Source organism: Jatrophihabitans sp. (assembly GCA_036389035.1).
In the GTDB taxonomy this organism is placed as follows: domain Bacteria; phylum Actinomycetota; class Actinomycetes; order Mycobacteriales; family Jatrophihabitantaceae; genus Jatrophihabitans_A.
In genome coordinates, this window is the sequence record DASVQQ010000010.1 from 114,810 (window position 1) to 170,492 (window position 55,683).

Consider the following 55,683-nt stretch of genomic DNA (forward strand, 5'->3'; position numbering starts at 1 on the left):
CGAGAACGCTGGACGAGGGTCAGCGTGCCGCGCTGCGAACGCTGTCCGTCGGCGTGATCGACGTGCTCGAACTGCGTCGCCGCTCCGATCAGCTGCGCCAGACGGTGGCCGAGCTCGCGCGCTCGCACCGGCAGCTCGCCTCCTTCGCCAGCCAGCTCAGCCACAACCTCAAGACCCCGCTGACCGCGTCGCTGGGCTTCGGTGAGTTGCTGCAGGACCACCCGACGGTGCGCCAGGACCCGACGGCGCTGGACTATGTCAACCGGTCGGTGTCGGCGAGTCAGCGGATGATGTCAGCCATCGACCAGCTGCTCAGCTATGCCAGCATGGGAGGCGCGCCACAGCGTGAGCCGACGCCGGTGCACGAGCTCGTCGAGCAGGTGCTGGCCGACCTCGGGCCGGCGGCGGCCGACGCGGAGGTGCGCTGCGATCGGGCCACCGTGACCGCCGACCCGGTGCAGCTGCGGGTGCTGCTGCACAACCTGATCGAGAACGCGGTGACCTACCGCAACCCGGACGCCCGCTGCGAGGTGGCGGTGACCGTCGCGCCGACGCGCTGGGGAAGTGAGCTGAGGGTGGCCGACAACGGCCCGGGAATCCCCGCCGAGCAGCGTCCGGCGGTGCTGCGGCCGCTGGTGCGGCTGGAATCAGAGACCGCCGCCGGGTCAGGACTGGGCCTGGCCACCTGCGAGCGGATCGTGGCTGCCCACGGGGGCACGCTGTCGATCACCGACACCGCCGGCGGCGGCGCGACTGTCTGCGTCCGGCTGCCGGGTACCGGCGCGACTCAGAGCTGAGCGCCCGAGTTCACGGCGGGCGCGGCCCGCTCTGTCTTCTCGGTTGGGTCGGCCTGCTCGGTTGGGTCAGCCTGCTCGGTTGGGTCGGCCTGATCGGCCTGGTCGGCCTGGTCGGCCTGGTCGGCCTGCTCGGTCGGTTTGGCCGGCCGCCAGATGCCCAGCAACAGCCAGCACACCACCAGCAGTGGCACCGCCGCGGTGAGCAGGGTCTGCATCATCGGGGTACGCAGCGCGCGGATCGCGGTGCCCGCCTTGGGCACCACGGCGCGGACCTGCCAGACGGTCTCACCGGTCAAGGTGGCCACCCACGGGTCGGCGGCGGTGTTGGCGTCGCCCTTGGTACGGACGTTGACGATTCCCGGCCCCGGGCGCTGAACCTCGATCACCCGGTGGCTGAGGACCCGGTGGTCATCGACGGGAATGTGATAGGTCAGCACCTGACCGACCCGCACGTCGTCCAGCGCCAGCGGGGTGTCGATGATGACGTCACCGGAGCGGATGGCAGGCGACATGCTGGAGGTGAGCATGGTCGCGGTGCGGTAGTTCAGCAGGCGTGGGCCGAGGGTGACCGACAGCAGCAGGAGCACGGTCAAGCCGAGCAGCAGGGTGCTCAGCAGCCGAGCGGTCCGCCGCAGCAATTTCATGCCAGCGCCCCGAGCAGGGACCGGACCCGTTCGAGCAGTACGGCCGGCCGGATCGGTTTGGTGAGGTAGTCATCGGCGCCGGCCTGCAAGCCGGCTTCACGGTCCTGCTCGGTGGACAGCGCGCTGATCAGCAGCACGACCGTCGCGGCCGTCCGGGGTTGGGACTTGAGCGCCCGGCAGACGTCCAGCCCGGACAGGCCCGGCATCGAGACGTCAGAGATCACCAGATCCGGCACCAGCTCATCGGCCTGATCCAGCGCCTGCTGGCCGGAGCTGGCGACCCGCGGTTGGTAGCCGGCCCGGTGCAGCGTGGCCGAGAACAACGCCCTGATGTCGTCGTCATCCTCAACCACCAGAAGGCGGGCCGGACGCTCGGTGAGGGTCATGGCGGGCTTCCTTCCGGGTGCTGCAGGGCGATTGGGCTGTGGAGCCTGTCGAGCTGGGAACCGCGTGCTGTGGAGCTGCAGTGCTGTGAAACAGGGCTGATCCCGGGGCGGACGACACCGGGACCAGCCCGCTTCGGGCGGCTACTGGCTGGCGGCCGCGCGCTGGGTGCCGGTGAAGGTGAAGTTGAGCACCGACGCCTGGTTCTGGAAGGTGTTGTCGGCGGCGGCCGGGAAGGTCATGGTCACCACCAGGTTGTCGGTGTTGTTCGCCGCCAGCGCCGTCATGTTGGTCAGCGCCATGCTGGCGCCGATCACCGCGCGGGTGGTCAGCACCGACCGGGTGGTGCCCGAGCAGGTGTAGACGTAGGCCGGCGCGGTGCCGGTCTCGGTCCAGGGGGTGGAGCAGGCGTCGATCTTGAGCTGCAGGCCCAGGGTCGGGTCGGTGTCGAGCTTGGAGCTGGTGGTGGCGTTGGTGGTCAGCGTGATGCTGGACAGCGCCTGGTTGCCGGCGGCGTTGGTCAGGGTCGCGGCGCGCTGCACCGTGTCACCGGGCACCAGGCCGGTGGCGGCGACGCTGAACCGGTTGGCCGCGGTGTTGGCGGTTCCGAGCGCGATCGAGACCGTGCCGGAGCTGACGCTGGCGGAGGCGGAGGTGGAGGAGGTGAACGAGCCGAAGGTGCCCAAGCCCGCTGCTGCCGCCGCGGTGCCGAGCAGTGCGGCCGAAACGAGAACCTTGCTGCGGACCGTCGTGAGGTGAAGCGACATCGGGGGTCTCCCTGGTTGGTCCGGTCGGGGGTGGACCGGGTTGTGGACTGGTAACGAGAACTGTGCCGATGTTTGTTCTGCGTTAGGTTATGGCGAAGATCAATGTTCGCCACCAGAAGTCTCAAGACCCGGTCAAGGCTCTGCCTTCGCTAGGGTGACAAGCATGAGTGAACAGCCCGAACCCACCAGCGACTCCGGCGATCAGAGCAACGGTGACACCATCGGGGCCAGCAGCCCCGGAGCTGCCGGCACCACAGCCAAGGACCCGAGTGACTGGGTCACCGGTGACGAGCCGATGACCGGCGCCCAGCGCAGCTACCTCGACACGCTGGCGCGCGAGGCCGGCGAGCAGTTGCCGGCCGACCTCACCAAGGCGCAGGCATCCGAGCACATCGACCGGCTGCAGGCCCAGACCGGACGGGGCAGCGCGGGCTCGTCCTGAGTGTCCTGCGCGTCATGCGCGTCCTGCGCTAAGCCTCCGGGCGCAGCGACTTCGACGGCCGCTGCACCGCTGCCCGGGTGATCAGCTCGGCTTCTGAGACTGCCAGCAGGTCGGCCGAGGTCTGACCGTCTCTGGGCTTGGCCGCGACCGCCACCAGCGCCGAGATGTTCTGCTGGTGCAGGGCGGCCCGCATTCGGGTGGCCAGGGCCTCGGCGTTGGCGCCAGGGCAGTCCGCCAGGAGAATCGCCAGGCCGGACTTGCCCATCGCGCCGATCGCGTCGCAGCCGACCTGCATCCGGGCCACCAGGCTGACCGCGGCCGGGTCGGTGGTGTCGATCCGCATGATCGCCGTGACCGGGCAGGCGGCGACCACTTCTCTGGCCACCGTCAGCCAGGCGGCTTCGGTCATCGGGCGGATCGTCGGGTCATCGGTGACCCGCAGGTCCGACTGCACAGCCCAGCGCTGGATCACGATCGCCGCCGGCAGTGAGAGCCAGGCCAGCGGGATTCCCAAGGTGATCATCTGCACCTGGGCCGTCGCCAGGGCGATCGTCAGGACCTCGAGCTTGTGGCTCTCGGCTTGGAGCAGCAGGCTCAGCGCTTGATACTGCCCCGCCGACACCATCGCCAATGCCACGGCGGCCACTCCGACCAGCATGTATCCGAGGGCGGCAAGGGCGAGGGCAAGCGGCTCCGGCAGGTCGAGCGCCATGCAGCTGTGCGCCGCGGTGGCGGCCAGGATCGCGCCGGCGGTGCTGTAGACGTACCGGTAGGGCGTCGCCTGGCCGGCGATGTTTCGAGCCGGCCACTCAGCGATCGCGGCGACTGTGATGACCGCGGCCGCGAGTGTCAGGGGAAGCAGGACTGCTGCCGCGAACGCCCAGGTGGCAAGCAGGTTCGGGCACAGGGTCGGCAACTTCTCTTGCCTTAAGGCCCGCCTGGCTCGCTCCCACCCGACGGTGAAGCGTGAGTACACGATGCTGAGCGACGCGAGCAGGGCCGCGGTGCCGAGATCGGACTGCTGAATGGAGCCGGGCGAGGCGAGCGCGAGGCACACGGCCGAGAGATCGACGGCGAGAATCACGATTATCGCGAACCGCGATGTCCGCCATAGCGACCATGCAGATACCGCTCTCAACATGACCCTTCTTTCGCCTAAACCCGACCGCGAACGTGCGAACCACCGGGATGACGACCATGCAAGAAGGTCTAACCGTGACACGCCGTGGTGACAGACAGTACATAACGAACTTCTTGCTGTCACGCCGAAAGTGCCGTGAGCTGACGCTAGATGCTAGCGGCCATTCCATGGAACTTCCATCGGCAAACCAATAGCCATAAACCTTTCGTTGTAGACAGTTCGGTCGATGGTGGTGTTACCGCTGCCTTTCGGTAGCTGGAGTCGCTCCATCCGCTCTACGCCTAGCGCAGCGTACCAAACTGTCTAGAAAACTCCGCGATATATAGCGGCAATCTAGACGTTAGCTAGGGGGTGCTAACGCGCGGGAAGTCGCTAATGCAGCTAACCTCAAGATCGGCATCTGGCAATGGAACAGACTCGACTTAGTGAATGCGAAATGTTCGCGCCAAGGGGGTGACAATGATGCGTAACTACGAATGGGTCTGATGAGTGTCTAATTTGCCTTGATGACAGACTTCGATTCGAATGTCTACTAGAGGCAGGGGGAGCCGGGGTTGCTGAATGGCAATTCCGGCACCCCGAAACACGTTGGATGAGGGGCCCCACGTCATCCAACCGTGCGGTGGCGGCTGGAAGCGCGAAGCGGTGATCCGCCGCCTTCGACTGGTGGATGCTGGTCTTCTTCGACTCCGAAGGCTTGCCCGGCACCTTGACCAGGAACTGAGTCAGCGACGAGGCCGAGAGCCCGGTGTCTGACCAGGAATGCTCCTGCCTTCTCGCGGAACAAGATATGTAGTCAGGATGCAGCCCGTTCTGCCGGCCGTTTACCGGGCCTCTTGCAAGGTATTTGTGACGGCAACGGAAATCGCACGGTGGCTCACCCGCGGTAACTATTGTGTGTCGTTTTCAAGTATTGCGCGCGACTGCTGGTCCGAACTCGTCGGCATTGCACTGAGTGAGTGGAAAGAATCCTTTCGATTAACAAGCCCGGAGCAGTATTAGCACGACTCGCTCACCCGAAAATCCCTGCCGCCGCAGCTGCGGACCAAGGCCAGCTCCTACCCCGGACCGGGCCAGCTCCTACCCCGGACCGGGCCAGTTCATACCCCGACCAGGCGGCTCACACCCGGCCCTGGCGGCGTGCCAGGCAGCTCGGCGCTCGACGGCGTGACATCATGCACCCTGATCGAGGAGGTCCCGCCGTGGCCGAGAGCATCTGGCCGACGATCCATGCCGAGCGTCGGGCGCTGGCCGACGACCTGGCTGAGCTGAGCCCGCAGCAGTGGCAGACGCCCTCGCTCTCGGCCGCCTGGAGCGTCCATGACGTGCTGGCCCATCTGGTGGCGGCGGCCAAGATGACTCCGCTGAAGTTCATCCCCGGATTGACAGGCGCCGGGTTCGACTTTCACAAGTACATGGCAAGACTGGTGGCGCTGGAAGGCTCCGGAGGTCCGCAGGCAACGCTGGAAACCTTCCGGGCGGTCCAGCTGCGCGAGACCTCCCCGCCGGCGCCGGCCACCACCTGGCTCGGCGAGGCGTTCGTGCACGGCGAGGACATCCGCCGCCCGCTCGGCATCACCCACTCCTATCCGCTGCCGCAAGTGACCCGGGTGATCACCTATTACTCCAAGCTCAACGCGCTGCTCGGCGCGAAGCGGCGGATCGCCGGCCTCACCCTGCAAGCCAGTGACACCGACTTCTCGCTCGGGTCCGGGCCGGTGGTGCAGGGCCGGGCGATCTCGCTGCTGATGGCCACCGCCGGCCGACGGTCAGTCCTGGACGAGCTTTCCGGCCCCGGCGTGCAGGTGCTGGCCGAACGCCCGTGACATCGGCGGCCTGACCGCGCCCACATCCGACACCTGCCGTGCCGGCTAGACCGGTGTCGCGAAAGCTTGGCGCCGTTCAGGGCTCCACTATCACCAGCGGGATCTCACGGTTGGTGCGCTTCTGATAATCGCCGTAGCTCTTGAACTGCTTGACGGCGATCGGCCAGAGTCTGACGCGTTCTTCCGGGGTGGCGATCCGGGCGCGCATCTGCTGTTTGGGCCGGCCCACCACCTGGACTTCCACCGCCGGATTGTCGCGCAGGTTGAGAAACCACGCGGGATGGTTGTCATCGCCCCCGCGGGAGGCGACAAGCACATAGGCGTCGCCCTCTTGCACCGGCGCGGTGAGCATGACCGAGCGCGGCTTGCCGCTCTTGCGCCCGATGGTGGTCAGTTCCAGAGCTTGCATTCCACTGAGGCGCGCCCCCACCCGGTTACCGGTCAGCTTCAGCGCGACCCGGTGCACGGCATTCATGGTCTTAAATAAACGATCGCTGGGCATAGCCGAACTCTAGATGCCTGCGGTACGAGCGAACAGCTGAATGCCGAGCAGGGGTCACGCTAGATTGGCGCGATGAGTTTCGAGGTCGACGCGGCGGCCTATGGCGAATTCATGGGGCGCTACTCCGAACAGCTGGCCGCCGAGTTCGCCGCTTACGTCGGCGCCAACTCCGGTCAGCGAGCCCTGGATGTCGGATCCGGTCCCGGAGCCCTGACCGCGGTGCTGGTGGAACGACTCGGCGCGCAGGCAGTCACGGCGGTCGATCCTTCCGCTTCCTTCGTGTCGGCGATCCGCCACCGCCTGCCCGACGTCGACGTCCGGCAGGCCGGGGTCGAACGGTTACCGTTCCCGGACAAGTCGTTCGATCTGGTGCTCGCTCAGCTCGTCGTGCACTTTTTGGAGGACCCCTCAGCCGGAATCGCCGAGATGGCCCGAGTCACCCGGCCGGGCGGCGTGGTGGCCGCCTGCGTCTGGGACCACGCCGGCAGCCTGGGGCCGCTGGGCACCTTCTGGCGCGCCGCGCGCGAACTCGATCCGAACGCCCGCGACGAGTCAGCCATGCCGGGCACCCGCGAGGGCCACCTCGTCGAGCTGTTCCAGAGCGCCGGCCTGCATCCGGTCGAGCAGACCGCGCTCACCGTGAGCGCCTCGTTCGCCGGCGCGGACGCATGGTGGCGACCGTTCACCCTCGGCGTCGGACCGGTCGGAACCTACGTCGCGAGCCTGGCCCCTGAGCATCGCGAGAGGCTGCGAGCCCGGTGCGCGGAACTCCTCCCGCCGGGCCCCTTCACCGTCGAGGCGACGGCCTGGACGGCGAAGGCGCGCGTCTAGGACACGGGCTGGATGCGAAGCACCCACTGGCGGAGGGTGTGGGATTTGAACCCACGGACAGTCTCCTGTCGAGCGCTTTCAAGGCGCTTGCACTCGGCCGCTATGCGAACCCTCCAGATGAGCGACAGCCCACCGGGGCCGGCGCTCGGAGTCCAATTCTGGCAGAGCCGGCGCAGGCGCCGGGCGGCGGATGGCCCGGGTCAGCGGCCGCCGGCGATCCTGCGGTCGCGCTGCTGGACGCCGGGCTCCCCGTACGGGTAGTCGGCGGGCTCCGGATCGCTGGCCGCGTCCAGCCGCTCGGTCTGCTCGGCGCTCAGGCGCAGGTCCGCTGCCTGCAGGTTGTCCTCGAGCTGGGCGGTCGTCCGGGCGCCCAGGATCACCGAGGTCACAGCGGGACGGTCCGACAGCCAGGCCAGCGCGACCTGGGCCATGGACGCCCCCAGCTCGTCGGCGACCGCGCGCACCGCGTCGACGACGTCCCAGGTGCGCTGCCGGCCCGAGCGGCGGTCATAGGCCTCCACGCCCCGGTCCGGATTCTCGCCCAGCCGGGTCGAGCCCGAGGGCCGCTCCTGCTTGCTGTACTTGCCGGTCAGCCATCCCCCGCCCAGCGGTGACCAGGGCAGCAGCCCCAGGCCGTTGGCCTGGCAGGCCGGCACGATCTCCCACTCGATCTCGCGCGCCAGCAGGTTGTACTGCGGCTGCAGGGTCACCGGCACGCTCAGTCCTAGGCGCTCGGCGGCGCCGACTGCCCGCTGCAGCTGCCAGCCGGTGAAGTTCGACAGCCCCAGGTAATTGATCTTGCCGGCCCGGACCGCGTCGTCGAGGAAGCGCAGGGTCTCCTCGATCGGGGTCAACGGGTCGTGGGAGTGCACCTGGTACAGATCGATCCAGTCGGTCTGCAGCCGCCGCAGCGACGCCTCCAGCGCCAACCGCAGGTGCTGTCGGGACAGGCCGTGGTCGTTGACGCCGTCGGCCATCGGAAACCGGCCCTTCGTCGCCAGCACGATCCGGCCGCGATGACCGGGGTTGGCCGCCAGCCACCGGCCGATGATCTCCTCGCTCGCCCCGCCGCTGTAGACATCGGCGGTGTCGACCAGGTTGCCGCCGGCGTCCAGAAAGCGGCCCAGCTGGGCGTGCGCGCCGTCAGGGTCTGTCTCGGTGCCGAAGGTCATGGTGCCCAGGGCCAGGTTCGACACCGCCGTTCCGCTGCGCCCGAGCAACCGGTACTGCATGTCAACCCCCGAAGTAGTAGCTGTCCTTCCTTCCTACACCCACCTCGTCCAACATCACCGGGGGGTACGTAAGGTCAATGACCGCAAGCCGAATCCGATTCACGCGAGATCCGACCGATCACGCATACCCGCTCGCAGGAGTCAGCTCAGTGGCAATCAGCATCATCACCGACCCCAAGACCCGCCAGCCCAAGCTTCGCCTGGTGCTGCCGGACGACATTCACGACGGGCCGGTCTCGGTCGTCGGCAGCTTCAACGACTGGACTCCCGGCCGGCATCGGCTGGTACGCCGAGCCAACGGCACCCGCAGCGTCACGGTGCCGGTGACGGCCGGCCAGCAACTGCGGTTCCGCTACCTCGGCTCCGGTGGCAGGTGGTTCGATGACCCGGACGCCCACCAGATCGAGGTGGACGGCGCGACGGTCGGCGTGGTCGAGGTCTGATCCGGCGTGGCCGAGCCCGAGGTGACGCTGTGAGCTCAGTCCTGCCGGTAGAACTCGATCCCGTCCGGTGAGGTGCTGCTGCTCAGCCTCCGCTGCAACACCAGCACGTCGAGGTGGGCCGCGGTCTCGGTGACCGCCAGCAGCTGGTTCTCCGGATCCAGCTCGCTGAACGCCTTGTTGTGCCGGGTCCACGGCAAGGCCAGCGCGGCGTCGAAGGCGGTGTCGGCGCCGGCCGCCACCGCGGCCGCCGAGGCGGCCAGCCGGTTCTCGTGATGGGCCAGCAACTCGGTCACACGCTGGTGCACGCTGGTGGTCACCGGCCCGTGCGCGGGCAGCAGCATCGCGTCGGGCAGCGTGAACATCAGCCGCAGCGAGCCGAGGTAGTCGCGCAGCGGGAAGGGCGCCGGCGCGGCCTCCAAGCCGACCGACGGCGTGATCTGGGGCAGCACGTGGTCACCGGCGAACAGCAGGCCGGCCTCGGCGTCGTGGAACACCACATGGCCCTGGGTGTGTCCGGGCGTGGCGATGACCTGCAGGCGCCGGTCGCCGGCCGGCACCTCGACGCCGTCGCGCAGCCAGCTGTCGGGTGGCTCCCAGTCCTGCGCCGGGCCGGGCCGGCCGATGTCGCCGGCCGCCTCCAGCTTGACCAGCAGGGCGGTGGCGCCGGTTCGCAGCAGGTGCGGGAACCGGCCCGGCCGGTACTCCCGCTGCAGCGACAGCTCCCGGGTGGCCAGCAGGTTGGCCTGCTCGCCGATGCCCAAGCTCACCCGGGACCCGACCTTGCGGCGCACCGCCACCGCCTGGGTGTAGTGGTCGCGGTGCATGTGGGTCACCAGAAAGGTCGCGATGTCGCTCAACCCGAACCCGATCCGGTCCAGCGAGCTGACCAACCGCTGCTCGCTCTCGGCCAGCGCCCAGCCGCCGTCGATCAGGACCAGGCCGGCGCCGGCCTCCAGCGCGTAGACGTTCACCGCGCGCAGCCCGTCATTGGGCAGCGGCAGCGCGATCCGGTGCACCCCACCGCCCAGATCCTGCGGGCCGGCCTCGGTCCACGCGGATCTGGATTGGCTCACCGGCAGAGTTCTACCACGCGGGCCGGACCGCCACGGGCGGCTGTGGGCTCAACCACGCGGTCAGCTTCGGGTCGACAGCAGCGAGAACTCCGCCTCGAACAGCTCGAGGAGGAACGCGGCCAGCTGCTGCTCGTCCGGGTGCAGGCCCGAGATCGGCCGGGGCTTGGCCTGGGCCAGGTAGTCGCCGAAGGTGTGCTCGGTATAGGTCTCCAGGACGTGGGGGTGCACGTAGTGCGCCCGGGCCACGGTGCGGGTGTTCCCCAGCGCCTCGGCGGCCTCGTCGATGGCCTCGATCACCACCTTCTCTGCCGAGCGCTCGCTGTCCAGCCGGTTCTTCAGGTAGGTGAAGGCGGCCAGGGTGCCGCCCCAGGTGCGAAAGTTCTTGGCGGTGATGTGCTCGCCGGTCAGGCTGAACAGCAACTGGTTGAGCTCGTCGGAGCTCACCGGCTTGCCGTCCAGGCTGAACAGCCGCCGCCCGCGCTGGGTGAGCAGCTGCTGCACCACCCGGGCCACTCCCGGGTCGTTGATCGTGTCGTCCCAGGGCTTGCCCGACTTGGCGGGGAAGGTGAAGCTCACCTGGTCACCGGACACCCGGACGTGCTTGCGGGTGAGCGTGGTGAGCCCGTAGCTGTCGTTCTCCTCGGCGTAGACCTCGTTGCCGATCCGGATGTTGGTCAGGTCGATGACGCGGATCATCGCGGCCAGCATCCGATCCCGGTCGAAGGTGCGCCGGCGCAGCTGGCGGGCGGTGTGCTCGCGGATCTCGGCCAGGTGGTTGGCGAACAGGATCAGCCGGTAGAAGTTCAACATGTCGCGGATCGCGCGCCACTTCGGGTGGTAGATGTACTGCTTGCGGCCCTTGTCGTCCTGGCCGGTGGCCAGGATGTGGCCGTCGGCGTTGGGGCAGATCCACACCTTCTGCCAGGCCGGCGGGATCGCCAGCTGGGTGATCCGGGCTTTGACCTCGGCGTCGGTCAGCGGTTGCTGAAGGTGGTCGAGGTAGCTGAAGCCCTTTCCGCGCCGGATCCTGCGCATGCCCGGCTCCTCGCCGGCCACGTAGATCAGGCCGGCCACCTCGGCGCACTTCTGCGCGTCGGCGTGCAACTCGTCGACCTCGGCGACGGACATCGGCTTGGCCGCGGCGGCGTCGGCGGGTTTGGCGGCCCGCTTCTTCCCACCGCCAGGCCCGGCTGGCTTGGCCTTGGGGTCAGCAGCCGTGGCGGGGCTGGCGGGCATCGGCGGGGATTTCTCCTTCAGGCGGTGGGAAGTACCGGCGGGTCACGACGACGAGCGGGCCAGGGCGCGCTCAGCGACTTTCCATTATGAGCTTGATGGCGGCAACCGTGTGCTCCAAACCCTCCTGGATCTCATCGCCGCCGACCCGCTCGGTCCGCAGGGTGACCTCGACCACCGACGTTTCGTCACCGGTGACCTGCAGCTGCCCCGAGTAGTCGTTCGGGCCTTCCGAACCCCAGGACAGCGTCCGGGCCGCGTGATCGACCTCGAACCAGGCCTCGCCCTCGACCACCCGGTCGCCGAGGTCGGCCGAGACCGAGATGGTGCCGTCCCCGTTGTCGGTGGCCGAGGTCATCCGCTCGAAGTAGTTGGGCAGGTTCTCGACCTGGGACAGGTAGTCAAAGAGCTCGTCGGCGGGAGCCGCGACGTCAGCGCTGGTCAGAAAGTCGGCCATGCTCGTCCTCCGGAAGAAGGATCGGCTGGCTTTTCAACCTGTTGTCAAGCTACGTCAGTCGTGATCGGCCTTCAACGCCGCGACCCGAGCCAGGGCCGCCGCCGACCCGGAGTGCCGCGATGAGCCGCCGGCGCCCGGCGCCGGCGTGTAATCTCGGCGCTCAAGCGGGGGCTTGTCAGGTAGGCGACTCGTTGGACGGTGAACCCGCAGTGCCCAAGTCAGCTCCGGCCGCCGCTCGCCGTGCCCGCCCGAGCGCAGCTCTGATCGCGGCGACGGTTGCGGTGCTGGTCAGCGGATGTGGTTTGTTCGGCGACTCGAAGTCGGAGAAGGCCGCGGTGTCGGTCTTCGACATAAAGCCGGGCCAGTGCTTCAACCCGCCGAGCACGGTGAAATCCGAACTGAGCAGGCTCCACGCGGTGCCCTGCGACCAGCCGCACACCCAGGAGTCCTACGCCAGCGTGCCGTTCGCGAGCAAGGACGGCAGCGAGGTCTCGGCCTATCCGGGTGACGCCGCCCTGAAGTCGTTCGCCGACGGCGCCTGCGCGCAGGAGTACAGCGGCTATGTCGGCAAGGACTACCTCGACTCCTCCTACTTCTTCACCTACCTGCTGCCCTCGGCGCGTGGCTGGGAGCAGCAGAAGGACCGCAACGTGCTGTGTTTCGTCACCACCACCGGTCAGCAGCTCACCGCCTCGGTGAAGAACTCCAAGCGCTAGCACGGAAAGGCCAGCTGATGGGCAGTCAATCGGTGACCACGGGCGCGTTGTTGCAGTGCTCCTTCGGCCTGGCGCCGACCACCCTCAACGTCCTGCCGATGAGCAGGGTGACCATCGAGGGGCGGCCGGCCGCGGCGATCGCCGACATGATTCCGATGGTCAACATCGCGCCGTTCGGGATGTGCTCCAGCATCGCCAACCCGACCGTCGCGGCGGCGACCGCCGCCGCGCTGGGGGTGCTGACCCCGATGCCGTGCGTGCCCGCGATCGCCGGCACCTGGATCCCTACCGCGCCCCGCACCACCATCGGCGGTAAGCCCGCGCTGGTCGCCGGCTCCACCTGCGTGTGCTCCTTCGGTGGCGTAATCACCATCACCATGCCGGGAGCGCTCCGCACTACCGCTGGATGAACTAGGACTTTCCGGGCAAGAGTCAACTCCCTTAACCAACTTGTAACCCAGAGTAAGTAATTCATTACTTTAAATGCTTACACGGGCTGTACACGGTGGGCTAACCTTCCAACGATCTTTGGCACGGGGGCCAAAACCGCATCACTTCTTTGGAGCTGCCTCCGTGCCTACGTACACCGCGCCCGGCGTCTATGTCGAAGAGGTCCCCTCTTCGCAGAAGGTCCTTTCCGCCGCGCCGACCGCCATCGCCGCCTTCGTGGGATTCACCCAACGGGCCCCCGATGACGACCCCGTCAACGACCCGGCCGGCGTCGCGCCGCGCCTGGTCACCAGCTGGTCCCAGTTCGAGAAGCTCTATGGCGGTTTCAGCCAGGGCTGCATGTTGCCGCTGTCGGTCTACGGCTACTTCGCCAACGGCGGAAGCATCGCCTACATCTGCCGGATCCCGAACGCCGAGCCCGCCGGTGAGCCGGCCCGAGCCGAGCTGGTCGCGGCCGACCGCTCACTGGGCAAGCCGCTGTCGATCGAGAGCGTCATCCCGGACGCGCTGCTGAGCGTCCAGATCGACAGCGAGGAGCCGCCGAAGGGCGCGCCCGACTCGGACCCGTCGCCGTTCACGCTGTCGGTGATCGAGGGCGGCAAGGTGGTCGAGAGCTTCCCGCACCTCACCTTCGGCTCCGGCGACGCCAACGTCGCCACCGTGGTCAACAAGACCTCCACCAAGATCAAGGTCACCGTTGCCCTGGACGCCAAAGCCGATCTGAGCGGGCAGCTCGACATTCTCAAGCCGGGCCACTACCCGCTCAAGACCGCGGCGCCCAAGCCGGTTCCGGTCAGCGGCCGCCAGTTCGCCGGCTCCGAGTCGGCCCGCAACGGCATCAACGGCCTGGCCGTCGCCGACGACGTCACCATGGTGGTGGTGCCCGACCTGATCACCGCGGCCACCGGCGTCGACGGCAAGCTGGACCTGAACCTCTGGCGCTCGGTGCAGACCGCGCTGATCTCGCACTGCGAGCAGAACGGCAACCGGATGGCGATCCTGGACGCGCCGCCCGGGTTCAACCCGCAGGAGATCAAGGACTGGCGCTCGGAGGTGGCGATGTATGACTCCGCCTACGCCGCGCTGTACTACCCCTGGATCAAGGTCGACAACCCGACCGGCTCCAACGGCAACACCGAGATCTTCATGCCGCCCTCGGGTCACATCGCCGGCGTCTGGGCTCGCACCGATGACACCCGCGGTGTCTGGAAGGCCCCGGCCAACGACACCATCCGTGGCGTGCTGGACCTCGAGCGCACCGTCACCCAGAACGAGCAGTCACTGCTCAACCCGATCGGCATCAACTGCATCAGGCCTTTCGGAACAAGGGGAATCCGGATCTGGGGCGCTCGCACGCTGGCCTCGGACAGTGACTGGCGCTACATCAACGTCCGGCGGCTGTTCAACATGGTCGAGTCGACGATCCTCGAAGGCACCCAGTGGGCGGTGTTCGAGCCCAACGACATGACCCTGTGGGAGGGCGTCAAGCGGACCCTCAACGGCTTCCTGCGTGGCCTGTGGTCAGCCGGCGCGCTGTTCGGCGCGACCGCCGACCAGGCGTTCTACGTCAAGTGCGACGCCGAGACCAACCCGCCGGAGTCGATCGACGAGGGCAAGCTCGTGGTCGAGGTGGGTATCGCTCCGGTCAAGCCGGCCGAGTTCGTGGTCTTCCGGATCAGCCAGCAGAAGCAAGGCGCCAGCTGATCGCTCGGCCACCCCTCAACAATCCCCAGTTTTCTTTGGTTAGCTAGGAGCATTAATGCCCAACGACTTGATCAACACCGATCCGATCGTCGCCCAGAACTTCTATCTCGAGATCGACGGCGAGAAGCTGGTGCTGTCCGGCGTCTCGGGGCTCGACATGGAACTCGACGTCGTGACGATCCAGCAGAACGGCAAGGACGGCAAGAAGCAGTCGGTCAAGACGCTGGGAACCTCGCTGAAGGTTCCCGACATCTCCATGACCCGGATGGCGCCGATGAGCGCGATGGACGACCCGATCTGGAAGTGGTTCAAGGCAGTTCGTGAGTCGGGCTTCAAGGGCACCGACCGGGCCGGCAGCCGCAAGAATGGCTCGATCGTCTTCTTCGACACCGCCCTGACCGAGGTCGGCCGGTTCAACTTCTTCAACGGCTGGCCGAGCAAGATCGGCACCGACGCGGTCAGCACCGAGTCAAACGACCCGGTGAAGGAGACGATCACCCTGGTAATCGAGCGTCTCGAGCGTATTAAGTGAGTTTGCAAACCAGCTATCCGTTCGTCCTGCCGCGTGGTTACGTCGACGCGGCAGGAACGCTGCACAAAGAAGGCCGGATGCGGCTGGCGACCGCGCGGGACGAACTCGAACCGCTGCGCGACCCGACGGTGTCCGGTCCGGACGACCCACGGTTGACCGTGCTGGTGCTGGCCCGGGTGGTGGAGAAGCTGGGCACCGTCGAGCTGATCAGCAGCCACGAGATCGAGGGCCTGTTCGCGATCGACCTTGCCTTCCTGCAGGATTTCTACGGAGTCATCAACTTCGGCAACCAGGAGGAGTACGAGCAACTGCTGCGTGCTCAGTCCGAAGGGCCGCCGTTGCTGGGTCAGAGCCGTTCGGCGCCGGCGGCCCCGCCGGTCATCGTGCAACCGCAGGAACCGGCGCAGTCGCAGGAATTCGCGCCGGAGCCGGAACCGGCGCAACCGCAGGGGTACCCGCAGGCCGGGCAGTCCAACGGTGCTGTCGCCTACGGCTCGTACGGCGATCCCAGCTCGTTCGGTGAGCCGGCGGAGCGGACCTCGCCCCGGCGCGGCGCCATCGAGGAGATTCCGCGCGGCAAGTGAGCGGCATGATGCGGTACCCGTCCGACGCGCTCTGGCAAGAGATCGCGTACCTGGCCTATCACCTGCACTGGTCACTGGACGACCTGCTGGATCTGGAACATCTCGACCGGGTGCGGATGGTGCGCGCGGTGGCCTCTTTCAACGACCGGGCATGGCAGGCGGTGCGCGAATATGCCTAACGGCTTCTCCGAACCTGCCATCAACTCCTACTTCGTCTTCGAGGTGGACGGCGTCGAGATCGGGTACTTCACCGAGGTCAGCGGCCTGTCGGTGAACATGACGATCGAAGAGATCCATGAAGGCGGCCAGAACGGCTACGTGCACCAGATGCCGGGCCGGATGACCTGGCCGCACCTGATCTTCAAGCGCGGCATCACGCAGAGCGATGCCTTGTTCAACTGGATGAGCAAGTCCAGCGGCGAGGGCTTCGCCGGAAACGGGAACAAGCTCACCCGGTGCACCGGCGCGGTCACCGTGCTCGATGCCGAGGGCACCCGGCTGCGGGCCTGGGAGTTCGACGGGGTCTACCCGGTGCGCTGGAGCGGGCCGGAATTCAGCTCGGGTAGCAACGAGGCGCTGCAGGAACAACTCGAGGTCGTCCATCACGGCTTCCGATCGAAGAACCTATGAGCACCGAGGCGTTTCCGGCCGGCGAGGTGGACCCGACGGCGCTGGGCCGGGCCGCCGCTCAGCGGCTGCGCCGTCCCGGCCGGCCGGCGACGATGCCACGGCCGGCCAGTATGGGACTCGTCGCCGAGTCCTCGGCCCGGTTCGCCGCCGCCACTGCCCGTCCGGTCGCGGTCCGCCGGGCGCTGGCCGCCGCAGCCACGGTGCCGGCCCGCTCGCTCGGCCAGGCCGAAGTCCGCCCGCCACGCTGGTGGACCCCGGGTCAGGCTGAGCCACAACAGGATTCCGGCGCCTCGCCGAGTTCGGTCCTGCCGCCTCGCGGCCTGGCCCGAGCGGCCAGGCAGGTTCCCACCGACGACCAGCCGCGTTCACCCGGCACCATCGCCGGCGCCCTGGTGTCGACGGCAATCCCGGTGCGCCGGATGGAAGAAGTCACCGCCGCCGGGCCGATGACCAGCTCGCACGAGCAGCGCCGGCTGCGCGCCCCTCGGCAGGCGCCACCGTCTTCGACCGGCTCGGGGTCGGCCCCGCCGGGAAATTCCACCGGGAGCGGTGACTCGACACCTGCGCGAGCCGCGAGCGCAGGCGCCGTCTCCCAGCAAAGCGGCGCGGGGGTTGCCGCCACGCTTCGGCGGTCAGTGGCCAGGGCAACCGCGGCCTTGCGCCCATCGGCTGCTGAGCATGCCGGGGTGGCGCGGCAGGACTCACCGGCTGGATCAGCGGGCCGGAACCCGTCAGCCGGCCGGAACCCGTCAGCGGCTTCTCATTCGACGGCAGCCAGCGCGCTTGCACCCTCTTCCAATGCGAGCGGCCAGCCCCTGCCCGGGTCGCGGCCGGCGCCGGGCACCGGCAGGGCGACGCCCGCGGCGTCGCTGTCCGCGCCGGGTCCGGTGACGGCGCTGCGCCGCGCGCTGGCCATCCGCCGCGCGCAGCCGGAGCAACCACCGGCGCCTCGTCGCGGCATGGCAGGTTCGACAGCCGCAGGTTCGCCGGTGAGCTCAGCCCTGCGCCGGACCGCGTCGATCAAGGCTGCGCCGGTGCCCGCCCCGGCGCCTGCAGCGGGCAATTCCGTTGGAGCGTCGGCGTCTGCTGCGGCTGTGCCTGATCGATCCGCGTCTGGACCGTCAGCGCTTGCTGCGTCCGCGTCTGGATCGTCTGCGCTTGCTACGTCCGCGTCTGGATCGTCTGCGTCTACTGGGTCTGCGCCTGCTGCGGCTGTGCCTGCTCGATCCGCGCCTGCTCCGTCTGAAGGCGCGGTTCGCCGCCAGGTAGGCCGGGTGGCCAGCCTGACTGCGGCAGTGGCTCGGCGGATCGCTACTTCGCCGGCTTCGGAATCAGCTGCGGCTTCAACAGCGGGGCCGACTTCGTCGAGCTCGGCTGCGGGGTCGGCTTCGTCTTCGTCGGCTTCGGTTTCATCCAGTGCCGGTGGGTTCACCGACTCGATAGCTGCCAGTACCTCGACTGGTTCGCAGGCATCCGGCGACGGAATTTCGGTTGCGCCCGTGCCGGTCAGTGGTAGGGCTTCCGCGGCTACCTCGGGTGCCGGTGGGTCAGCCGGCGCCATCGCCGCGTCTCCGCTACGCCGGCGGCTGATAGCCGATCGGTCATCGGCCGCCGGCCCCGCCGAACCGTTGCCGTCGGCTCGCGCCGGCACCCTGCGGCGCGCTGTCGGCATTCCGACGGCCGTCTCTACCGCGCCGCGGCCGGCGTCGGTCCGGCCCGGGCGGATCCAGCCGACTGCCCAGTCCAGCCAGCAGGGCCTGCCGGTCCCAGCCGGCACCGCGAGCGATCCACGTAACGGCAGCCGGTCGACTCAGCCACGTCAGGCACATCAGTACGTTCAGCAGGCCCAGCCCGCTGGATCGGCTCAGCCCAGTCAACCCGGCCGACCGAGCAGTTCCGATTCCAGCCGGTCGAATCAGTCGAGCCAGCCAAGCCAACTGAATCAGTCGAGCCAGCTGAGTCCGTCGAGTCAATCGAACCGATCCAGCCAGCCCAGCCACGGCGGGGCCGCATCCCAGCCGCAGATGGGTAGTGGTGCGCACTCTTCGGCGGCGGCTGACTCGGCCTCGATCCGGCGCACGCTGGCCGGCGACGCGGCCAGCCCCACGAATCCCGGCTCGGCTGCCGCCTTCACGCCGAAGGCCGACCCCACCCCGGCTGTCCTAGGGAATGCAGCACGATCAACAGCGGATTCGGCTGCACCCAGCCCAGCGCCTCGGGATAGCTCAGCGCAGCCGAGGCACGCCGCACCCGAACTGGCGCCAACACTCGGCGCCTCGACTGCTCCCACCCGCATCGCGGCCGGCGCCCGAGTTCCGCGCGCCGGCGAACCCGCCCTCGGCTCGCCGGCGTCCGGCCGGCCGTTAGGACTGGCCAGCCTGCGGCAACCGATCAGGCGCTCGGTCGCACTACCCGCCCGGGAACACATCACCGCCAGCACTGGCCAGCCGATCGCGGCCGGCGCCTCCGGGCACCTCGGCTCGGTCAGCCGTCCAGCGCCCGGCCCGGTCACAGCCGTGACAGCTGGTCAACCGGCAGGCCAGCGGCTGGCAGGGCTGTCTGCGCTGGCGTCGATCCCGTCGGCTCTGCACTCCGGCCCGATGCCAGCGGCCGGCCGTAGCCAGCTGCCCTCGGTCATCCGCCGTTCGGTGCAACTGCGGCCCGCGATTGGTCCGGGCAGCGCGGTACGCCCTGGTGGCATTGCTCGTCCAGGCGGCTTGGCTGGATCATTCGGCTCTGGACCGGCAGCGGCCGGCGCCGGCACGGCGTCCGTTCGGTCGGTCACCGCGGCCGGACCGGCAACCGCAGCGCCCGGGCAGCCGGCTCACGCCGGCGCCGGAGCAACCGCTGCCGGACCGGCCGCTGCAGGACCTGCAGCCAGCGGACCCGGCACTACCGGCCTCGGCGCCCGCGGTCAGGCGCTGGGACTGGCCACCGCGCGATCCTCGGCTGAACTGGCGCCGACGACCGGCGTGGCACGGCGCACTATGGCTCCACCTACCGGGTCCGGCCGATCGGTCGCCCCGACTGCCTCCGACACCACCACGTCGAGCCGGCAGAGTATCGAAAGCGGCAGCCCCGGCGGGTTCCGACCCAGCAGTAGCGGTGGAAACGCCAGCGGGTTGGTTCCGGGCGTTGCCAGCCGGACCCAGGCTGCCGGCACGACGGCCGGTTCTATCCAGCGGATGCCGGCCACCAGTGGGGCTATCGATAGCCCGCCGCCCGACCCGACCCGCGCTGCCACCAGGCTGCCCGCCAGCTCGCGGGTGTTGCGAGCCATCATTCCGGGTACCGCGAACGGCGAATCGGCTGCGCTGCCAGTCGCGTTGCGCGGTGTGCACAGGCAGTTGGCCGCCGGTGATCCGGCTGGCCAGCCGGCCACGTCCCGGACCAGTCAGTTCGCGCTGCGACACCAATCCCCTCTGGACGCCACGGTCCGCCGGCAGTCCACGGGCAGCGTCCGGCCGCATTACGCGCCAGCAGGAGCAGCGGCCACGGCGCAGCAGCCGGCGCGATCAGGCGCCAATGACTACTCGGCCGTCCCCGGCCGGCCGGCCAGCACCGGGGCGGCATCAGCCCGCCGGCTCGCCCATTTCCCTGGCAGTGGCAGCGCAATCGCCGCCAGCCAATTGAGCGGTCCGGCAGTTGCCGCCAGCCGGTCAGCACCGCTGCCGGCGATCCGCCGATCCACCGGGCTGCCCTCGACGATCCGGGCAGCGGCACTGCACGCGCAGCGCCCGGTCGCTGCGGCCAGCGGCTCAGCACTGGCAACACCTGGCTCAGCACCAGCACCGGCCGCCAGGGGCTCAACACCGGCTGCCAGGGGCTCAACACCGGCTGCCGGCGGCACAGCACCGGCCGCCAGCGGCTCAACCGGGGCGGCAGCCACCCCAGCCGGACCGGCCTCGTCGAGCCGGCTACCGGGCGGCCTGGCAGCCTCGGCAGCCGGCCGAGGCGACACCGGCGCCGCCGGCCAGCTGGGAGCTTTCGTCCAGCGCAGCATGGTGGTGGCGCCACCCCGGGTCAGCATCCGGCCCGCTGAGCTGACGCCGGCCTCCGGAGGCCCGGCAGTGCCGCAAGTCGGGCGGCGCGATCGTCCGGCGATGCCGACCAGCCAGAGCAGGCCGGCCCCTAACGGCGGCGATGGCGGCGTCGAGATCGACGGGCCGGTGATCCGGCGCTCGCTGTCGGGGGCGGCCCATTCGCTGTTTCGAAGCCTGCTGCGCAGTCCGGGCGCGGCCGGTCCGGCATCCCATCCGGATTCCGTCCAGTCAGGAAGTGTCGGCATGTTCGAGAACCGCCCACAACGCATGCACGCTCATGGCCCGGACGAGCCGGCCGCCGTCCGGCGGCTGCACGAGTCTGGAGGCGAACCGCGGTTCACCGGCTTCGAACCGGACGAGGACTCGATAAGTCCGGCGATGCGATCCCGCGATTTCGACGAGCTGATCGACCGCATCGTTGCGAAACTGGAGCAGCGCATCACCGATGACCTCGAGCGGCGAGGGCGTCGCCACCTGCCGGAGGTGTTCTGATGGCCGAGTTGGAAAAGGCATTCCTGGAGATCGAGGGCGGTCAGCGGATTCCCTGCCTGTTCAACCCGAGCCAGATCTCGGTGGGCCGCCGCAACAACTGGGCCTCAGAACCGATGCCCGGCAAGGGCGTCTCACGGTTGCGCTATGCCGGCGCGCAGTCGGGCTGGATGCAGGTCGAACTCGTCTTCGACACCACGGCCGACGGGACGGCGGTCACCAAGCACACCGGCGCCATCCTCAAGCTGATGGACGTCGACACCTCGCTGCCCGGCTCGGACGAGACCACCCACAACGCCCGGCCGCCGTTCGTCATCTTCCACTGGGGTGATCTGCACTCGTTCAAGGCGGTGGTCACCGACCTGCAGCTGGTCTTCACCTACTTCTCCGCGTCCGGCGTCCCGTTGCGGGCCCGGATGGGCCTGACCATGCAGCAGTACGAGGAGTCCCAGGCCTTCGGACCGCAGAACCCGACGTCGGGTACGCCGCGACCGCACCGGGTGCACCGGGTGCAGCCGGGTGAGACGCTGGACCGGATCGCCGCTCGCTACTACGGGGACTCGACCCGCTGGCGATCACTGGCCTCGGCCAACAACATCGAGGACCCGCTGGCGATGCGTCCCGGCGCGTTGCTGTCGGTGCCCCGGATCGAGCACGGATGACAGGGTTCGAAGGGCTCAGCCCGACCGTGAAGGTGGCCGGCTCGCCGCTGTCGGACACCGTCCTGCAGCACCTGGTGTCGGTTCGGGTGCAGCGCAGCCTGCGGCTGCCCGGACGGGCCACCCTGCGCTTCGCCGATGTCGGGTACTCGGTCTCCTCCAGCGGTTTCTTCAGCATCGGCAAGAAGGTGGACATCGGGGTGTACCAGGCCGGTGCGCTGATGAGCGGCACCGTCACCGGAATGAGCCTGCAGCAGCAGGAAGGCGACCACCCCGATCTGGTGGTGGTCATCGACGACGCCGCGCACAAGCTCACCCGTGGCAGCAAGGTCAAGACCTACCTGAACATGACCTTCTCCGACATCGTCAGCCAGCTGGCCAGCGGCGCGGGGCTGACGGCCGACGTCAGCTCCACCCAGGAGGTGCACCCCTACGTCCTGCAAGCCGATTCCGATCTGGCCTTTCTCGACGAGCTGGCCTCCCGGATGGGCTATGACTGGTGGGTCGAGGGCAGCACGTTGCACTTCGCGGCGCCGAGCAGCGCCGGCCCGGTGCTCGCCCTGGAGCTGGGCAAGGACCTGCAGGAGTTCTCGGTCTCCGCTTCGGGCCTGCTGCCCACCAAGGCGCAGGTGGTCGGCTGGGACAACGCCACCCAGACCTCGATCGTGGGACAGGGCGGCGCGGCCCAGTCCTCGGTGCTGCCGTCCTCGGATTTCGTCCAACCCTTTCTGGGCAGCAGCAGCCCGCTCGGCGAGGCGCCGGTGGTGACCGGCAGCCTGACGCCGATGAGCCAGACCGAGGCGGCCGCGGCCGGCGGCGCGTACCGGTCCCAGTGGGCGGCCGGCACGGTGGAGGCCCGGGGCACCTCGATGGTCAGTGACAAGCTGAAGCCGGGTGTCGCGATCACCATCACGAATGCCGGCCCGACCTCGGGCAAGTACCACCTGACCGAAGTAGATCACCGGTATGACCGAAGGGGGTTCCGCACCCAGTTCATCGCCGGTGATCGCAGCCGGACCGGTCTGACCGACACCCTCAGCGGGAGCCGCAGGACCGGCAGCTTCAACGTTCCGGGGTTGGTGGTCGGGGTGGTCACCAACGTCGATGACCCGGACAAGGCCGGCCGGGTCAAGCTGAAGTACCCCGCGGTCAGCTCCGAGATCGAGGGGCCGTGGGCCCGGATCGTCACCCTGGGCGCCGGCAACAAGCGCGGCATGGTCTTTCAGCCCGAGGTCAATGACGAGGTGCTGGTGGCCTTCGAGGGTGGCGACCCGCGCCAGCCGGTGGTGCTGGGCGGGCTGTTCAGCGGCAAGAACGTGCTGCCGGAGTGGGGGGTGAAGTCCGGGCAGGTGCAGACCCGGCGGATCACCTCGCGGCTCGGCCATGTCATCGAGCTGTCCGACGGCAGCGACCCGGCGACCCAGCACCTGCTGCTGCAGCTGAGCACTGCCACCCACAAGATCCGGCTGGGCGCCGACAAGCTCGACATCGAAGTGGCCGGCGGCAAGCCGATCTCGATCAAGGCCGGTTCGGCCTCGTTCGAGATAGACGCCAGCCAGAACGTCACCATCAAGGGCAACAAGGTGACGATCGAGGCCCAGACCGAGCTGGCGCTGAAAGGCAACTCCAAGGTGGGCGTGACCAGCCAGGGCCAACTGGCCATGCAGGGTTCGATGGTGGCGATCAAGGGACAGGGCACGACAAGCGTCGAGGCGAGCGGCCCGCTCACTCTCAAAGGTGCGATGGTGGCGATCAACTGATGAACGACTACAGCCCGACCAGGCGAGCCGACCTCGCCCAGTCCGACGGGTCCTTCGTCGGCCGGGGCTTCAGCTGGCCGCTGGAGATCGACCACACCGGCTCGATCAAGCTGACCGACGGCGCCGAGGACCTCGACCGCTCGATCCGGATGGTGCTGCTCACCGCCCCCGGCGAGCGCCTGATGCGACCGGAGTTCGGCTGCCGGATCTGGGACCTGCTGTTCGAGCCGGTCACCGCGAACCTGCTGGGCCTGATCGCCGAGGCGGTCCGGGACGCGCTGGCACGCTGGGAGCCCCGGATTCTCGTCGAGGACGTGCAGCCCTCCATCGACCCCGACGACTCGGCCCTGATCCGGATCACCATCATCTACCGGGTGCGGGTGACCAACGACCGGCGCAACCTGGTGTACCCGTTCTACGTCATCCCGCACGAGTCCGAATCATGAGCAACCGCAGCGTGATCTCGTCCTCACTCGTGAACCAGCGTGAGAATAGCGAGCCCGCCTGATGCCTCTGCCCGCACCCAATCTCGATGACCGGTCCTTCCAGGACATCGTCGACGAAGCGAAGCGGCTCATCCCGCGGTTCTGCCCGGAATGGACCAACCACAACCTGTCCGATCCGGGTGTGGCGTTGATCGAGCTGTTCGCGTGGATGAGCGAGATGGTGCTGTTCCGGCTCAACCAGGTGCCCGAACGGCTCTACGTGCACTTTTTGAACCTGGTCGGCATCGAGCCGTTCCCGCCCTCGGTCGCCCATGCCGATCTGACGTTCTGGCTGTCAGCGCCGCTGGATCAGCCGATCGCGGTGCCGCAGGGCACCCAGGTGACCACCGCGCTGAGCACCACGGCCGCCAATGCCGCCCGCGAAGCCGTCATCTTCACCACCAGCACCGAACTGGTGATCGCGCCGCCGGTGTTGCGGGGAGCGCTGACCAGCACCGCGGGCGACGACCGGATCACCGACGTGTGGGACGACCTGCGCTACCCGAACGTCGCCGCCACCTGTTTCGCCTCCACCCCGCTGGCGGTCGGGGACGCGTTCTACCTCGGCTTCACCCAGAGCCTGGCCGGCCTGGCGATCCGCCTGACGGTCGCCGCCGACGCCGAAGGCATCGGGGTCGATCCTCGAAACCCGCCACTGGTATGGGAGATCTGGAGCGGCGAGTCCTGGATCCCGGCACTGGTGCACGGCGACACCACCGGTGGGTTGAACCGGGCCGGCGAGATCGAGCTGCTGATCCCGATGCGGCATCAGATGCTCACGATGGCCGGCAACGGCGCGTACTGGCTGCGGGCACGGCTGATCGCGCCCCGGCCGGGCCAGCCCTCCTACCAGGCCTCGCCCCGGATCGGCTCGCTGACCGTCGCGGCGATCGGTGGCACGGTCGCGGCTGAGCACGCCGAGCACGCGTCCGGTGAGGTGCTCGGCCGCAGCGACGGCACGCCGGCCCAGTCCTTCGTCGTGAGCCGCGCGCCGGTGCTGCCCCGTACCGAGGAGGAGCGCGTCGTGGTGATAGACCGCAACGTGCGGACCGAGTGGCAGGAGGTCGATGACTTCACCCGGTCCGGCCCCGATGACCTGCACTACCTCTGGGAGAGCGGCGGCGGGGTCATCAAGTTCGGCCCGCGGGTGCGTTACGCCAACGGAGTCGTCCGCCAGCACGGGCACATCCCGCGCGACGGCAGCGAGATCACGGTGACCGGCTACCGGCACGGCGGCGGCGCCAGCGGCAACGTCGGCGCCCGGACCCTCAGCGTTCTGCGCTCGACGGTGCCCTACATCGCCGGGGTCAGCAACCGGCATCCGGCTACCGGCGGGGTCGACCCCGAGACGGTGGCCGAGGCGAAGGTGCGCGGGCCGCTGACCCTGCGCACCGGCCAGCGGGCCGTCACCGCCGGCGATTTCGAGCGGCTGACCCAGGAGGCCTCGATCGAGGTGGCCCGGGCGCGCTGCCTGCCGGCGGCGGCCGGCACCGGCCCGGTCCGGATGCTGGTGGTTCCGCAGGTCCGCAGTGACCCGCGCCAGCACGAGCTGGACGACTTCGCGATCTCGGTTCCGCTGCTGCGCCAGATCAGCGAGCACCTCGACGAGCACCGGCTGGTCGGCACCGCCGTCGAAATCGGCACGCCGTACTACCAGGGCGTCAGCGTGGTCGCCCTGGTGCACACCCCGCCGGGGCGGCCGGCCCCGCTGGTGCGGCAACGGGCCATCGACGTGCTGACCCGCTACATCAACCCGCTCACCGGCGGCGCCGAGGGGATCGGCTGGATGTTCGACACCGATCTGAACAGCTCGGTGGTGGCGCAGCTGCTGGAATCGGTGGAAGGCGTCGAGCGGGTCGAGGAGCTGCTGCTGTTCGAGTACGACCTGCGCACCGGACGGCGACTGGGCAGCGGCCGCGACACCATCCGGCTGAAGCCGCATTCCCTTTTCCTGTCGGCAAAGCACCAGGTGGTAGTGCGCTGATGGCTACGCTGACGAATAAGCTGGCAGCGTGTCGGACACGTAGCGGTTTCGCGCGTCAGGGCAAGCAAAACTGCTACTCGTCGGCGCCTCGCAAGCCGGTCAGGCGGCGCTGATGAGCATCGAGCCGTTCAGCGGCGCCGACGCGGTGATGACCGGCGGCGCCGGCAGCGGCGCGGTCGCCCGCGCCAGCCGGTCGCTGCCGGACTCGGGACGCACCCGGCACCGGCCGCCGCGCAATCCGCAGTGGCTGCTCAACCAGATGCCGGTCGGGATGCTCGACAGCAAGTTCTTCGTCAAGTTCCTGTCGCTGTTCCAGGAACTCGGCGACACCCTGCTGGAGGGCGCGGACAATATCGAGAACGTGGTCGACCCGACGGTCGCGCCCGATGCGATGGTGCGCTGGATGGGTTCCTGGATCGGCGTCGACTCGGTCGATCCGTCGCTGCCTCGTGAACTGCAGCGGATGATCGTGCGCAGCTCGGCCCGAACCATGAGCTGGCGTGGCACCCGGGCCGGCCTGGAGCAGTTTCTGGAGATGACCAGCGGCGGTCCCGCCCAGGTCGTCGACGGTGGCGGGGTCTGGCGCGAGGGTGAGGCGCCGGCCGACACCGCCTTCGTCCGGATGACAGTGGCCTCGACCGGCTGGCTTGAAGAGGGCGACTTCGTGGCCCTGGTACGCGACGAGGTGCCGGCGCACGTCCGCGCCGAGCTCTGGATCGGCGACCGGCAGGTATGGTCATCGGCTGTGGAGGTCCGACGATGACCGCGGCCCGGGACGCCGACGCCGCGACCGGTCTGCCTCCCGCTGATCCGTCGCCGGTCAAGGCCTCGCCGGTTGAGCCCTCGCCGGTGGGGTTTTCGCCGGTGGAGTCCTCGCCGGACGGGACGTCACCGGACGAGTCGCCTCCTACCGGCCTGTCGGACGCCGAGCTGGCGGTTGAGCGAGAACTGATCGCCCGCCGGTACCCGAACGGGGTCGGGGAATCCACCAAGGTGCTGCCGGCGATCCCCGCTGCCTCGATCACGCCGGAGCCGTCCAACGCCCCGGCGCCGCTGGCCCGGGTCACCAGCGCCCAGCACCACCCGGTCGCCATCACCTGCCCGGAATGCAGCGCGTCCGCGATGGTGGAGCTGACCAGGCGGGACGCGCTGGACTTCTGCGCCCGATGTGACTTTCCGCTGTTCTGGGCTCGGGATCAGGTGGTGCACACCGATCCGGTGGACAGCAATGACGACGCGCTGCGTAGGCTGCCCGGCACCCTGGGCCGGGTGGTGATCGCCTCCGCGCCGTGCCCGCACTGCAACGAGCCGAACCTGCCGACCGCGAGGCTGTGCGTGCGCTGCGGGCTGACCATGCAGGCCGGCGCGGCGCCGGCGCCGCCACGTCCCCGGCCGGCTCCGCTTCCCGAGCCGCCGATGGAGCCGCTGGAAGACGCTTCCAATCGCTGGTGGATCTGGCTGCTGGTGCTGCTCACCGTCGTGCTGGTCGCCGGGATCGTGCTGCTGGCTGCCCAGCCCTGGCAGTGACGCGCTGTCGATGGGCTATCTGACCCTGGCCGGTGACGCGCACGCCGAACTGGAAGTCAAGCGGTCGCGGTTCCTGGCCACCGTCCGGCGGGTGCCGGACGAGGCCGCGGCGCTGGAGCTGGTGGCCGAGCACCGCCGGCTCTACCACGCCGCCGGCCATCACTGCTCGGCGTTCGTGATCGGGCCGAATCAGGCGCTGGTGCGGGTCAGCGATGACGGTGAGCTGGCCGGCACTGCTGGGCTGCCGATGCTGAATGTGCTTACCGGGCAGGGGCTTTCTGATGTCGCGGCGGTGGTCACCCGGTACTTCGGTGGCACCCTGCTCGGGGCCGGCGGGTTGGTGCGCGCCTATTCCGGCGCGGTGTCGGCAGCCTTGGAGAACGCGGTGACGGTGCGCCGCCGGCAGCTGGAGCTGTTCCGGGTCTCGGTCGAGCCGGGGCAGGCCGGTCAGCTCGAGTGGGCCGTTCGCAACAGGGGAATCGCCGTTCGCCAGGTCGGCTATGGCAGGGTGGCGGTGGTGCTGACGGTGGCGGTCGCATCCGAGGGCGTCGGCGCCCTGCGCAGTCTGATCGCCACCATCACCGGTGGCAGCGCCAGCCTGCAGCCCGACGGTCAGGACTGGGTGGACGAGCCCGGCAACAGCTGAGCCACCGCGACTCAGGAGAGAAGAGCGGCGGCGCGCTGAAGGTCCTCGACCAGCCCGTCGTACATGGCTTGGCGGTTGTCTCCGGCGCGCAGCACCGCCGACGGGTGGATCGTCGCGACCACCAGCGGGTCGAGGACGTCGGTGGTTGGTGACTGGTCCTCGGCAGGAAGGCGCAGCACCTCACCGCGATGCTGGCTCAGCCGGAACGACGGCCCGAACAGCGCCTGGCTGGCGGTTGCTCCGAGAGCGACCAACACCTTGGGCCGAACAGACCCGAGCTCGGCGGCCAGCCAGGGACGGCACGCGACGATATGCCCCCGCTTGGGTGTCTGGTGCAGCCGACGACTGCCGCGCATGGTGAACGCGAAGTGCTTCACAGCATTGGTCAGGTAGGTGCGGTCGGGCTCGACGCCAGCCTCGGCCAGCGCCCGGTGCAGCAGCTTGCCGGCCGGGCCGACGAACGGCTCGCCGCGCTGGTCCTCGACATCGCCGGGCTGCTCGCCGACCAGCATCATCACCGCGCCGGCCGGGCCGCGGCCGAAGACGGTCTGGGTCGCGTCCTGGTACAGCTCGCAGCCACGGCACTCGGCGGCTGCCCGGGCCAGGTCGGGCAGCCGGTCGGTGTCGGGCACATACGGCTCGGCGGTACTGGTGGTGGCCATCGCGTCTCCCGGCGGAAGTCGGTCGCGCGGGCTCGGCGCCTCGTCAGCGATCCTAACCCTCGGAGCCGCTATCACGGTCGCACGAGCATGATCGAGGGGTGGACGAGCCAGCCGCGACCGAGTTCCTTGACCGGCTGCAAGCTGCGACCATTCCCGAACCGTACGGCTGAGCACCCGCGGTTCGGCTCAGAATCCCCTGACGATGAGATCCGCCGCTTGCGCGGGCCGCTCGGCCTGCTCGTAGTAGTCCTCGGCGGCGGCCCACCGCGCGATCCAGCCCTCGTCGTTCTCGCCCCTTGCGTGCAGGCGTTGCTGCCGCAGGTCCCGTGGAGTGTCAACGTAGATGGCGAGGTCGAAGTAGGAGCGCAGTTCGCGACGCAGCAGGTAGACGCCCTCGACCAGCACGATGCCGCGCGGCTCGACGGTGACCCAGCCGTCGAGGGTGTTGGTCTCCCAGTCATAGCGTTGAAAGGTCGCGGGCCCGGCTGCCTTGAGCGGTCTCAGCAGTTCACGCTCCAGGCGGCGGTGGTCGAAGTATCGCTCGTAACCTTCTCGAGGGCTCCATGAAAGCCAGTCGCGCTCTTCGGGGCCGTAGAAGTCATCGCCGTGCACGAGCGTGAGGTCGCGGGACCGCGCTGCCAGCTCCTTGGCCAGCGTCGTCTTGCCGGCTCCGCCCAGGCCCTCGACGCAGACCAGCTTCGGCTCGCCGGTCGAGGGCGTGGGCAGCCGCCGCAGAACGGCCGTGATCGCGTCCTCGCTCGGCTGCCGCATGCTGGGATTGTCCTGCCGATCGGGGAGTGCCGGGTCGTGCGGGGTGGCAGAGCCCGCAGGACCGCTGGGAGACTGAGCCGCTCGTAGCAGAAGGAGACGCAATGGCCAAGCTCATCTACTCGATGATCACCTCGCTCGACGGCTACGCCAAGGCGGCGGAGGGCGACCTCGGCACCGGGGCCGAAGATCCGGAGGTGCACACCTTCATCAACGATCTCTTCCGCCCCGTCGGCACGTACCTCTACGGCCGGCGGATGTACGAGACGATGGTCTACTGGGAGACCGCGCACACCGAGCCCGACCAGCCGCCGCACATCCTGCAGTACGCGCGCGACTGGCAGGCCGCGCAGAAGATCGTCTACTCCACGACGCTGGAGTCGGTGTCGAGCGCGAAGACCAGGATCGAGCGAGCCTTCGACCCGGACGCGGTGCGCCAGCTCAAGGCCGCGGCCGATCATGACCTCACCGTCGACGGCCCGAACCTCGCCGCCCAGGCGATCGCGGCCGGCCTGGTGGACGAGTACCACCTGTTCATCACCACCAGCGTGGTCGGCGGCGGCACGCGGTTCTTCCCCGACGGCGTCCGGCTCGATCTCGAGCTGGTCGAGGAGCGTGCCTTCGACAGCGGGTTGATCTACGCGCGCTACCGGACCCGCTGAACCGCTCGGGACCCGGAAGGTCCGAACACCGCTGACCCGACCTTGGTACCGTCAGGCGGTGGCCGAGAAGGATCCGTACGAACTCCTGGGCGTACCTCGTGACGCCTCTGACGAGCGGATCCGGGCGGCCTACGAACTGGAGATAAACCGCGCCACTCGCGACGGCGCCATTCGCTACGCCGCCGAGCTGTCGGCCGCCTACGACACGATCTCCAGCCCGCAGCGCCGGGCGCTGTACGAACGGCACGGATTCACCGCGATCAGCCAGCGATCACCCGGAACGGCCCCACCTGCCGGCTCGTGGCGGTCCACCCAGGAGCACGGACCGGCCCGGCGCCGTAAGCGCCGTAGCGGAGTGCGGAGGTTCGTGCTGCTGATAGTGGTGATCGGCCTGGTGGTGGCGGTGTTCTACGCGGCGCAGCAAGCCGAAGGCGCGACGGTGACAGCGCCGACAGCGTCGGTGACCAGCGGCCCGGCCGTCGTCCAGCCGGCGCCGGACCGGTAGTCACCTCAGGGTGTGACTGTGGCGATGGTGACGTTGACCGCCTGAGCGGTGGTCGAGGCGGTCACCGTCACGGTGACGGTGCCGGTCTGGGTGGTGGTCACCTCGTCGGCTCCGGTCCCGGTGGTGGTCGTCTTGGTGGCGGTCACCTCGTACTCGCCAGGTGGCAGCAGGGTGAACCCGGCCAGGCCCTTGTTGTTGGTGACGTCATCCAGCGGCGGCGTGACCAGCGGGTCAGCCGGCAGCAGGCTGACCGTGGCCCCATCGACCAGCGCGCCCCCGGTCTTCTGCTTGACGGTGATAGTCAGCGAACCGCCCTTCTGGTTCAGCGCGACCTCCGCCGAGGTCGGCGTGCTCGACGAGGCCGGCGTCACCGACTGGGTCGCAGTGCTCCAACCCACGCCGTGGCTGGTCCCCGGATTGGCGGTCAGCGTGTACGCCAGTGACGGGACCACCCAGATCGAGGTGACGTTGCTGGCGGTCGACGTCGAGGTCGGGAAGGACGCCGCGGTGTAGAGCGTCGTGGTGCCCTGCCTGACCGTCAGCGACACCGTCGCCGGCACCGGGTTGGTGTCCAGCGCCAGCGAGGTGGCCAGCACCTTCAGATCCAGCTGAGCTTCGGCGATCGTGAAGCCGGCCGTGGTGGGCACCCCGGTACCGGTGCCCGACACCGTTATCGCATAAGGCGAAGCGGCGGTCACCTGGGCCGGCGTGCCACCGGTCGACATCACCCTGCCGTTGTGATTGGCGGGCAGCTCGATCCAGATCGTCCAGCTGCCGGATGGCACCGAGTTGAACGTGGTGGTGTAGGACGGCGCCGTTCCGGTCAGCGTCTGCGGCGCCTGCGGCGGGTTGCCGGTGAGCGGGCTGGCGATCAGGTAAGCCTTCGCGCCGTCCACCGGATAGCCGTTGCTGGCGGTGAAGTTGACCACCACGTTGTTCTTGATCCGCTCCAGCGACGGGCTCAGCGTCGGGTTCTGCCCCGCACTCACCGAGGTCGGGCTGTTGAGCGTGACGTAGCCGGTCTTGGCGAAGCGCACCACGTACGAGTCGTCGGTCACCGGGCTGAACCCGAAGAACCCGGTGCCGGCCGCGCCACCGCTGGTCGTGGTCTTGACGACGCTGCTGTCACTGATCTTGATCAGGCTCACGGTGACGCCGTCCAGCGGGCTGGCGACCTGGCTGGTGCCCTGCTCGCCCGACACGATGCCCGAGATGCTGCTGGTCCGGACGTCGGTGCGGACGTAGACCGTCTGGTTGGCCACCCCCACGAACACGGTGAGCTGCACGTTCAGGGTGGCGATGTTCGACCCGCTGATCTGCAAGGTGTACGTGGTCGGCACGATGGTGTTGAACTCGTACAGGTTGCCGGTTCCCACCGTGGTCTGGGTGACCGCCGGTTGGCTGCCGTCGCTGGAGGTCAGGATCAGCGTCGCGTTGGTCACCAGGTCGGCGCTGGCGTTCGAGGCCGAGTTGGCGATGCCGACCTTGAGATTCACCTTGTTCGCGTTGAGTTTGAGCAGCCGGGTGGAGTCGGTGTCACCGGTGCTGACCTGGAAGTACTCCCGCTGCTGGGCGGTGTAACCCGACGCGGACATGTCGACGACCCAGCCGCCGGCCGCCAGGCCGTCCCGGGAGTTGGTGCCGGTGATCCGGAACTGGCCGTCGGCGCCGCTGATCGCGGTGAAGCCGGTGGTGCCGGCGGTGGCCGGGCAGTGCGCCAGCGCGGTCGCGCTCGCGCCGCAATAGGTCGCGGTCAGCAGCACGTTGCCCAGCGCCTGGGTGATGTCGGCGCCGAACACCGCCTGGGTGGTGCCGACGATCGCTCCGCGGGCGTTCAGCGTGGCCACGCAGCTGGCCTGGACGCCGGCCGTTATGGCGATGCTGGTGGAGCCGTCGCTGCACGCCACCGCGATGCCCGCGCCCGTGCTGCCGAAGGCATAACCGGCCGCCTGGATCCGCACGCTGTACGCCGCGCCCGGGGTCAGGTTGCCGAACGTGACACTGCTCGAGCCCGGCGGCGCGGTCTGGGTCACCGGCGTGGAACCGCCGCCGGACAGCACGAAGACCGCGTTGGACACCGCGGCCGCGGCGCCGTCCACCGTGGAGATCTCCAGGCTGCCGAGCTTGCGCAGTTCGATCGGAGGAACCACGCAGTCCACGCCCAAAGCGCAGGTGAAGCTGACCGTGGCGCTGGCGTAGCCGGTCATGCTGGCGGTGAGCTGGTAGTTGCCCGGACGGACCAGGTTGGACTGCGGGTACTCCGAGTCAGACCAGCTCAACGCGCCGTTGTCGTCCACCGTGACGTCCACTATGCCGGTGCCGGTCGCCTTGCGGTTGACGGTGATGCTGACGTTCGAGCGGTGCACGCTCGCGTCGGCCGGGTTGATGGTGACCGAGCCCGAGATCGTCCGGGCGGTCGGCGCCAGGTTGACCGCGATCAGCGAGCCGGTGGTCACCGCCATGGCAGTGGCGTTGTAGGCGTTGAAGTCGGTGGCGGTGATGCTGATGTCGGCCTGGCCGACCACCAGCGCCAACCTGGCCCGCGGAATGTCGGCGAAGTTCGTCGCGCACGCCCCCATGCCCGAGGTCGGCGCGTTGCCGTCGGCCGTCACCGCGAAGCAGCCGCGCGAGTCGGTGATCACGTTGACCTGGGCCCGGATCGGGGTGGTGCCGGAGTAGGCGACCACGCCGCTGACGGTGACGGCGGCGTTGGGCAGCCCCTGCGTCGAGCCGGTGTAGGAGCTGGTCACCCAGCCGATCAGCTGTGGGATGGACTGGGTCATCGCCAGCTGGGTGTTGACCTCCTGATCCTCACCCACCGGCACCGACATGGTGCCGCTGAAGGCGCTCAGGGACGCCGCCACCGTGTGCGAGCCGGAACCGAGCGCGACGATCCGGACCCGCCCGGCCACGCCGGTCTGGATCAGCGGCTGGGCCGCCAGCGGGGCCGGGGTGACGGTGACCGTGACCGGGTCGGTGGCGTTCACCAGCCCGCCCGAGGTGTTGGGCGCCAGCACCGCCAGCACCAGCCGGGCCAGCCGGTGCAGGTTGGCGTCATAGCGCCCGGTCGCGCCCCGGTCCAGGATCAGCTGCGCCCCTGACACCGGGCGGTACTCGGGGTTGAGCGGGTGCACGTAGATCAGGTAGGTGCCGTGCGCCAGGCCGCGCACGGTGTAGGAGCCGGTAGAGGTCGAGGTCAGCGAGCACTTGCCGACCGCCGGGCTGGGCGCGCAGGTCTCCACGCCACCGGCGCTGCTCGGCGGCACCAGGGTGCAGGTCGGCGCGGTGGCCGGCGCCGGGCTGCTCGGCAGCACCAGCACGCAGGTGCGGTAGTTGACCTGGTGCGCGTAGTCCTGGCCGGTGGGCACCGGCTCGTCCGGGTCGTCGACCACGCTCAGGTCCGGGCCGGTGCTCAGGCTGCCCACCGCGGCGTTGATGGTTCCGACCACGGTGGCCGACGGGTACAGCGCCAGCTGCGGCGCCTCCACCGTCGCCCCCAGCGGAACCTGCACGTCGACGGCGCCGCTCTCGTAACCCGGCGCGCTGACCACCACCCGGTGCAGGCCGGGCAGCAACCCGGTGATCGGCAGCAGGTCGATGGACGGGACGGTGTACTCCTGGTTCGGGTCGACGCCGCAGACGATCAGCGGGTTGGCCGCCCCGCCAGGGGCGCAGGCGAGGTCGACGGCGCTCTGGGAGACGTCCACCCCGACGTTGATCTTGCACAGGTCCAGGTTGGCCTGGCTGCCCGGCGGCAGCAGCGGGTCGTACTCATCGGCCTGGTCACAGCTGAGCGGGCCGCCGCTGCGCGCGTCGGTGATCCGGCCGCGGACGTGCGAGCTGGCCGGCAGCACCCCGCCCGGCGTCGGGGCCAGCTTCAGCGTCACCGAGGCCACCCCGCCGACCTTGGCGGTGACGGTCGCGTAGCTGGTCAACCGGCCGTAGAGCTCGGCGCCCAGCACGTAGGTGCCCGGCGCCACCCCGTTGAACCGGAACGAGCCCAGCGGGCTGGACACGCTCATCGTCTTGTAGGTGTTGGCCGGCCCGGTGAGCACCAGGCCGGCGCCGACCAGGCCCAGCCCCGCCGAGTCGGTGACGGTGCCGCCGACGACCGCGGTGGCCGGCGTCAGCATCGCGTCGACCACGGCCCTGGACTGCCCGGCGCCCAGCTCGACCTGGTGGGTCTGCGGCAGGAAGCCGGCCTCGGCGATGGTCACGGTGTACTTGCCGGGCACCGGCAGCGCCGGCAGCGTGAACCGGCCGATCGGCCCGCTGGTGACCGTGGTGGCGGTGCGGGTGATCGTGCCGTCGGTCGCGGTGACGGTGGCCCCGCCGACGCCGTTGCTGACGCCGAGGCTGTCGGTGCCCGCGACGGTGCCGACGAGGGACCCCATGCCCGAGGTCAGGCCCAGGTTCAACGACTTGGACTGGCCGGCCGCCAGGGTGACCAGCGAGGACTCCAGGCTCAGGCCGTCCTTGCTGGCGCTGATCAAGAAGGTGCCCGGGGTGGAGAGCCCGTCCACCTTCCAGTCGCCGATGCTGCCGGAGGAGTTGGAGCTGGTGGCCACCACGTTCTGGCCGTCGCTGATGGTGATGGTCGCGCCGCCGACCGCGCCGGCCGGTCCGCTGATCCGGCCGGTCAGGCGGCCGTTGCCGGCGGTCATGGCCACCGGCAGCGGCTCGGTGGCGTCCGCGTCGGCCGCGTTGAGGATGTACTGCCTGGTCTGGTAGCCGGGCTTGGCGAAGGTGAGCAGGTAGTAGCCGGGCGCGCTGATCCCGGCGAAGGACCAGGACCCGTTCTGCCGGGTCAGGGTGGACTGCTTGGCCGAGACCGCGGACTGGGCCCGCACCGACAGCTGCTCGGCCGAGATCTTGCCGATCGTCCGGCGGCTCTCGGTGATGGCCTTGGCCGACTGGCCGACCGGTTGGGCGCCGGCGGCCTTCTCGTCCACCAGGGACGTCGGCTGCAGTGAGACCTTGACCCCGGCCGGCGCCGTGCCGGTGACGATCCCGTTCAGCCGCACGCCGGCCGGCTTGGCGGTGGCGACGACCGGGGCGGGCTTGGCCGGCTTCGCCGAGCCGCCGGCGGCCGGGCCGGCGGTCCCGGATCCGGCCCCGGGGCTGGATTTCGACCCGCCGGGGCCGGCGGGGGCCGAGTCCGACGGCGTGGCCGACGGCGAGCTCGCGGCCTGCGGATTGGCCTGGTTGCCCTTGACGGACTTGGCCAGCATCGGGATTCCCGCTCCGGCCAGTGCCGCCCACAGCCCCAGCACGGTCACGATGGCCAGCAGTTTCATGCCGAGCGGGCTGAACACCGGCCGCGAGGTGAGAGCGCCGGTCACGCTGGTCGGCGCGCCTAGGCCGCGGGCCGCCACCAGGAACGGGTGCCGGGCCCGGCCGCCGAACATCCGTGGCCGGGTCAGGGTCAGCCGGCCACGCACCCGGGCCGACCCGCCGGGTGGCACCAGCAGCCGGTGCCGGCTCAACCGCAGGTGGGCGCCGTTGGAGACCTCGGACCTCAGCTCGACCCGGGCCGGGCTCTGGCCGGTGTTGCGCAGCAGCACCTCGATCCGGCGTCCGAAGACCGCCGTCGAGTCGATGGGCGACACCTCCATGCTCAGCCGGCTCGGCTCGTCGACCACCAGCGCGCCCTCGGCCATCGTGGTGGCGGTGGCGCCGGGGCCCGGAGCTGCCGGGTCGCTGGCCTGCACCGCGACCACGAACGGGTAGCGGGCCGGCAGCGTGCCCGAGGGCGGGCGCAGCACCAGCTCGACGACCCTGCTGGCGCCGACCGCGACCGGCCCGACGTGCAGCGGCAACGGCAGCCAGGACGAGTCCAGGCCGAGCACCGACACGGTGAACAGCCGGGGGCTGTCTGCCTGGTTGACCAGCCCCAGCTCGACCACCACGGTGTTGCCGGCGCCGGTCCGGCTGACGGCGTGCAGGAACGCCTGCGGCGGTGGCTCCGCGGCCGGCATGCCGCGTCCGGGGAACGGGGGTCGGGTCATCTGGCTCAGCCGCCCGGAGTCGGAACGGTGATGTTGACGACCAGCTGCTCGCTGGCGTCGATCTCGTGGGTGACCGAGCCCTGCGGCGCGGCCGAGGCGGTCGGCCGGGCCTCGATCACGTAGCTCTGCGGGGCGTCGACATCGGCCAGCACGTAGCGTCCGGCGCTGTCGGTGGTGGCTGTGCGGGCGATGACCGTGGGGTACTGGCTGGCGAGGTAGAGGTACACGTGCCAGCCGGGCCGCAGCTGGCCGTCGGCAGTGGCCACCACCCCGCTGATCTGGGCCGGGGCGGCCAGCACCGGGTTGTAGACCCGGACCTCGCCGGCGCCGAGGGTGATGATGGTCGAGGTCGGGCTGGTGCCGCGCCGGTTCACGCTGAGCGTGTAGGTGCCCGGTGGCACGCCACCGATCTCGAACTGGCCCAGCCGGTTGTCGGGTTTGCTGGCGCTGGTGACCGCGAAGCTGGAGGTGCCCGACACCAGGTTGATCTGCACCTCGCCGGTGTGCACCGGGCTGCCGCCCTGTTCGGACACGGCGCCGCGCTGGGAGACGGTGCCCCGGACCACCGCGGTCGAGGACTGCATGCTGACGGCGATGCCGTCGGAGGTGATCCGCGCTCCCTGCGAGCCGGGGGTGATGGAACCGGCCTGGTCCAGTGACACCGACACGGTCTGGCCGGCCAGGTCCGGACGGGAGAAGGTCACCGTGTAGGTGCTGGGGATGCTCAGCCCGCCGACCGTCCAGCCGCCGACGTTGCCGGTGCTCTGGGTGACGGTCTGCACGGTCAGCGCGCCGTTGGTGACCGTGACGGTGACGCCCTGGGCAGGGTTGCCGCTGGGCAGCACGCTGACCTTGCCGGACAGGGTGCCGGCGGACTGGCCCAGGCTGACCGCGACACCGGTCAGCTTCTGCCCCGCCGACAGCGCCATGGTCACGGTCTGGGACGCGTAGCCGGGCTTGCTGACCACCACGGTGAAGCTGGCCGGGGTGGGCAGGCTGAGCAGGGTGAAGCTGCCCACCTTGTCCTGGGTCAGCGAGACGGTCCGGGCCACCGTGCTGCCCGAGGTGGCGGTGATGGTGGCGCCGCCGAGGGCGCCGTCGGGCCCGTTGACCTGGCCGCTGATCAGGCCGTCCCCCTTGCGCAGCCGCAGCTGGACCCCCTTGCGGTCCTCGCCGCCGCCGAGGTCGACCCGCTGCACGTCGTTGGCGTAGCCGGGCTTGACCACCACCAGGTCATAGACGCTGGGCGAGGGCACGTTCGCGATGCTGAACTGGCCGTCCGAGCCGACCGGGACGGTCCGGACGATCGCCTGGGTGGTGCCCGGCGGCGCCGAGGCCGACGGCGCGCTGGCGCCGCCGGCGCCGGGTAGCTCCAAGTACACCGACGCCGCCGAGACGTCGTCGCCGGTGACGGTTCCCGAGATGGTGGCCGGAACGCCGCCGAGCCGGACGTCCAGGCCCTGACGGACGTGACCGGGCTGGATCGCGATGGTGCTGGCGTCGGCGTCGGTGGCCGCGCCCGGATACCAGAGCTGGACGAAGCCAGCGCCCCGGAACCGCAGCTTGTAGCTGCCCTCGGGCAGGTTGGGCAGTGTGAAGGCGCCGGCCGGGTTGGTGGCGGTGGTGGCGATCGCGTTGGCCACGTCGGCGGTGCTGAACGCCTCCACGGCGACGCCGGGCACCGGGGTGCCCGCGGTCAGCAACCGGACGGTGCCCGACATCGCGGCGGTGCCGATGGCGCTGGAGACGGTGCGGGCCTGCGCGACCTGTAGCGCCAGGTCGCGGTCAGCCGCCGACTGGCCCACCAGCCTGGCCAGCGCGACGGTGATCACGATGGCGAACACGGTCACCGCCGCCAGCAGGCCCAGCAGCGAGATCGGCCCGCGGGACAGCCAGGGCCGCTGCAGGAAGGTGCCGGTGGCCAGCGGCGGCAGGTCGGCTTTGGGGGCGGCCGCCGGAGCCGCCGGCGGCTTGCCACGCTGCTTGTCCAGCAACTGCCTGGCCAGGTGCGCCCTGCCGGCCGGGGCCGGCTCGTCCAGCCGCGGGCCATCGTCGAGGTGCACGGTGAACACCCGCACCATCGGCGAGCCGGTGAACGGCCGCCGGGCCCGGGTGGTCAGCTCGACGATCCGGTGCTCGCCGGGGGCCAGCTGGACGGCCTCGGGCGCGAACCCGAACCGCATCTTGTCCTCGGCGTCCGCGCCGGTCAGCCGGCCGCGGAGAGTGGTGTTTCCCCGGTTCTCGATCACCGCGCCGAACGAGGCCCGCCGGCCGCCGTAGACGGTGACCGGGTCCAGCTGCAGGTGCACCGCCGGCGCGGCCGGCACGTGCAGCTCGATCTCCTCGACGGCGTTGGCGTTCGGAGGGGTCAGCTCGCGGACCTGGATCGCGATCCGGCGGTCACCGGCCGCGATGCCTTCGGGGATGGTCAGGTTGACGACCACCGCCTGCGAGGTGCCCGGAAACAGCGATAGCTGGTCGGTCTCCAGCCGCACCCAGCTGGGGTCAGCGCCCAGCACCCGCAGCGCGTAGCCGCCGATCAGGTCGCCGGTGTTGGTGACCAGCACCGTGATTCCCAGCATGCGACCCGGTTCGACGACGCTGCTGCGCGGGGCGATGTCGACGCGCATCAGCTGCCCGCCCCGAGCCGTAGGTTCTGGTTGACGGTGTCGCCGGCGGTGACGCTCAGCAGCGCGGTCTGCTGGCTGAAGCCGGGCATGCTGGCGGTGACGGTGTAGGTCCCCGGCGCCAGGTCGGTCAGCAGGTAGCCGCCGTTGGGCAGGCCGCCGCCGGCGCCGGTGGCCTGGGACTTCCAGCTCTGCTTGCCGTCGGTGGCGACCACGCTGGCGCCCGGTAGCGGGCTGCCGTCCGGGCCGGTGACGACGCCGGCGATCCGGCCCAGCGCGGTTGCCAGCACGGCCCGGACCCGGGGCGGGGCGCCGTCGGCGCTGAGCTCGATGGGCACGGTGGTGCCGGCGTGGCCGGGCAGGCTGAAGGTCAGGGTGTACGAGCCGGGGGTAGGCAGGGCGTTGAAGCTGAAGTAGCCGACCGCTCCGGTGGTCAGCGTGGTGGAGGTCATCGTGGTCGGCGCCCCGCCCACCGTCACGCTCGCCCCGCCCAGGCCGTTGCCGGTCGAGTCCACCAGCATGCCGCTGACGCTGCCGACGCCGGCGGCGAGTGAGACGTCGAGGTCCGAGCGGCTCTGGCCCGGGCCGAGCTGGACCACCGAGGTGTGGGCGCCGTAGCCGGAGGCGCTGAACGTGATCACGTAGGTGCCCGGGGTCGGCAGCGCCGGGATCACGAAGCTGCCGACCGTGCCGGTGGTCGGGGTGCCGATGGTGACGTCCTTGCCGTTGACCGTGGTGGTGATGGCGACCCCGCCCAGCGGCTGCTCGCCATCGGTCACCACCCCGCCGATCTGGCCGTTACCGACGCTGAGGCGGACGGTCGACTGGAACCGTTTCTGACCACCGGCGACCGTGGTCACCACGGTGGTCGCCTGGTAGTTCGGCGCGGTGAAGCTCAACTCGTAGGTCCCGGGCGCGGGCAGGTTGGTCAGCTGGTACCTGCCGCCGGCCAGGGTGATGGTGCTGGCGATCGGCTTGGTGACCTTGCCGATCAGCGAGGTGGCCTGCACGGTCGCGGTCACCGGCGTCAAGGTGTCGCCGGGGTCGATGCTGCCCTGGATGGAGGCCGGCAACCCGGTGATCACCGCGTTAACGCCCCCGGTCGCGGCCTCGGTGTCAGCGGTGACCGGCTTCGCGTCGGCCTGGTTGGCCGCGCTCGGGTACCACACCGTCTTGTACCCGGTCGCGCTGAAGCGCAGCAGGTAGCGGGTCGGGAACAGCCCGGCGAGGGAGTACGTGCCATCGGTCTGGCTGGCCGCCGAGCTCGCGACCACCAGCCCCTTGTCGGTGCTGCGCAGCGCCTCCACCAGGATCCGGCCGGCCGGCAGCCGGTTGCTGGCCGCCGTCACGGTGCCGGTGATGACCGCGCCCACTCCCGGCGGCAGCGGGCCGGTCTTGGGCAGCGCGCCGGCCGGGGCGGCCCCGTCGGTGACCGACGCCGCGTTCGCGATCCCGCTGGTCGGCGTCCCGGAGGCCGCGAAGAACGAGGCCGGGGCCTGCTTGGTCGTCGGCTCGCCCTTGAATGCCTGGCTCAGGCCGAGCAGGAACACCGAGGCCCACAGCCCGATGATGGTGAGCAGCACCAGCGCTGTCAGCAGTCCCCGGCTGAGCAGCGGCCGCTGCCGCAACCGGACGGCGGTGCTTGCGACCACCGGCGCCAGCACTGCCGTCGGATCGGTGACCGCGGCCGCGTCGGCGGCTGCCGTGGCCGGGTCGGCGGGCTCGGCCGGAGCGCGCAGCTCCTCGATCCACAGGTCGTCCTCGTCGCGTCCGGTGTAGCGCGCCGTCGGGCCGTCGTGGCCGGCTTCGGGCAGCGGCACCGGTCCGGCGGCCACCCCGGAGGCCTGCACGGTGAGGGTGCGGTCCAGCTCGGCGCCGGTGATCATGCGCGGCCCACGCACTCTGAGCACGCAGACCGCGACGGCCCCGGCCTCGATCCGCAGCCGGGGCGGGCTGAAGGAGGTGCTGACCGCGCGGTCGGCGTCCACCGCGGTGAGTGAGACGTCCAGCGCCACGTTGCCGGCGTTGGCAAGCTCCAGCACGAACCGGGCCTGCCGGCGGGCTCGGGCGATCTGGGGCCGGCAGTTCAGGGACAGCTCCAGCCGCGGGGCCACCAGCATGTCCAGGTCGAGGTAGGCCGAGGGCAGGCCGGCTCCGACCGAGGCGACCTCGATGGTGACGGCGTGCCGGCCGGCCGGGTAGCTGGTGGGCACCCCGACCGAGAGGGTGACCTGCCCGCTGGCGTCGGGGAACAGCGGCAGCAGCATCGGCTTGCTGGTCACGCCGGCCGCCGGCAGGCCGATGATCCGGGTGGTGACGCCGTCGATGATCGTGCTGGTGTTGCGGACGTCGAGCACCACCTCGGCGCTGCCGCCCGGCGAGATGTCGATGAGTTGGGTGTCTGCGGTGACCAGCATGGCGATTAGGGCGCCTCCGCCGGCGCGGTGGCAGGCAGCGGCGCTCTGGCAGTCAACGGCGTCCTGGCAGGCAGGGGCGCCGTGAGCGCGGCGATCCGTTGCACGCTGGGAGCGGCGTCGGCCCAGGCGCCGACGTCCAGGGCGGTGGTCAGCACGATCTCGAACGCCGCCCGCATCGAGCCCTCGATCGAGGCGAAGACGTCTTTCACACGTCCTGTATCGGCCGGTGCGAGGGCAATCTGCACGCTGGACAGCAGTCCGGGGGCGGCGAATTCGGCAGGCATCGCCTGATGGGTTATGAAACACCCCAAAACATCGCCGAGCAGTTCGTGCTCGTCGCGCACGTTGCCCGCCCAGGCGCTGACCAGGTAGTTCAGCTCGATCATGGGCAGCGGCCCGCGTCGCTGGATGCGCCCGTTGGCGTCGGTGCGCTCAGGCATCGGACGGGGCGGCTGCGGGCTGCGCCCGACGCCGAAGAGGAACATGCTGACGGTGATCCGGCTGAGCTGGGCCGCCCAGCTTCGCGATGGTGGGTCGAAGGACACCTCGCCCACCTGCTCGGGCAGCGGCAGGGCCGCCCGGACCAGCTTTTCCAGGCCTTGTTCGACAAGGGGGATCAGCACAAGGTCCATCCCCTCGAGCGCGCGAAACAGAGACTGGTTAATGCCCCGTTTGTAGTGCCCCCGAGGACGTGGCAACCTGTACCAGCCTTGCAGCAGCGTCCGGCCGAAATCATAACGGTGGTTTCGCACTTGTGGGGTCACTGTTAGCAGTTGTTTACCTGAGAAAAGCGTCACACGCGATTCGAATCCGCGCGGATGCGCCGAAAACGACACCGGTAGCCAGCCGCGGGCGCCGGAGAGGACCCCCATGCGACAGCGAATGGCCGAGCTGGTCGAACGGATCGCGACAGCGGGACGGCGACGGTCCGAGGCGGGCGGCGCCCAGCACCCGGCGGGCGCCCAGCACCAGGCAGGTGACCGGGCCGCCGCGGACCTCGACTCCATCATCGCCGTGCTGCGGGCCGACTACGGCGACGCCTCGGCGGAGCCGTCCGGCCCGGACGCCAAGCAGGACGTGCTGACCGGCCTGAGCGAGGTGTTCGGCCTGGACCCGGTCGACGCCGGGCTGCTGACGATCGCCGCCGCCGCCGACCTGGACGCCAACCTGAGCATGGCCTTCGGCTTGCTGCGCGGGCTGAGCGCCCCGGTCCGGCCCAGTGTCGCGCTGGCCCTGGAGCTGTCCGGGATTCCCACACTGGCCGCGGACGGCTTCGACCGGCTCGGCCCGGACGGCCCGCTGCGCAGGCACCGGCTGATCGAGGTGCTGGGTCCGGAGCCGTGGCTGGGACGGCAGCTGCGCGCGCCCGATCCGGTGGTGACCTTTCTCGCCGGTTCGGACCAGTCCGATCCGCCGGTGGCCGCCATGCTGAGCTTTCCGGTTCCGATCGAGCTGGCCGAGACCGCGGTGGTGTCGGCCGCGATCAGCAACGGCGTGCCGCTGGTGTGGATCAGGTCCACCGCCGCCGCGGCCGGCAACTCGCTCGCGGCCAGCGCGTTCGCCGCCCTCGGGCTGCAATGCCTGGCGGTGGACCTTCGCCGCTGCCCGGCCGACACCGAGCTGCTCACGGCGCTGGCTTCGGCCGCCCGGGAAGCCGGCCTGCGCGGCTGCGGCCTGGTGGTGACCGGCGCCGAGTTGCTCGGCGAGCCGGCCAACGTGGCCGGCCTGGAGCTGCTCGAGCGGGCCGCGGTGCCGGTCGTGGCAGTCGGCGCCCGGCCGTGGAATCCGAGCTGGCTGCGCCGTTTCCCGCTGGCGGTGGACGCCCGGCCGCTGGCAGTCGCCGATCGCGCCGCGGTCTGGCACGCCGGCCTCGGTGACCTGGCCGAGTCCGACGACGAGCTGCGCCACGCCCTGCTCGGGATGCGGCTGACCCCGGAGGAGGTGCTGGAGACCGCCCGGTACGCGCGGATGCTGGCCGATTCGCAGCAGCAGCCGCTGTCGGCGGCGCTGGTGCGTGAGGCGGCCCGCCGGGTCGGGGGCTCGGGCGGCACCGGGGTGAACCGGATCGCGGCCTCGGCCCAGACCGGCGCCGGGCCGAGCTTCGAGGACCTGGTGCTGCCCGAGCACGCCAGGCAGTCGCTGCACCAGCTGGTCAGCTGGGCCCGGGTGCGCGACCAGGTCACCGCCCGCGGCCCGCTGCGCGCCAAGGGCAGCGGGATCGCGGCGCTGTTCACCGGAAGTCCCGGCACCGGAAAGACCCTGGCCGCCAACGTGATCGCGGAGGAGCTGTCCATCGACCTGTTCCAGGTCGACCTGTCCGCGATCGTGGACAAGTACATCGGCGAGACCGAGAAGAACCTGGAGAAGGTGTTCCAGTCGGCTGAGGCGCTGGACGTGGTGCTGTTCTTCGACGAGGCCGACGCGCTGTTCGGCAGCCGGTCAGAGGTGCGCGACTCGCGCGATCGCTACGCCAACCAGGAAGTCGCCTACCTGCTGCAACGAATGGAACAGTTCGACGGCATCACCATTCTCGCGACCAACCTGAGGGGCAACCTGGATCAAGCTTTCTCGCGGCGCATGAGCTTCATCGTGCACTTTCCCGACCCGGACGCCGCTACCCGCCGCCGGCTCTGGCAGAGCCACCTCAAACAGTTGCGGGCGCTGGATCCGCACGATCCGGTCGACCTCGACTTTCTCGCCGAGTCGGTGGAACTGGCCGGCGGCGACATCCGCAATATCGTGCTGTCGGCGGCCTATGACGCGATCAGCGCCGACCAGCCGATCGGCATGCGGCACCTCGCGGTGGCAACGGTCGGGGAATACCGCAAGCTGGGGCGCCGGGTTCCCGAGCACGGTTTCATCCCTGGCTGATGGCTCGAGCCCGAACGGGAGACGTCAGGCGCTGACGCGTGGTGGCGCTCAGGCCTTTCCGATGGGACGGCGGCCGAGGTCGGCCTCCCGGAAGACGTCGACCGGCTTGCGCAGCACGTCCTCGACATCGGTGCCCTGCCAGATCCAGCCGCCGGCCACCTTCATCAGGGCGATCAGTTGATCGTCCTGGCCGTTCTGGTAGAGCTGCTCGCAACTTTCGCACAGCGTCCAGAAGCTGGGCATTGTGTCGTCCTTGCCGAACCTCCGGAACTGCACCCGGTCAGTTGCCAGCGGGTGCACCCAGACCACGTCGGCTCCACCGCAGAACGCGCAGCTCTGGTCGGTTGCCGCATCCGGCGATCCGTCAGGGGAGGAGCGATGCTGATCTTGGCTGCCCTCATCGGCACTGTGCGCGCCGGTGTCAGGAGTTGAGGCCACGGAGCGTAACTCTATCTCCTGCCAGCAGAGAATCGGGCGTTGTTTGCTGCATAAACCCGCCCCAGTTCGACCACTTACCGTAATTGGTCGGTAACTAGTTTGCGGCTTGTGTGGCTCGCGTCGGCCTCGATACGCTGGCCTGGTACGGGGGTACACGAGGGACGCAAGAGCAGTGGAAGCCCTGTCGCGATGGTACGGGGGTACCGGGTGTGACAGGGCTTCTCTGCGTTCGCGCGCGACAGTACCGACGGGTAGCCGAAGCTGGTGGGCGGCCTGCAAATCAGGCAGTTTGAAGGCATCCAAATCAGGCAACCCGGATTACCCTTGCCGGTATGACGGCGATGCGCGCGGACGAGTTCTCCCAAGGTCTCGATGACCAGCTGTGCCTGGCGCTGTACCTGGCGTCCCGGGCCATGACAGCCACTTACCGCCCGGTCCTCGACGAGCTGAAGCTGACCTACCCGCAGTACCTGGTCCTGATGCTGTTGTGGGAGCAGGGGACCTCGTCGGTGGGCGAGATCGGCGCGCGGCTGCACCTGGAGTCCAACACCCTCTCGCCACTGGTCAAGCGGCTGGAGGCGCTGGAGCTGGTCACCAGGAGCCGACGGGCCGGTGACGAGCGGACCGTGGACGTGCAGCTGACCCGGCAGGGCAAGGCGATGCGGCGACGGGCTGCCGGGGTGCCGGCCCAGATCTGCGAGGCCACCGAGCTGGACGCGGCCAATCGGGCCCGACTGATCAAGAAGCTCCGCCGGCTGACCGAGGACCTGGAGAAGAAGCAGGGCTGAGCCTTGCGCCCGGCTGAGCCCCGAACTCCGGCAGCCAGGCCACCCGGCCGGGCGTCGCATTCCGCCTGGCTCACTACATCGTGCACGATGTAATCGGCTACGTTTGATACCCGAACACCCATGGATCAACTCGTCACTCGAAGGAGTAGTCATGCCCACACGCGTCGCCCGAACCGCCTGGACCGGCACTTTGCAGGAAGGCTCCGGCCAGGTCGAGCTGAGCAGTTCGAAAGTGGGCACGTACGAGGTGTCCTTTCCCAGGCGTGCCGCTGACGAGGCTGGCGGCGTCACCAGCCCCGAGGAGCTCATCGCCGCCGCGCACTCGTCCTGCTTCGCGATGCAGCTGTCCGCGCTGATCGCCGAGGCCGGCGGTCAGCCGCGGAGCCTGGAGGTCACCGCCAACGTCTCACTCGGGCCGGACCCGGCCGGTGGCTTCCGGCTGACCGGCATCGCCCTCGAGGTGCACGGTGAGGTCGAAGGCCTGGACAAGGCCGCCTTCGAGGCGGCGGCGCAGGCCGCCAAGCAGACCTGTCCGGTCAGCAAGGCCCTCACCGGGGTGCAGATCACCCTGGACGCGACGCTGGACTGAACGCGGCTCAGCCGGCGTCGACGGCTTGCCGCGCGACGCGGTTGACCGATCGCGGCTTAGCCGGCGTCGACGGCTCGCCGGGCGGCCGCCAGCAAACCGGCGTCCTGGTTGTCCGAACGGCCCTCGACGAAGGCCGCTTCGGCCACCAGCACCCGCAGGCCGTCCTGCCGGGACGCGAACGCGGCCACCGGCAACTTGCTCGGCGAACCCGGATAGCGGGTGCCCTCGCGCAGCAGGTCGTTGATGTTGCCGGTGCCGTCCGCGGTCACCAGACGGAGGTAGTCGGCGGCCTGGGTCGGGCTGTCGAAGAGAACCGTGCTGGCAGCCACCACCACGCCGCGGCCGTCCTGTTCGGTGCTGAACAGGCTTCGGCGCACCGACGAGCACGGCGTCCTGGTGAAGAAGACCTGCACCTGCCCGTAGGAGTGCGCCACGCAGTTGAGCTGGTCATCGCTGGCCCGCAGCACCCAATCGGCGGCAGCCGGACCGGTCGATGAGCTGCTCGGGCTGGCGGACGGTGTCGGGCCGGCGGGCGAGGTCGGGCTGGCGGACGGTGTCGGGCCGGCGGGCGAGCTCGAGCCGGTCGCCGCGGTCGACGGGCCGGTCGTCGGGGCGCTCACCGGCTGGTTCGTCGGGCGGTGGCCGTCGAAGGTGAGCAAGCCGATCAGCACGATCAGGCTGACCACCAGCCAACCGGCCACCACGGCAAGAGCCAGCTTCAGCCGGCTGCGCGGCGGCGGCTCCCGCTCGTCCCAGTCCTCATCGGGTTGGGTCAGCCAGCTCACGGGCACACCGTAACGCCTCGGCGCAGGCCGGGCCCGGCGTGCGACCGTGCCGGGCCGCCCCACAACCCGGGATGCGACATCATGAGCGCCTGAGCGCCGTGGTCGAAACAGTGATAGGGAACTCGCGGTCGAACAGTGATAGGGAAGATGGGAAGCGCAGCGACCTGACGGCGATGAGCGGTCGCGCGAAGAGCGTGGTGGGGAGGGACGTGATGGGCGACTACGACGTGATCGTCGTCGGGTTGGGCGCGATGGGCTCGGCGGCGGCCTATTCGCTGGCCACCCGGGGCCAGCGGGTGCTGGGAATCGAGCAGTTCACCCCCGCGCATACGCTGGGCTCCTCGCACGGCGGCACCCGGATCGTGCGCAAGGCGTACTTCGAGAAACCGGACTACGTGCCGCTGCTGATCCGGGCCTACCAGCTGTGGGACGAGCTGTCGGCGGCTTTCGGCACCCAGCTGTTCACGCGGTGCGGCGCGCTGATGATCGGCCGGCCGGGCAGCGCGGTGGTCTCGGGGACCCTGGCTTCGGCCCGTCACTGGTCGCTGCCGCACGAGGTGCTCGACCCGGCCGGCCTGCGAGCCAAGTACCCGCAGTTCGCGCTCGACGAGGACCAGCTGGCGGTCTTCGAAGCCGACGCCGGTTTCGTCCAGCCCGAGGTCAGCGTGCGGGCCAACCTCGAGCTGGCTGCCGCCGCCGGCGCCGAGCTGCGGTTCGACACCGCGGTCGAGCAGCTCGAGGTGAGGCCGGATGGGGTGCACCTGGCGGCCGGCGGTGAGCAACTGCGCGCGTCGCGGGTGGTGGTCGCCACCGGCGCCTGGGCCGGCCGGCTGGCCGGCCCGGACAGCTACCCGATCAAGGTGCAGCGCCAGACGGTGCACTGGCTGCGGCCGCGCACCTCGGCGGCCGACTTCGACGCCGAGCGCTTTCCGGTGTACATGTGGAGCCTGCCGGTACCCGCCGGGGCGGACCGCCTCGAGCTGTACGGGTTTCCGCATCAGCCCGGTGACGAGGGTGTCAAAGCCGCGCTGTATCACGACTGGTTGGACCCCGACGTCGATCCCGACACGATCCGCCGGACGGTGGCGGAGTCGGAGTGCCGGACAGTTCAGCAGCTGCTGGACCCCGTCCTGCCCGACCTTGCCGGCGAGTGCGTGAGCAGTCAGGTGTGCATGTATGCCGGCGCCCCGGACGACGACTTCGTGCTCGGCGTCCACCCCGGCTCATCGGGGCGGATGGTGGTGGCGCTGGGGTTCTCCGGGCACGGCTTCAAGTTCGTCCCGGTGGTGGGCGAGATCGTGGCCGACCTGGTGATCGACGGTTCCACCAGGCACGACATCGGCTTTCTGTCACCCGAGCGGTTCGCCGGCCGGCGATGAGACTTCGGGTGCTGATCGCACCGGACAAGTTCAAGGGCAGCCTGGAGGCGCCGGCCGCCGCCGCGGCGCTGGCCCAGGGCTGGCACTCGGTCCGACCGGGCGATGAGCTGGCAGTGCTGCCGATGGCCGACGGCGGCGACGGCACGCTGGCCGTGCTGGCGGCCGGCCGGCCCGCCAGCTGGGTGACGGTGCCCACCGTGGACGCCGTCGGCAACCCCCGGCTCGGCCGTTACCTGCGCGCGGGTGACACCGCCGCCGTCGAGCTCGCCGAGATCTGCGGCATCGCCGGGCTCAGCAAGCTGGATCCGATGGGCTCGCACACGCTGGGCCTGGGAATCGTGCTGGCGGCGGCACTGCGCTCCGGCGCCCGCGGCCTGGTGGTCGCGCTCGGGGGCTCGGCCTCGACCGACGGCGGAGCGGGCGCGCTGTCGGCGCTGGGGGCACGGTTGGTGGGCGAGGACGGCCGGTTGCCACCCGGCGGCCGGGGGCTGACCCGGCTGGTGGCGGTGCGCGCCGACCGGCTGGCGCCGGTGCCACCCGACGGGGTCCGGGTGCTGGTCGACGTGCAGGCCCCGCTGTTCGGGCCGTCCGGCGGCGCCTTCGCTTTCGGCCCGCAGAAGGGCGCCGACCGGGAAGAGATGCTCGAACTGGACCGCGGGCTGCGCCGGTTGGCGGCGGTGCTGGGAACCGACCCGGACCAGCCCGGCTGCGGAGCGGCCGGTGGCACCGGGTACGGGCTGGCGTACTGGGGCGGCCGGCTGACCCCCGGCGCCCCCACCATCGGCCAGCTGGTCGGGCTGCCGGAGGCGGTGCGGCGGGCTGACCTGGTGCTCACCGGGGAGGGCCGTTTCGACGCCAGCTCGCTGACCGGCAAGACCTGCGGGCACGTGCTGGAAACAGCTGCTCGCAGTGGCGTGCCGGCGCTGGTGGTGGCCGGCTCGATCGCCGATGAGATGGCGACCGCGGCGGCCGGCACCGGCCTGCTCAGCCTGACCGAGCTGGCGGGCTCGGCGCTGGCCGCCCAGCAGGATCCGGTCCGGTGGCTGGCTGAGGCCGGTCGGCAGGCCGCCGAGGCAACCACCCGCTGAGGCGGGGCCGGCTCAGGCCTGGTCGGTGGCCGGGAACACCAGCTCGCGGACCAGCACCCGCAGGATCAGTGCCAGCGGCACCCCGAACAGCGCGCCCGGGACCCCGAATATCGCCCCGCCGAGGATCACCGACGGCAACGTGATCACGCCGGGCAGCTGGACGGAGAACTTCATCACCCGCGGCTGGATCAGGTAGTCCTCGAACAGCCGGTAGCCGAGGTAGAAGACCAGGGTGGCGATCGCGGTGGGCAGGCTGACCGACAAGGACACCAATGTCACCACCACCCCGCCGACGGTGGAGCCGATCACCGGCACCAGCGACAGCACCGTCACCAGCGCCCCCAGCAGCACCGCGTACGGGATTCCCCAGGCCAGCGACCAGATCGAGGTGGCCAGCCCGCACAGCACCGCGATCATCACCGTGGACAGCATGAACCGCCCGACCTGCACGATGAGCTCGTCGAGGATGCGGGCGGTGCGGACCTGGCGCGAGGCGGGCACGGCCTTGAGGGCGAGCTCTCGCAGGTGAGGCAACCCGATGGCGAAGTACAGCGACAGGAACGCCACCACCACGATGTCGGTGACCGCGGTGAACAGCAACGTCCCGCCGGTCAGGACGTAGTCGAAGAAATCACTGGGGTTGACCGAACCGTTCGAGGGCTCGGTGGCAGCGGCCGCGATCTGGTCACCGAGCGAGCCCAGGTGGCTGGCGGCGTCGCGGATCAGCTCCGGCCCGGACTCGACCAGCTGCGGCAGCTGGGTGCTGGCGGCATTGACGGCCAGCACGATCGGAGCGGTGAGCAACGCCACGACGGCCAGCCAGGTCAGCAGCGCGGCGACCGCTCGCCGCATTCCGCGCCGCTGCAGAAAGGAGATCATCGGATCGAGCGTGACGCCGATCAGCAGCGAGAACGCCAGCAGGTACAGGATCGTGCGGAGCTGCTCGACGATCCGGAAACCCAGGTAGGCGACCCCGACCCCGACGGCGAACCAGCAGGCGAACGCGATGACCGAGCGCGGTCGGCGGACGTTCACCACTTCCTCGACCGGCTGCGCGCCGATCGGGACGGCGCCCTTGGCATCCATGCGGCACAGGCTAGTGGAGGCAGGCCCTGATCCGGGGCTGTCCGCGCCTACTGGAACTGCAGGCTGACCTCGGGGGTCGCCGGGTGCGACTGGCAGGCCAGCACCAACCCGGCGGCCAGCTCTTCGGGCTCCAGGGCGTAGTTGCGGGTCATCTTGACCGAACCGGCGGTCACCAGCGCCCGGCAGGTTCCGCAGACACCGCCCTTGCAGGCGTAGGGCGCGTCCGGGCGGTTGGCCAGCACCGCGTCGAGGATGCTGGGGCCGGTGTAGCCGACCGGGACCGTCGAGGTCCGGCCGGACAGCGTGACCGTCACCTGGCTGCGGTCGGAGTCGGCATGCTCGGATACCGCCACGACCGGTTCCGGCGGCTCGTCGCCGACGTAGAACAGCTCGGAGTGCACGGCGGTGCTGGCCACCCCACCGGCTACCAGCGCGGCGCGGACGGTCGAGACCATGCCGAGCGGACCGCACAGGTACCACTCGTCGGCGTCCTTGCACAGGCCGTCCAGCAGGATGTTGACCTTGTCCTCGTCGATCCGCCCGGTCAGCAGGTCAGACAGTTGCGGTTCGGCCGACAGCACGTGCAGCAGGGTGAACCGGCTCGGGTAGCGGTTCTTCAGGTCAGCCAGCTCTTCCAGGAACATCACGTCGTTGGAGGTCCGGTTGCCATAGACCAGGGTGAGCCGGCTGGCGGGCTCGGTGCGCAGGATCGAGGCGACGATCGAGAGCACCGGTGTGATTCCCGAGCCGGCGGCCAGGCAGCTGACATGGCGCTCGTTGTCCGGCGACACCAGGGTGCCGAACCGGCCGGCCGGGGTCATCACCTCGATCGCGTCACCGGGTCGCAGATCGCCGGTGAGCCAGCCGGAGAACAGCCCGCTGGCGATCCGCTTGACCCCGATCCGTAGCTCGCCGCGCTCGGTCAGATCCGCGGGCGTCGAGCAGATCGAGTAGGTCCGGCGCTCCTCCTGGCCGGCTGTCGCGCCAGCGCCGTCGGTCCTCCGGCGCAGGGTCAGGTGCTGGCCCGGCGTGAAGGCGTACTCCGGGCGCAGCTCGGCCGGCACCGTGAAATGCACCGCGCAGGCCTCGGCGGTCAGCGGTTCGACGCGAGCGACGGTGAGGGGATGAAAGCCGCTCACAGCGATTTGAATTCGTCGAACGGCTCGGCGCAGCCGCGGCAACGGCGCAGGGACTTGCACGGCGTGGAACCGAACTGGCTGACCAGCTCGGTGTCAGCCGATCCGCAGCGCGGGCAGCGGACGGCCTCGGCCGGCTCCATGGCAGCGCGGGTGGCGGGCCTGCTGCCGAGCTGCACCGCGACTGGCCCGGTTCGGGTGGGCCGCGGCGGAGCGATGCCGTAGTCGCGCAGCTTGGCCTTGCCGTCCTCGGTGATCCAGTCGGTGGTCCAGGCCGGCGCCAGCTCGATGACCACCCGGGTCCGCGGATCGACCTTGCGGGTCTGGTCCAGCACGTCCTGGCGGATCGCCTCGGTCGCGGGGCAACCGGAGTAGGTCGGGGTCAGCACCACCTCGGGCAGGCCGTCCGCGGCGAACCGGACGTCGCGCAGGATGCCCAGATCAGCGATGGTCAGCACCGGTATCTCAGGGTCGGGGACCTCCGCGGCGGCCAGTCGCAGCGCCGCCAGCCGTTCCAAGGCGGAGTCGGTCGTGCCTGTCTCAACGGTGGTCACCACTGAGCTCCCGGGTGGGATCGGTGCAGGTGCTGCATCTCGGCCAGCAGGAAACCGAAGCCCTCGGTGTGCAGGCCGGTGCGCCCGCCCGATGGTTTCCAGTTATCGGCCGGCAGGCTCAGCGTCGCCTCGGTCAGGACGGCCTGGACCGCGGCGAACCAGGCCGGGCGCACACCGGAGGGCAGCGGGCCGACCCCGAGGTCGGCGATCCGGCGGGCCAGCTCGTCGTCGGCGAACAGCTCATGGGTGAACGGCCAGACCGTCTCGAGCGCGTCCTGGCTGCGCTGGTGGCTGACCTCGGTGCCGTCGCCCAGCCGGATCACCCAGGCGCTGGCATGGTCGATGTGATAGGCCACCTCTTTGACGGCCTTGGCGGCGATCGCGGCCAGCTGGGCGTCCTGGGAGGACTGCAGATCGCGATAGAGCTCGTACTGGTAGCAGGAGAACAGCAGCTGCCGGATCATGGTGGTGGCGAAGTTGCCGTTCTCGAGCTCGGTCAGCTGCAGGTTGGTGAACTGGCGTTCCTCACGCAGGTAGGCCAGGTCGTCCTCGGAGCGGCCGCTGAACGAGCCGCCGTAGGCAAGCAGCGTGCGGGCCTGGCCGAGCAGGTCGAGCGCGATGTTGGCCAGCGCCAGATCCTCTTCGATCTGGGGAGAATGGGCCGACCACTCCGACAGCCGGTGCGACAGGATCAGCGCGTCGTCGCCGAGCTGGATCGCGTACGCCGCGATGTCAGCGTTGGCCGGGGCGGTTGTCTGCGTCGGGTCAGCCATTCGATGCTCGCTCATAGGTGCTCGACCCCGTCGGGGATCTCATAGAACGTCGGATGCCGGTAGGGCTTGTCGGCCGACGGCTCGAAGAAGGCGTCCTTCTCCTCCGGCGAGCTGGCGGTGATGTCGGCCGAGGGCACTACCCAGATCGAGACGCCCTCGTTGCGGCGGGTGTACAGGTCGCGGGCGTTCTGCAGCGCCAGCGTCGCGTCCGCGGCATGCAGCGAGCCGACGTGGACGTGGTTGGTGCCGCGGGCGGGCCGCACGAACACCTCCCACAGCGGGCTGGGCGGGGTGCTCACGCTGCCGCCGTCACCGCGGCTGCCTGCTTCTTGGCCGCGTACGCGGCGGCGGCCTCGCGCACCCAGGCGCCGTCCTCGTGGGCCTGCCGGCGGGTGGCGATCCGCTGCCGGTTGCACGGGCCGTTGCCCTTGAGCACCTCCTGGAACTCGGTCCAGTCGATGACCCCGAAGTCGTAGTGCCCGCGCTCGGCGTTGAAGACCAGATCGGGGTCGGGAAGCGTCAGCCCCAGCGTCTCGGCCTGCGGAACGCAGATGTCGACGAACCGTTGGCGCAGCTCGTCGTTGGAGAACCGCTTGATTCCCCACGCCGTGGACTGGGCGGAGTTGGGGGAGTCGTCATCGGGCGGGCCGAACATCATCAGCGAGGGCCACCACCACCGGTTGACCGCGTCCTGGGCCATCTCGTGCTGCTCGGGGGTGCCGCGGGACAGGTGCAGCAGCGACTCGAAGCCCTGCCGCTGGTGGAAGGACTCCTCCTTGCAGATCCGGATCATGGCGCGGGCGTAGGGACCGTAGGAGCACCGGGTGAGCGGGACCTGGTTGGTGATGGCGGCGCCGTCGACCAGCCAGCCGATCGCGGCCACGTCGGCCCAGGTGGGCGTGGGGTAGTTGAAGATCGAGGAGTAGCGCTGCCGGCCGGCGTGCAGCAGGTCCAGCATCTCTTCGCGGCTCATGCCCAGGGTCTCAGCGGCCGAGTACAGGTACAGGCCGTGGCCGGCCTCGTCCTGCACCTTGGCCAGCAGGATCGCCTTGCGGCGCAGTGAGGGCGCCCGGGTGATCCAGTTGCCCTCCGGCTGCATGCCGATGATCTCGGAGTGGGCGTGCTGGGCGATCTGGCGGATCAGGGTCTTGCGGTAGCCCTCAGGCATCCAGTCGCGCGGCTCGACCCGGCCGTCGGAGGCGATCAGTTGCTGGAAACCTGCCTCCAGGTCGGACTGCCGCGCCGTGGCGTCCTGGCTGGTGGCGTCCTGGCTGGTGGTGTTCTGCACAGCGGCGTCCATGACCTCTCCCCAAAACCGAATGATCGTTCGGTTAGTCTATGCTGGCACTCTGGTCGCTGGCAAGCTGCCCCCAGCCGAATCCGCAGGGCGACCCAGAACGAAAAGGGGATTTCTGATGGCCGAGTTGCTGAGTTCGTACCTGTGTGACGAGTGGTTCACCGCCTCCGACGGCGCCGCTGACAACAGCCGTGAGCTGCTCGACGCCTCGACCTCGCAACCGGTGGCCCGCTGGTCGCACGAACCTGTCGATCTGGCCACCGCCTACTCCTATGCCCGGACGGTCGGCGGGCCCGCGCTGCGCCGGCTGACCTTCACCGAGCGCGCCGCGATCCTCAAGCAGCTGGCCGGTTACCTCAACGACCGGCGCGAGTCCGACTACTACCCGCTGTCCCTGGCCACCGGCGCCACCCTGTTCGACTCCAAGTTCGACGTCGACGGCGGCATCGGGGTGCTGTTCGCCTATTCCTCCAGGGGCCGCCGCGAGCTGCCCGACTCCACCGTCTACCTCGACGGCCCGGTCGAGCAGTTCTCCAAGGACGGCTCGTTCGTGGCCCAGCACATCTACACCTCCCGGCGCGGACTGGCGCTGTTCATCAACGCCTTCAACTTTCCGGTCTGGGGCATGCTCGAGAAGTTCGCCCCGGCGTTCCTGGCAGGCGTCCCGGTGGTGGTCAAGCCGGCCGCGCAGACGGCTTACCTGACGGCAAAGGTCTTCGCCGACATGGTCGAATCGCAGCTGCTGCCGCCCGGCGCGATCTCCCTGATCTGCGCGGCGCCCGAAGGCCTGCTCGACCATCTCACCGGCCAGGACGTCGTCTCGTTCACCGGCTCGGCCGCCACCGCCCGGCAATTGCGCCAGCACCCGGTGGTGAACCGGGAGTCGGTGAAGTTCACCGCCGAGGCCGATTCGCTCAACTGCGCGATCCTCGGCCCGGACGCGGTCGCCGGCCAGCCCGAGTTCGACCTGTTCATCCGCGAGCTGGCCCGCGAGATCACCGTCAAGGCCGGCCAGAAGTGCACCGCGATCAGGCGCGCGTTCGTGCCGTCCGGCCAGCTCGACGCGGTCATCGAGGCGCTCTCGGCCAAGTTGGCGAAAGTGGTGGTCGGTGACCCGCGCGACGAAGGCACCACGATGGGCGCGCTGGCCACCGTGGGGCAGCGCGATGAGCTGGCGGCGAACCTGCAGAAGCTGGCCGCCGGAGCCGACGTGGTGATCGGTGGCCCTGACTCACCGGCCGCCAAGGCGCTGCCGGCCACCGGGGCGTT

General features: G+C 70.0%; 56 protein-coding genes and 1 tRNA gene (2 of these 57 running past the window's edge). 29 read left to right on the forward strand and 28 right to left on the reverse strand.

Annotated features, from left to right (window positions below; all coding sequences use genetic code 11):
• A protein-coding gene (locus tag VF557_07300; GenBank protein HEX8079999.1) for a GAF domain-containing sensor histidine kinase crosses the window boundary here: on the forward strand, positions 1-797 show its 3' portion. It extends 442 nt beyond the left edge of the window; only the last 797 of its 1,239 coding nucleotides appear in the window; its start codon lies beyond the left edge, outside the window; the stop codon is at positions 795-797.
• On the opposite strand, the gene VF557_07305 is transcribed toward VF557_07300, so the two are convergent.
• The 3 genes from VF557_07305 to VF557_07315 form a co-directional block, all read right to left on the reverse strand.
• On the reverse strand, positions 788-1,441 hold the full coding sequence (locus VF557_07305) for a signal peptidase I (protein ID HEX8080000.1): 654 nt from the start codon (positions 1,439-1,441) through the stop codon (positions 788-790). The two genes, VF557_07300 and VF557_07305, sit on opposite strands and share 10 nt — an antisense overlap.
• The gene (locus VF557_07310) at positions 1,438-1,827 is read right to left on the reverse strand and encodes a response regulator (protein HEX8080001.1); all 390 of its coding nucleotides are present in this window, start codon (positions 1,825-1,827) and stop codon (positions 1,438-1,440) included. The genes VF557_07305 and VF557_07310 overlap by 4 nt, the downstream gene beginning before the upstream one ends.
• 141 nt (positions 1,828-1,968) lie before the next feature.
• Complete coding sequence (locus VF557_07315; GenBank protein ID HEX8080002.1) at positions 1,969-2,592, reverse strand: TasA family protein; 624 nt, start codon at positions 2,590-2,592, stop codon at positions 1,969-1,971.
• A 163-nt stretch (positions 2,593-2,755) separates the two neighbouring features.
• Here VF557_07315 and VF557_07320 point away from each other — a divergent pair, with 163 nt between their 5' ends.
• The gene (locus tag VF557_07320; protein HEX8080003.1) at positions 2,756-3,034 is read left to right on the forward strand and encodes a DUF3072 domain-containing protein; all 279 of its coding nucleotides are present in this window, start codon (positions 2,756-2,758) and stop codon (positions 3,032-3,034) included.
• A gap of 28 nt (positions 3,035-3,062) precedes the next feature.
• On the opposite strand, the gene VF557_07325 is transcribed toward VF557_07320, so the two are convergent.
• Complete coding sequence (locus tag VF557_07325) at positions 3,063-4,091, reverse strand: hypothetical protein (GenBank protein HEX8080004.1); 1,029 nt, start codon at positions 4,089-4,091, stop codon at positions 3,063-3,065.
• A gap of 1,286 nt (positions 4,092-5,377) precedes the next feature.
• Between VF557_07325 and VF557_07330 the strand changes: the two genes are divergently transcribed.
• A complete protein-coding gene (locus tag VF557_07330) occupies positions 5,378-6,001 on the forward strand; it encodes a maleylpyruvate isomerase family mycothiol-dependent enzyme (GenBank protein ID HEX8080005.1) in 624 nt (207 codons plus the stop codon).
• 76 nt (positions 6,002-6,077) lie between these two features.
• On the opposite strand, the gene VF557_07335 is transcribed toward VF557_07330, so the two are convergent.
• Complete coding sequence (locus tag VF557_07335; GenBank protein HEX8080006.1) at positions 6,078-6,503, reverse strand: nitroreductase/quinone reductase family protein; 426 nt, start codon at positions 6,501-6,503, stop codon at positions 6,078-6,080.
• Positions 6,504-6,575: 72 nt separating this feature from the next.
• Here VF557_07335 and VF557_07340 point away from each other — a divergent pair, with 72 nt between their 5' ends.
• On the forward strand, positions 6,576-7,334 hold the full coding sequence (locus tag VF557_07340) for a class I SAM-dependent methyltransferase (GenBank protein HEX8080007.1): 759 nt from the start codon (positions 6,576-6,578) through the stop codon (positions 7,332-7,334).
• 27 nt (positions 7,335-7,361) lie between these two features.
• On the opposite strand, the gene VF557_07345 is transcribed toward VF557_07340, so the two are convergent.
• Together VF557_07345 and VF557_07350 are read right to left on the reverse strand one after the other, a co-directional pair.
• Positions 7,362-7,449 (reverse strand) — tRNA-Ser (locus tag VF557_07345).
• Positions 7,450-7,534: 85 nt separating this feature from the next.
• The gene (locus VF557_07350) at positions 7,535-8,566 is read right to left on the reverse strand and encodes an aldo/keto reductase (protein HEX8080008.1); all 1,032 of its coding nucleotides are present in this window, start codon (positions 8,564-8,566) and stop codon (positions 7,535-7,537) included.
• Positions 8,567-8,715: 149 nt separating this feature from the next.
• On the opposite strand from VF557_07350, the gene VF557_07355 reads away from it, so the two are divergent.
• Positions 8,716-9,009, forward strand: coding sequence for an isoamylase early set domain-containing protein (locus VF557_07355; GenBank protein HEX8080009.1), 294 nt, complete (start codon positions 8,716-8,718; stop codon positions 9,007-9,009).
• Between the two features lie 35 nt (positions 9,010-9,044).
• On the opposite strand, the gene VF557_07360 is transcribed toward VF557_07355, so the two are convergent.
• The 3 genes from VF557_07360 to VF557_07370 all read right to left on the reverse strand — a co-directional run bounded on the left by VF557_07360 (position 9,045) and on the right by VF557_07370 (position 11,772).
• Positions 9,045-10,082 (reverse strand): MBL fold metallo-hydrolase, encoded by a 1,038-nt coding sequence (locus VF557_07360; protein ID HEX8080010.1) that lies wholly within the window; start codon positions 10,080-10,082, stop codon positions 9,045-9,047.
• Positions 10,083-10,142: 60 nt separating this feature from the next.
• Positions 10,143-11,318 carry a DNA topoisomerase IB gene (locus VF557_07365; GenBank protein HEX8080011.1) on the reverse strand — a complete coding sequence of 392 codons (1,176 nt, stop codon included), beginning with the start codon at positions 11,316-11,318 and terminating at the stop codon, positions 10,143-10,145.
• Positions 11,319-11,388: 70 nt separating this feature from the next.
• Positions 11,389-11,772: an SRPBCC family protein gene (locus tag VF557_07370; protein ID HEX8080012.1), complete on the reverse strand. Its 384-nt coding sequence runs from the start codon at positions 11,770-11,772 to the stop codon at positions 11,389-11,391.
• Positions 11,773-11,981: 209 nt separating this feature from the next.
• On the opposite strand from VF557_07370, the gene VF557_07375 reads away from it, so the two are divergent.
• The 7 genes from VF557_07375 to VF557_07405 all read left to right on the forward strand — a co-directional run bounded on the left by VF557_07375 (position 11,982) and on the right by VF557_07405 (position 16,388).
• Entirely contained in the window at positions 11,982-12,488 is a 507-nt protein-coding gene (locus tag VF557_07375; protein HEX8080013.1) for a septum formation family protein, read from the forward strand.
• A 17-nt stretch (positions 12,489-12,505) separates the two neighbouring features.
• Entirely contained in the window at positions 12,506-12,898 is a 393-nt protein-coding gene (locus VF557_07380) for a DUF4280 domain-containing protein (protein ID HEX8080014.1), read from the forward strand.
• A 163-nt stretch (positions 12,899-13,061) separates the two neighbouring features.
• Entirely contained in the window at positions 13,062-14,642 is a 1,581-nt protein-coding gene (locus VF557_07385) for a phage tail sheath C-terminal domain-containing protein (protein HEX8080015.1), read from the forward strand.
• A gap of 55 nt (positions 14,643-14,697) precedes the next feature.
• Positions 14,698-15,174, forward strand: coding sequence for a phage tail protein (locus VF557_07390; GenBank protein HEX8080016.1), 477 nt, complete (start codon positions 14,698-14,700; stop codon positions 15,172-15,174).
• The gene (locus VF557_07395; GenBank protein ID HEX8080017.1) at positions 15,171-15,758 is read left to right on the forward strand and encodes a hypothetical protein; all 588 of its coding nucleotides are present in this window, start codon (positions 15,171-15,173) and stop codon (positions 15,756-15,758) included. Before VF557_07390 ends, VF557_07395 begins: the two co-directional genes overlap by 4 nt.
• A 5-nt stretch (positions 15,759-15,763) precedes the next feature.
• Entirely contained in the window at positions 15,764-15,937 is a 174-nt protein-coding gene (locus VF557_07400; GenBank protein HEX8080018.1) for a DUF6760 family protein, read from the forward strand.
• On the forward strand, positions 15,930-16,388 hold the full coding sequence (locus VF557_07405; protein HEX8080019.1) for a phage tail protein: 459 nt from the start codon (positions 15,930-15,932) through the stop codon (positions 16,386-16,388). The genes VF557_07400 and VF557_07405 overlap by 8 nt, the downstream gene beginning before the upstream one ends.
• Before the next feature lie 760 nt (positions 16,389-17,148).
• Here the strand turns inward: VF557_07405 and VF557_07410 are convergent.
• Positions 17,149-17,349, reverse strand: coding sequence for a hypothetical protein (locus VF557_07410; GenBank protein HEX8080020.1), 201 nt, complete (start codon positions 17,347-17,349; stop codon positions 17,149-17,151).
• A 107-nt stretch (positions 17,350-17,456) separates the two neighbouring features.
• Between VF557_07410 and VF557_07415 the strand changes: the two genes are divergently transcribed.
• Complete coding sequence (locus VF557_07415; protein HEX8080021.1) at positions 17,457-17,657, forward strand: hypothetical protein; 201 nt, start codon at positions 17,457-17,459, stop codon at positions 17,655-17,657.
• Positions 17,658-18,357: 700 nt separating this feature from the next.
• On the opposite strand, the gene VF557_07420 is transcribed toward VF557_07415, so the two are convergent.
• The 3 genes from VF557_07420 to VF557_07430 form a co-directional block, all read right to left on the reverse strand.
• The gene (locus VF557_07420) at positions 18,358-18,540 is read right to left on the reverse strand and encodes a hypothetical protein (protein ID HEX8080022.1); all 183 of its coding nucleotides are present in this window, start codon (positions 18,538-18,540) and stop codon (positions 18,358-18,360) included.
• A 762-nt stretch (positions 18,541-19,302) separates the two neighbouring features.
• Positions 19,303-19,671: a hypothetical protein gene (locus tag VF557_07425; protein HEX8080023.1), complete on the reverse strand. Its 369-nt coding sequence runs from the start codon at positions 19,669-19,671 to the stop codon at positions 19,303-19,305.
• Positions 19,672-19,917: 246 nt separating this feature from the next.
• Positions 19,918-20,418 carry a hypothetical protein gene (locus VF557_07430; GenBank protein HEX8080024.1) on the reverse strand — a complete coding sequence of 167 codons (501 nt, stop codon included), beginning with the start codon at positions 20,416-20,418 and terminating at the stop codon, positions 19,918-19,920.
• 73 nt (positions 20,419-20,491) lie between these two features.
• On the opposite strand from VF557_07430, the gene VF557_07435 reads away from it, so the two are divergent.
• The 8 genes from VF557_07435 to VF557_07470 all read left to right on the forward strand — a co-directional run bounded on the left by VF557_07435 (position 20,492) and on the right by VF557_07470 (position 27,981).
• The gene (locus tag VF557_07435) at positions 20,492-20,923 is read left to right on the forward strand and encodes a hypothetical protein (GenBank protein HEX8080025.1); all 432 of its coding nucleotides are present in this window, start codon (positions 20,492-20,494) and stop codon (positions 20,921-20,923) included.
• Positions 20,923-21,582, forward strand: coding sequence for a LysM peptidoglycan-binding domain-containing protein (locus tag VF557_07440; protein ID HEX8080026.1), 660 nt, complete (start codon positions 20,923-20,925; stop codon positions 21,580-21,582). The genes VF557_07435 and VF557_07440 overlap by 1 nt, the downstream gene beginning before the upstream one ends.
• Positions 21,579-23,339: a VgrG-related protein gene (locus VF557_07445; protein ID HEX8080027.1), complete on the forward strand. Its 1,761-nt coding sequence runs from the start codon at positions 21,579-21,581 to the stop codon at positions 23,337-23,339. The genes VF557_07440 and VF557_07445 overlap by 4 nt, the downstream gene beginning before the upstream one ends.
• Complete coding sequence (locus tag VF557_07450; protein ID HEX8080028.1) at positions 23,339-23,785, forward strand: GPW/gp25 family protein; 447 nt, start codon at positions 23,339-23,341, stop codon at positions 23,783-23,785. Before VF557_07445 ends, VF557_07450 begins: the two co-directional genes overlap by 1 nt.
• Positions 23,786-23,846: 61 nt before the next feature.
• Positions 23,847-25,808: a putative baseplate assembly protein gene (locus tag VF557_07455; protein ID HEX8080029.1), complete on the forward strand. Its 1,962-nt coding sequence runs from the start codon at positions 23,847-23,849 to the stop codon at positions 25,806-25,808.
• A 112-nt stretch (positions 25,809-25,920) separates the two neighbouring features.
• Positions 25,921-26,571, forward strand: a complete 651-nt coding sequence (locus VF557_07460) for a phage tail protein (GenBank protein ID HEX8080030.1) — start codon at positions 25,921-25,923, stop codon at positions 26,569-26,571.
• Positions 26,568-27,335, forward strand: a complete 768-nt coding sequence (locus VF557_07465) for a hypothetical protein (GenBank protein HEX8080031.1) — start codon at positions 26,568-26,570, stop codon at positions 27,333-27,335. Before VF557_07460 ends, VF557_07465 begins: the two co-directional genes overlap by 4 nt.
• A 10-nt stretch (positions 27,336-27,345) precedes the next feature.
• Entirely contained in the window at positions 27,346-27,981 is a 636-nt protein-coding gene (locus VF557_07470) for a YigZ family protein (GenBank protein HEX8080032.1), read from the forward strand.
• Positions 27,982-27,992: 11 nt separating this feature from the next.
• On the opposite strand, the gene VF557_07475 is transcribed toward VF557_07470, so the two are convergent.
• The gene (locus VF557_07475; GenBank protein HEX8080033.1) at positions 27,993-28,643 is read right to left on the reverse strand and encodes a UdgX family uracil-DNA binding protein; all 651 of its coding nucleotides are present in this window, start codon (positions 28,641-28,643) and stop codon (positions 27,993-27,995) included.
• A 186-nt stretch (positions 28,644-28,829) separates the two neighbouring features.
• Positions 28,830-29,414 (reverse strand): AAA family ATPase, encoded by a 585-nt coding sequence (locus VF557_07480; GenBank protein HEX8080034.1) that lies wholly within the window; start codon positions 29,412-29,414, stop codon positions 28,830-28,832.
• A 101-nt stretch (positions 29,415-29,515) separates the two neighbouring features.
• Between VF557_07480 and VF557_07485 the strand changes: the two genes are divergently transcribed.
• Together VF557_07485 and VF557_07490 are read left to right on the forward strand one after the other, a co-directional pair.
• A complete protein-coding gene (locus VF557_07485) occupies positions 29,516-30,073 on the forward strand; it encodes a dihydrofolate reductase family protein (protein ID HEX8080035.1) in 558 nt (185 codons plus the stop codon).
• Positions 30,074-30,131: 58 nt separating this feature from the next.
• Complete coding sequence (locus VF557_07490; protein HEX8080036.1) at positions 30,132-30,578, forward strand: hypothetical protein; 447 nt, start codon at positions 30,132-30,134, stop codon at positions 30,576-30,578.
• A 5-nt stretch (positions 30,579-30,583) separates the two neighbouring features.
• Here VF557_07490 and VF557_07495 read toward each other — a convergent pair whose 3' ends face one another.
• The 4 genes from VF557_07495 to VF557_07510 are packed head-to-tail and all read right to left on the reverse strand — an operon-like array spanning position 30,584 to position 42,502.
• Entirely contained in the window at positions 30,584-36,586 is a 6,003-nt protein-coding gene (locus tag VF557_07495; GenBank protein ID HEX8080037.1) for a carboxypeptidase regulatory-like domain-containing protein, read from the reverse strand.
• A gap of 5 nt (positions 36,587-36,591) precedes the next feature.
• Positions 36,592-39,216 carry a carboxypeptidase regulatory-like domain-containing protein gene (locus VF557_07500; GenBank protein ID HEX8080038.1) on the reverse strand — a complete coding sequence of 875 codons (2,625 nt, stop codon included), beginning with the start codon at positions 39,214-39,216 and terminating at the stop codon, positions 36,592-36,594.
• Positions 39,216-41,630, reverse strand: coding sequence for a carboxypeptidase-like regulatory domain-containing protein (locus VF557_07505; protein HEX8080039.1), 2,415 nt, complete (start codon positions 41,628-41,630; stop codon positions 39,216-39,218). The genes VF557_07500 and VF557_07505 overlap by 1 nt, the downstream gene beginning before the upstream one ends.
• Before the next feature lie 5 nt (positions 41,631-41,635).
• Positions 41,636-42,502 carry a DUF4255 domain-containing protein gene (locus VF557_07510; GenBank protein ID HEX8080040.1) on the reverse strand — a complete coding sequence of 289 codons (867 nt, stop codon included), beginning with the start codon at positions 42,500-42,502 and terminating at the stop codon, positions 41,636-41,638.
• Here VF557_07510 and VF557_07515 point away from each other — a divergent pair.
• Complete coding sequence (locus VF557_07515; GenBank protein HEX8080041.1) at positions 42,501-44,501, forward strand: ATP-binding protein; 2,001 nt, start codon at positions 42,501-42,503, stop codon at positions 44,499-44,501. The genes VF557_07510 and VF557_07515 overlap by 2 nt on opposite strands.
• Before the next feature lie 48 nt (positions 44,502-44,549).
• On the opposite strand, the gene VF557_07520 is transcribed toward VF557_07515, so the two are convergent.
• Positions 44,550-44,810: a hypothetical protein gene (locus tag VF557_07520; GenBank protein ID HEX8080042.1), complete on the reverse strand. Its 261-nt coding sequence runs from the start codon at positions 44,808-44,810 to the stop codon at positions 44,550-44,552.
• 461 nt (positions 44,811-45,271) lie between these two features.
• Here VF557_07520 and VF557_07525 point away from each other — a divergent pair, with 461 nt between their 5' ends.
• Together VF557_07525 and VF557_07530 are read left to right on the forward strand one after the other, a co-directional pair.
• Positions 45,272-45,727: a MarR family transcriptional regulator gene (locus VF557_07525; protein HEX8080043.1), complete on the forward strand. Its 456-nt coding sequence runs from the start codon at positions 45,272-45,274 to the stop codon at positions 45,725-45,727.
• 151 nt (positions 45,728-45,878) lie between these two features.
• A complete protein-coding gene (locus tag VF557_07530; GenBank protein HEX8080044.1) occupies positions 45,879-46,316 on the forward strand; it encodes an OsmC family peroxiredoxin in 438 nt (145 codons plus the stop codon).
• Between the two features lie 56 nt (positions 46,317-46,372).
• Here the strand turns inward: VF557_07530 and VF557_07535 are convergent, their stop codons facing one another.
• Positions 46,373-47,101, reverse strand: a complete 729-nt coding sequence (locus VF557_07535; GenBank protein ID HEX8080045.1) for a hypothetical protein — start codon at positions 47,099-47,101, stop codon at positions 46,373-46,375.
• Between the two features lie 173 nt (positions 47,102-47,274).
• On the opposite strand from VF557_07535, the gene solA reads away from it, so the two are divergent.
• Together solA and VF557_07545 are read left to right on the forward strand one after the other, a co-directional pair.
• Positions 47,275-48,480, forward strand: coding sequence for an N-methyl-L-tryptophan oxidase (gene solA / locus VF557_07540; protein ID HEX8080046.1), 1,206 nt, complete (start codon positions 47,275-47,277; stop codon positions 48,478-48,480).
• 8 nt (positions 48,481-48,488) lie between these two features.
• Positions 48,489-49,568: a glycerate kinase gene (locus tag VF557_07545; protein ID HEX8080047.1), complete on the forward strand. Its 1,080-nt coding sequence runs from the start codon at positions 48,489-48,491 to the stop codon at positions 49,566-49,568.
• Positions 49,569-49,580: 12 nt separating this feature from the next.
• Here VF557_07545 and VF557_07550 read toward each other — a convergent pair whose 3' ends face one another.
• The 6 genes from VF557_07550 to paaA are packed head-to-tail and all read right to left on the reverse strand — an operon-like array spanning position 49,581 to position 54,417.
• Complete coding sequence (locus VF557_07550; protein HEX8080048.1) at positions 49,581-50,654, reverse strand: AI-2E family transporter; 1,074 nt, start codon at positions 50,652-50,654, stop codon at positions 49,581-49,583.
• A gap of 47 nt (positions 50,655-50,701) precedes the next feature.
• On the reverse strand, positions 50,702-51,793 hold the full coding sequence (gene paaE / locus VF557_07555) for a 1,2-phenylacetyl-CoA epoxidase subunit PaaE (protein ID HEX8080049.1): 1,092 nt from the start codon (positions 51,791-51,793) through the stop codon (positions 50,702-50,704).
• Positions 51,790-52,344, reverse strand: a complete 555-nt coding sequence (gene paaD, locus VF557_07560; protein ID HEX8080050.1) for a 1,2-phenylacetyl-CoA epoxidase subunit PaaD — start codon at positions 52,342-52,344, stop codon at positions 51,790-51,792. Before paaD ends, paaE begins: the two co-directional genes overlap by 4 nt.
• A complete protein-coding gene (paaC, locus tag VF557_07565; protein HEX8080051.1) occupies positions 52,341-53,117 on the reverse strand; it encodes a 1,2-phenylacetyl-CoA epoxidase subunit PaaC in 777 nt (258 codons plus the stop codon). The genes paaD and paaC overlap by 4 nt, the downstream gene beginning before the upstream one ends.
• Before the next feature lie 11 nt (positions 53,118-53,128).
• A complete protein-coding gene (gene paaB / locus VF557_07570) occupies positions 53,129-53,416 on the reverse strand; it encodes a 1,2-phenylacetyl-CoA epoxidase subunit PaaB (GenBank protein HEX8080052.1) in 288 nt (95 codons plus the stop codon).
• Entirely contained in the window at positions 53,413-54,417 is a 1,005-nt protein-coding gene (gene paaA / locus VF557_07575) for a 1,2-phenylacetyl-CoA epoxidase subunit PaaA (protein ID HEX8080053.1), read from the reverse strand. The genes paaB and paaA overlap by 4 nt, the downstream gene beginning before the upstream one ends.
• A gap of 115 nt (positions 54,418-54,532) precedes the next feature.
• Here paaA and paaZ point away from each other — a divergent pair, with 115 nt between their 5' ends.
• A protein-coding gene (paaZ, locus tag VF557_07580) for a phenylacetic acid degradation bifunctional protein PaaZ (protein HEX8080054.1) crosses the window boundary here: on the forward strand, positions 54,533-55,683 show its 5' portion. 898 nt of this gene lie beyond the right edge of the window; only the first 1,151 of its 2,049 coding nucleotides appear in the window; it begins with the start codon at positions 54,533-54,535; its stop codon lies beyond the right edge, outside the window.

Excerpts from the sequence above, each read along its gene's own strand:
- VF557_07505 (HEX8080039.1), bottom strand. The coding sequence starts at position 41,630 with ATGCTGGTCACCGCAGACACCCAACTCATCGACATCTCGCCGGGCGGC.
- VF557_07370 (HEX8080012.1), bottom strand. The coding sequence starts at position 11,772 with ATGGCCGACTTTCTGACCAGCGCTGACGTCGCGGCTCCCGCCGACGAG.
- VF557_07400 (HEX8080018.1), top strand. The coding sequence starts at position 15,764 with ATGATGCGGTACCCGTCCGACGCGCTCTGGCAAGAGATCGCGTACCTG.
- VF557_07475 (HEX8080033.1), bottom strand. The coding sequence starts at position 28,643 with ATGGCCACCACCAGTACCGCCGAGCCGTATGTGCCCGACACCGACCGG.
- VF557_07305 (HEX8080000.1), bottom strand. The coding sequence starts at position 1,441 with ATGAAATTGCTGCGGCGGACCGCTCGGCTGCTGAGCACCCTGCTGCTC.
- VF557_07485 (HEX8080035.1), top strand. The coding sequence starts at position 29,516 with ATGGCCAAGCTCATCTACTCGATGATCACCTCGCTCGACGGCTACGCC.
- VF557_07350 (HEX8080008.1), bottom strand. The coding sequence starts at position 8,566 with ATGCAGTACCGGTTGCTCGGGCGCAGCGGAACGGCGGTGTCGAACCTG.
- VF557_07510 (HEX8080040.1), bottom strand. The coding sequence starts at position 42,502 with ATGGGGGTCCTCTCCGGCGCCCGCGGCTGGCTACCGGTGTCGTTTTCG.
- VF557_07495 (HEX8080037.1), bottom strand. The coding sequence starts at position 36,586 with ATGACCCGACCCCCGTTCCCCGGACGCGGCATGCCGGCCGCGGAGCCA.
- paaC (HEX8080051.1), bottom strand. The coding sequence starts at position 53,117 with ATGGCTGACCCGACGCAGACAACCGCCCCGGCCAACGCTGACATCGCG.
- VF557_07410 (HEX8080020.1), bottom strand. The coding sequence starts at position 17,349 with ATGCCGCGACGAGGCGCCGGTGGTTGCTCCGGCTGCGCGCGGCGGATG.
- VF557_07380 (HEX8080014.1), top strand. The coding sequence starts at position 12,506 with ATGGGCAGTCAATCGGTGACCACGGGCGCGTTGTTGCAGTGCTCCTTC.
- VF557_07525 (HEX8080043.1), top strand. The coding sequence starts at position 45,272 with ATGACGGCGATGCGCGCGGACGAGTTCTCCCAAGGTCTCGATGACCAG.
- VF557_07550 (HEX8080048.1), bottom strand. The coding sequence starts at position 50,654 with ATGGATGCCAAGGGCGCCGTCCCGATCGGCGCGCAGCCGGTCGAGGAA.
- VF557_07460 (HEX8080030.1), top strand. The coding sequence starts at position 25,921 with ATGAGCATCGAGCCGTTCAGCGGCGCCGACGCGGTGATGACCGGCGGC.
- VF557_07405 (HEX8080019.1), top strand. The coding sequence starts at position 15,930 with ATGCCTAACGGCTTCTCCGAACCTGCCATCAACTCCTACTTCGTCTTC.
- paaA (HEX8080053.1), bottom strand. The coding sequence starts at position 54,417 with ATGGACGCCGCTGTGCAGAACACCACCAGCCAGGACGCCACCAGCCAG.
- VF557_07500 (HEX8080038.1), bottom strand. The coding sequence starts at position 39,216 with ATGCGCGTCGACATCGCCCCGCGCAGCAGCGTCGTCGAACCGGGTCGC.
- VF557_07425 (HEX8080023.1), bottom strand. The coding sequence starts at position 19,671 with ATGATGGCTCGCAACACCCGCGAGCTGGCGGGCAGCCTGGTGGCAGCG.
- VF557_07390 (HEX8080016.1), top strand. The coding sequence starts at position 14,698 with ATGCCCAACGACTTGATCAACACCGATCCGATCGTCGCCCAGAACTTC.
- VF557_07430 (HEX8080024.1), bottom strand. The coding sequence starts at position 20,418 with ATGCTGACCCGGGGTGGCGCCACCACCATGCTGCGCTGGACGAAAGCT.
- VF557_07515 (HEX8080041.1), top strand. The coding sequence starts at position 42,501 with ATGCGACAGCGAATGGCCGAGCTGGTCGAACGGATCGCGACAGCGGGA.
- VF557_07440 (HEX8080026.1), top strand. The coding sequence starts at position 20,923 with ATGGCCGAGTTGGAAAAGGCATTCCTGGAGATCGAGGGCGGTCAGCGG.
- solA (HEX8080046.1), top strand. The coding sequence starts at position 47,275 with ATGAGCGGTCGCGCGAAGAGCGTGGTGGGGAGGGACGTGATGGGCGAC.
- VF557_07445 (HEX8080027.1), top strand. The coding sequence starts at position 21,579 with ATGACAGGGTTCGAAGGGCTCAGCCCGACCGTGAAGGTGGCCGGCTCG.
- VF557_07340 (HEX8080007.1), top strand. The coding sequence starts at position 6,576 with ATGAGTTTCGAGGTCGACGCGGCGGCCTATGGCGAATTCATGGGGCGC.
- VF557_07310 (HEX8080001.1), bottom strand. The coding sequence starts at position 1,827 with ATGACCCTCACCGAGCGTCCGGCCCGCCTTCTGGTGGTTGAGGATGAC.
- VF557_07530 (HEX8080044.1), top strand. The coding sequence starts at position 45,879 with ATGCCCACACGCGTCGCCCGAACCGCCTGGACCGGCACTTTGCAGGAA.
- VF557_07465 (HEX8080031.1), top strand. The coding sequence starts at position 26,568 with ATGACCGCGGCCCGGGACGCCGACGCCGCGACCGGTCTGCCTCCCGCT.
- VF557_07435 (HEX8080025.1), top strand. The coding sequence starts at position 20,492 with ATGCCGACCAGCCAGAGCAGGCCGGCCCCTAACGGCGGCGATGGCGGC.
- VF557_07480 (HEX8080034.1), bottom strand. The coding sequence starts at position 29,414 with ATGCGGCAGCCGAGCGAGGACGCGATCACGGCCGTTCTGCGGCGGCTG.
- VF557_07365 (HEX8080011.1), bottom strand. The coding sequence starts at position 11,318 with ATGCCCGCCAGCCCCGCCACGGCTGCTGACCCCAAGGCCAAGCCAGCC.
- VF557_07315 (HEX8080002.1), bottom strand. The coding sequence starts at position 2,592 with ATGTCGCTTCACCTCACGACGGTCCGCAGCAAGGTTCTCGTTTCGGCC.
- VF557_07455 (HEX8080029.1), top strand. The coding sequence starts at position 23,847 with ATGCCTCTGCCCGCACCCAATCTCGATGACCGGTCCTTCCAGGACATC.
- VF557_07470 (HEX8080032.1), top strand. The coding sequence starts at position 27,346 with ATGGGCTATCTGACCCTGGCCGGTGACGCGCACGCCGAACTGGAAGTC.
- VF557_07450 (HEX8080028.1), top strand. The coding sequence starts at position 23,339 with ATGAACGACTACAGCCCGACCAGGCGAGCCGACCTCGCCCAGTCCGAC.
- VF557_07320 (HEX8080003.1), top strand. The coding sequence starts at position 2,756 with ATGAGTGAACAGCCCGAACCCACCAGCGACTCCGGCGATCAGAGCAAC.
- VF557_07335 (HEX8080006.1), bottom strand. The coding sequence starts at position 6,503 with ATGCCCAGCGATCGTTTATTTAAGACCATGAATGCCGTGCACCGGGTC.